Source organism: Sphingomonas sp. URJC2, assembly GCF_059803575.1.
Map to the genome: position 1 here is coordinate 1 of NZ_JAPFGX010000024.1, position 45,282 is coordinate 45,282.

Here is a 45,282-nt window from a genome sequence, read left to right on the forward strand (position 1 = left end):
CCCCTGCACCTTCGCCCGCGCCCGCTCCGGACCCGACACCGAGTCCGACGCCCGCCCCGGCTCCTGCGCCGGATCCGACGCCGGCCCCGACCCCCGCGCCGACGCCCAGCCCGACGCCGGCCCCTGCACCTTCGCCCGCGCCCGCTCCGGACCCGACACCGAGTCCGACGCCCGCTCCGGCTCCTGCGCCGGATCCGACGCCGGCCCCGACCCCCGCGCCGACGCCCAGCCCGGCACCGGCCCCTGCGCCTGCTCCGGACCCGACGCCGAGTCCGACGCCGGCCCCCGCTCCCGCGCCGGCTCCCGCCCCGGCGCCGTCGCCCAGCACCTCGGAAGCGCTGGCCGTGGGTCGCAAGCTCGGCAACTCGATCCAGCGGCATCTGGGGCGCATCCGAGGTCTGTCGTTCGTGAAGGAGGCCGATCTGCTCGATCTCGCGCCGACGCCGACCCCCACGCCCAGCCCGGCCCCGGCCACCTCATCTGCGCTCGATACCGGCACCAGCGTGACCACCGGCAAGGCGGCGGCGGTCGTGGTCACCCCGGGCGCGGTGCTTCCGGCGCTTGATGACATATTGACCGGATCGCCGGTTGCGCGGCTTGCCGATGCGGGGGGTGACGCCACCCATGCCGGCGGGGCCGGGCATGGCCTGGCCGAGGCGATGATGCGGATGCATCTGCCGATGCTCGATCACTTTACGGCCCTGCCCTGAGCGGTCGATCCTGAGCGGTCGATCCCCTAAGCGTCTGGCCGCCTGATCGCCGTTACGCGATCAGGCGGCCAAGTGTCTCGACCCGGTCGGCCTCGGCGGCGGGCTTGTCGTGACGGATGCGGGCGATGCGCGGAAACCGCATCGCCAGACCGGATTTGTGCCGGGTGGAGGGGTGGATCGAATCGAATGCGATTTCGAGGACCAGCGCTTTCTCCACCTCGCGCACCGGGCCGAACCGCCCGGTCGTGTGGCCGCGCACCCAGCGGTCGAGCCAGCGCAGTTCCTCGTCGGTGATGCCCGAATAGGCCTTGCCCACCGGCACCAGCTCGCCACCTTCGGTCCAGCAGCCGAACGTATAGTCCGAATAAAAGGATGACCGCCGCCCGCTGCCGCGCTGCGCATACATCAGCACGCAGTCGGCGGTCAGCGGATCGCGTTTCCATTTATACCACAGCCCGACCCGGCGGCCGCCGACATAGGCGCTGTCGCGGCGCTTGAGCATCACGCCCTCGATCGCGGCATCGCGCGCGCCGGCGCGGATCGCCTCCAGCGTCGTGAAATCCTCTGCCTCGATCAGCGCCGACAGATCAAAGCGCGTCGCCGGCAGCCGCGCCGTCAGCGCCGCCAGCCGTGCCCGCCGCGCCGTCCAGGGCAGCGGGCGCAGATCCTCATCGCCGTCGAACAGGATGTCGTAAAGCCGCACAAAGGCCGGATAGTCGCTCAGCATCCTGGCGCTCACCGTCTTGCGGTTGAGCCGCTGCTGCAGGGCATTGAAGCTGGCTGCCGCGCCGCCCTGCGCGTCGCTCCCCTGCACAGTGCCGTCCCCGCCACGGATCATCAGTTCGCCGTCAAGCGCGCCGGGCAGGGCGAAGGCGGCGGCGATGTCGGGAAAGGCGCGGGTGATGTCGTCGCCCGCCCGGCTGTAGAGCCTCGTCTCGCCCCCGGCATGGACGATCTGCACGCGGATGCCGTCCCATTTCCATTCGGCGGCATAATCGGCCATGTCGACGCGCCCGTCCTCCAGCGGATGGGCGAGCATGAACGGGCGGAACAGCGGCATGTCGCGGATGGCGGGCGCGGGGGCGGCCCCTTCGCCCCAGGCGAACAGCGCCGCATAGGGCGGCGACAGGCCGTGCCACAGCTCTTCCACCCGGTCGAGGTCGAGGCCGAACGCCTCGGCGAATGCGGTCTTGGCGAGCCGGGCGGTCACGCCGATCCTGAGTGCGCCGGTCGCCATTTTCAGCAGCGCGAACCGCTCGCCCGGCTCCAGCCGGTCGAGCAGCCCGGCGAGCAGCGCCGGGGCCTCGGCCCGACTGGCGTTGCCCAGCCGGTCGACAACGGCGCCCAGCGACAGATCGACCGGATCGGGCACGGCCGGCGGGCGTGGCCAGAGCAGGGCGACGGTTTCCGCCGTGTCGCCGACATAATCGCGGCTGAGCGCGAACAGCACCGGATCGACCCGTTCGGTGATCAGCGCGCGGATCATCGCCGGCTTGATCGCCGGCAGATCGAGATCGCCGGTCAGCGCCGCCATCGCCCAGCCCCGGTCCGGATCGGGCGTGGAGCGCAGATAGTCGCCAAGGATGCGCAGCTTGGCGGTGCGCGACCGCGTATAGACCAGCCGTTCGAGCAGATCGGCAAAGGCGCGCATCCCCGGCCCTCCGGTCAGCCCGGCCGCACCGGTTCGAGCAGCGGCACCAGCTGGTCGAGCAATGCCGGGTCGCCGACCGCCAGCACATCGCCGCGGCTGGCCCCGTCGAGCGGTTGCCCGGCCCAGTCGGTCACCCGGCCGCCCGCGCCTTCGATCACCGGCACCAGCGCGGCGAAATCATGCAGCTTCAGCCCGTCTTCGACCACCAGATCGACATGGCCGGAGGCGACCAGCCCGTAATTGTAACAGTCCCCGCCCAGCACCGTGTCGCCGCTCGCCGCGCGCACCCGGTCGAACGCGCTGCACAGCCAGGGCGCGGTGGTGGCGAACAGCGCGCGGTCGAGCGTCGGGCAGGCGCGGCTGCGCGCCGGCTGGCCGTTGAACAGCGTGGCATGGCCGCGCGCGCCGATCCAGCGTTCGCCGGTCACCGGCTGGTCGATCACGCCCAGCACCGGCCGGCCCTGTTCGATGAGCGCGATCAGCGTGCCGAAGATCGGGCGGCCGGAAATGAACGCCCGTGTGCCGTCAATCGGGTCGATCACCCAGACCCGCTCGGCCTCGGGCCGGTCGGCACCATATTCCTCGCCGATCACGCCGTCTGTGGGGCGGTGTTCGGCCAGCAGCGCGCGGATCGCCTGTTCGGCGGCGCGGTCGGCCTGGGTGACGGGCGAGGCATCGGCCTTGCTTTCGGCGGTGAAGACGGTGCGGAACAGCGGCCGGATCGCCGTGCCCGCCGCATCGGCAAGCAGATGGGCAAGGCGCAGATCGGCATCGCCGACGGCACCGGAGACGGGAAGGGCGGGGGCGGCAGGAATCGCGGTCATCGCCCAGCTGTGGCCCGCCGCCCCGCCCGCGACAAGGGGGCGCGGGCACGCGCGGGCGGGCCGCCAAGCGCAACCAATCCGGTTCCATTTCCCCGACAAGCCATTGCCCTGCCACGAATCATCCCCCAGAACCGCGCCGTGGGCACAAGGTATGCGGACGGAATCAGGTTCACGGCGCTCGACAGCCTGAGGGGGCTGAGCGCGCTGCTGGTCGTGCTGTTTCATTTTCACGGCCCCGGCCTGCTCGGCACGCTCGCCATCGTCCGCAATGGCTGGCTGTTCGTCGATCTGTTCTTCGTGCTCAGCGGTTTCGTGCTTGCCCATGGCCATGCCGCGCGGCTGGCGGGGGGCGACAGCATCGGCCGCTTTCTCGGGCTGCGGCTGGCGCGCATCTATCCGCTCCATGCCGCCGTGCTGTTCGCCTATCTTGCCGCCATGCTGGCCGCGGGCCAGCCCTTCGCATCGCCGCGCAGCGCGGGCCAGTTTGTCGAGGCGCTGGCGCTGCTGCACAGCGCGGGTGCGGCCCCCAATCACTGGAGCCTGCCATCCTGGAGCATCGCGGCGGAATGGTGGTGCTATCTGCTGTTCGCGCTGATCTGCGCGCGCGGCGGCCGGGCGACGCCCTGGCTGTTCGCGGCGATGGCGGCGGCGGGGCTGGCGGTCGTCGCGCTCTATGCGCCGCACTGGCTGAACAGCAGCAATGATTTCGGGCTGTTCCGGGGGATGGCCGGGTTCGGGCTGGGCGCGCTTTCGCGGCTGGGGTTCGACCGCTGGCGGCTGGCCGGCACCGGGGCGGAGATCGTGGCGGTGCTGCTCGCGCTTGCCTTTGTCGGCCATGCCGGGGCGGGGCGGCTGACGCTGGCCGCGCCGCTGGTGTTCGTGCCGCTGATCCTGATTTTCGCACGCGGGCAGGGGCGGGTGAGTGCGGCGCTGACGCATCCGGTGTTCGTCCGGCTCGGCCTCTGGTCCTACGGCATCTATATGGTCCATCCGCTGGTGCAGGGGCGGGTCTATGATCTGCTCGACCTGTTGGGGGACGGGCGCTGGACCGCCAGCGACGCGGGCGGTGCACACATGCTGGTCATGCCCGGCTGGGCGGCGGACATGGTGACGCTGGCAATGCTTGCCGCCGTGATCGCCGCTGCCGCAATCGCCTATCATCTGGTCGAACAGCCGGCGCGGCGCTGGGCCGGGCGCTGGCTGGCCGGTCAGCCGGGGTTCAGCGCGGCTGCCGCACCCGGCCGGGGATGAACCGCCGCCAGCTGCTTCACGCCGGATTTGCCGCTTTGGCGGCGCTCGCCGCGGCACCTGCCGGCGGGGCTGCGCCCGCGCGGCGGCTGACGGTCCGCATCACCGGCACCGGACCCGATCTGATCCTCATCCCCGGCCTGACCAATGGCCCGTCGGTCTGGTCGGGGCTGGTGCGCGCCCTGACGGGGCACCGCATCCATCTGGTCCATGTCGCGGGCTTTGCCGGGCTGGCTGCGGGGGGCAATGCGCGCGGGCCGATGCTCGACGGGCTGGTCGCCGAACTCGCCGGCTATGTGGCCGCGGCAGGGCTGCGCGCCCCGGCGGTGATCGGCCATTCGATGGGCGGGCTGATCGCGCTGATGCTGGCCGCGCGGCATCCGGCGCGGGTCGGGCGGGTGATGGCGGTCGATATCCTGCCCGCGCCGGCACGCACGCTCGGCCTCGATCCGGGGCTGGGGCCGGTTGCGCGCGGGCTGGTGCAGCTGATGCAGGCCAGCCCCGACGGGCGGCAGGCGCTGGCCGGGCTGGTCACCGATCTCGGCGGCGGGCGGGCTGGGCTGAACGGCAGCGATCCCGATGTCGTCGCGCGCGCGGCAGGCGAGCTGGCGGCGCTTGATCTCACACCGCTGCTGCCGCGCATCGCCGCGCCGCTGACCGTGGTTCATGCTGTGCCCGCCGATCCGGTGGCGGCCGCGTCGGTTCGCGCCAGCTACCGCGCCGGCTATCGGGCGGCCCCGCGCGCGCGCCTCATTCCCCTCGGGCCAAGCGGGCATATGGTGATGCACGACCAGCCGGCGCGGTTTGCTGCCGAGGTGCGGGCGTTTCTGGCCCGCTGAAGCCGCGCCTCAGGGGGCCAGGATCGTGTCGGCGGCCACCGGCAGCGTTTCGGGATAGTCGAGCGTGTAATGCAGCCCCCGGCTTTCCTTGCGGGCCAGCGCCGACCGCACGATCAGGTCGCTGACCTCGACCAGGTTGCGCAGCTCGACCAGATCCGGCGTCACGCGGAAATTGCCGTAATAATCGGCGACCTCGCGGCGCAGCAGCGCGATCCGGTGCTGGGCGCGTTCCAGCCGCTTGGTCGTGCGCACGATGCCGACAAAATCCCACATGAAGCGGCGGATCTCGCGCCAGTTGTGCTGGACGACGACCTCTTCGTCCGAATCCGACACCCGGCTTTCGTCCCAAAGGCGGATCGGCGGCGGCGGGGGCAGATCGGACCAGTTGGCAGCGATATGGCCGGCGGCCGCCGCGCCGAACACGAAACATTCAAGCAGCGAGTTCGACGCCAGCCGGTTGGCCCCGTGCAGGCCCGACTGGGTGACTTCACCGGCCGCATAAAGGCCGGGCAGATCGGTGCGCCCGTCCCGGTCCACCATCACCCCGCCACAGGTATAATGCTGTGCCGGCACCACCGGGATCGGCGCGCGGGTGATGTCGATGCCCAGCCCCAGCAGCTTGGCATGGATGGTCGGGAAATGGCTGGTCACGAACTCCGGCGGCTGGTGGCTGATGTCCAGATGCACATAATCAAGCCCCAGCCGCTTGATCTCATGGTCGATCGCGCGGGCGACGATGTCGCGCGGTGCCAGTTCGGCGCGCGGATCGAAATCGGGCATGAACCGGTGGCCGTCGGTCGGCAGCTTCAGAATGCCGCCCTCGCCGCGCACCGCCTCGGTGATCAGGAAGTTCTTGACCTCCAGATTGTAAAGGCAGGTCGGGTGGAACTGCATGAACTCCATGTTGGAGATGCGGCAGCCCGCGCGCCACGCCATCGCGATGCCGTCGCCGGTCGCGCCGCGCGGCGCGGTCGAATAGAGATAGGTGCGCCCCGCCCCGCCGGTCGCAAGGATCGTCGCCCGGCCGGTGAACAGCTCCACCCGCCCGGTCTGGCGGTTGATCGCATAGACGCCCCAGACATGGCCGTCGCCCGAATAACGCTGGCCATGGCGGCTGGTGACGAGATCGATGCACACCCGGTCGGGCACCAGCGTGATGTTGGGATGGGCATGGGCGGCGCGCTCCAGCGCCTGCTGCACCGCCCAGCCGGTCGCATCGTCGACATGGACGATGCGGCGATGGCTGTGCCCGCCCTCGCGGGTCAGGTGCCAGCCCATGCCGTCTTCGTTGAACGGCACGCCGAGCGCGGCCAGCTGCGCGATCGCGGCGGGAGCGTTTTCGACCACGAACTCCACGGTCGCGCGGTCGTTAAGGCCCGCGCCCGCGATCATCGTGTCTTCGATATGTTTTTCGAACGTGTCGCCTTCGTCGAGCACGGCGGCGATCCCGCCCTGCGCCCAGGCGGTCGAGCCTTCCGACAGCCCGGCCTTGGCCAGCACCACCACCCGGAACCGGTCGGCAAGGTTGAGCGCGGCGGTCAACCCGGCAGCGCCCGAACCCAGGATCACGACGTCGAAATCATGCGTTTCGCCCAAGGCCTCCGCCCTCCCTTGCCCACGCGCATAGAGAGGTTTCGGGGCGAGGGGAATCTCCCGGAAAGACCGGAGCGCGCCTCACGGGGCGTCTTTGTCTGGTCGCGGCACCGGCCCGCACCCCCACCCGGCCTCCCACAGTGTATCCTGCCGTTGGGAGGCCGGGTGGGGGTGCGGGCCGGTGCCGCCCCCGCGCCGTGAGGCGCGCAACAGGCAAACCCCGGTGCCGTTCTTCCCGAACAAAAAACCGCGTCCGCGACTCCGTCAGCCTTCGCCGGACTGGCGCTCCAGCGCGTGGATCACATGTTCGGCGAACAGCCGCGAGGTCGGGGACGGCACCGCCGCCTCGATCAGCGCGATTTCGGTTTCATCGAGCGGCGGCAGGCCCGAATCGCGGCCGAGCGCATGGAGCGGGGTCGGCACCATTTCGCGCGGCAGCACGGTGACGCCCAGCCCGGCCTTGACCGCCGCCTGCGCGCCGGTGAGGCTGGTCGAGGTATAGGCGATGCGCCAGCGGCGCCCGGCTTCCTCCAGCGCCTCGATCGCGCGCTTGCGATAGACGCAGGGCTGGGGCGACACGATCAGCGGCACCGCCTGATCATCGGCCAGGGAGGTGCGTTCGCGGCCCACCCAAACCAGCGGCTCGCGCCACACGCGCACCCCACGCAGCGGTGTCGCCGGCTCGCGCTTGACCAGCACCAGATCGAAATCGCCGGCCCGGAAGCGCTCAAGCAGGTTGAGCGTGAGGTCGCAGGTCACTTCCAGCTCGACCAGCGGATGCGCCTCGGTGAACGCGGCCAGCACCACCGGCAGGTGCACGGTCGCGAAATCCTCCGGCACGCCCAGCCGCACCAGCCCCGCCACATCGGGTTCGAGCAGATCGGCCAGTGCCTCGTCGTTGAGGCGCAGCAACTGGCGCGCATGGCTGAGCAGCTTTTCGCCGTCGACGGTCATCCTGAGCGTGCGCGACGAGCGCTCGAGAACCGCCCGGCCGAGCATTTCCTCCAGCCGTTTTACCTGCAGGCTGATCGCCGACTGGGTGCGGCCGAGCTGGTCGCCGGCGCGGGTGAAGCCGCCAGTGTCGGCGATGGTGACGAAGGTCCGGAGCAGGTCCAGATCGAGATTGCGAATGCTCATGGAACCCGTTTATCCGATAAACATTCTCCATGTCAATGCATCGGATGATATCTATTCGTTTCCAAAATGACGTCCATCAGCGCTAAGGCCGGCGCGAGATTGGAGATAGAAATGAATTGGCTGCTTCCCATTTCGCTTCTGCCGCTACTGGCCGGGCTGGGCGCATTGCTGCGCCCTGCGGCCGGGCGTGCATCGCTTGCGGTGATGGGCTGGTCGCTCTGGGCCGGTCTGGCGGCGGCGAGCGGACTCGCGCTGGCGGCGTGCATCGGCATGGTCGCGCTCGACTGGCTGTCGCTGGCGATCACCGTGCTCACCCTGTTCGTCGGTGCGATCGTGATCGGCTTTTCGCGCCGGCACATGAAGGCCGATCCGCGCCTCCATCTTTACGTGTTCCGCATCGGGCTGCTGATCGCTTCGGTGCTGGTGTTCGTGTCGGCCCGCGATCTTGTCAGCCTTGGGCTGGCGTGGCTGGCGAGCGGCTGGCTGCTCGCCGCGCTGATCGGCCATGTCCCCGGCTGGGTTGAGGCTGGGGCGGCGCGCCGCCGGGCGCTGATCGCCTTTGCCTGGGGCGATACCGCGCTGGTCGTTGCGCTCGTGATTCTCGGCATCTTCGCGGGCAGCCTGTCGCTCGACACTGCGCTGGCAGCGGTTCCTGCGCTGCCGGCGGGCGTGCAGACGGCGCTCGCCGCGCTGCTGCTGGTCGCGGCGATGGCGCGGTCCTCGGTGCCGCCGTTCCACAAATGGCTGATGGGTTCGATGACCGCGCCGACGCCGGTGTCGGCGCTGATGCATGCCGGGCTGGTCAATGCCGGCGGGTTTCTGCTGATCCGGTTCGCCCCGCTCCTCGATGCCGCGCCGGTCGTGCAGGCGGCGGCGGTGGCGATCGGGGCGCTGGGCGCGCTGTTCGGCACCGGGGTGATGATCGTGCGCCCCGACGTCAAGCGGGCGCTGGGCGGCTCGACGGTCGCGCAGATGAGCTTCATGATCATGACCTGCGGGCTGGGCGCCTATGCCGCCGCGCTCTGGCACCTGATCGCGCACGGCCTGTTCAAGGCCTGGCTGTTCCTGGGCGCGGGGTCGACCATCGGCCGTGCCCGCCCGACGCAGCTGGCACCGCTGGGCGTCGCCGACACCGCGGTCGTCACCCTTGCCGCCGCCGCGCTGGCAGCGGTGGTCATCGGCCGCGGGCTGGTTCCGGCGCTGCCGCTGCCGCTGCTGTTCGCGCTGCTGACCGCGCTCGCGAGCTTTGCCGGGCTGCTGCGTGCCCCCGGCCGGGCCGGTGCGCAGGCGATGCTCGCTTTGGTGTCGGCCGGGCTGGTCGCCGCCTATCTGGGCGGCGTCCATCTGGTCGAGGCGCTGCCGGGGCTGCCGGCCGGGCGCGCGCTGCCGTCGCTGTGGGTGCAGCTGGCCGTCATGCTGCCCTTCATTGCCGCCTGGGCGTGGCAGGCCGCGCGCCTGCCGCTGCCCGCCACCTTGTACATCCGCATGCTCAACACCGGCGGACCGGCGTTGATCCGCTGAGGGACGACAGACAATGGCCACGAACATCATTCTCGATCGCGTCGACACCGCCCATGCCGGCATTGCCCGGCTGGTCGCAGAGGCCGCCGCCGCCGTGCCGCCGGTCTGGCCGCTCGAAAGCGCGATCGCCGTCAATCCGCTTGCCGGTTTTGAAGATCTGCCCTTTGCCCGCGCGGTCGAACAGGGGGCGGCGCTGTTCGGCGCGCGGCCGACGCTGGCCGCCGATCAGTGGCGGGCGCTGCTCGCGCGCGGCATGGTCGATGATGGCGCGCTGCGCGACGCGGCGATTGCCGCGCTCGGCGGTCTCGACCGGGCGTTTGAGCTGGTCGGCGTCGATGTCAGCCGGTTCGATCTGCTGATGGCGCGGCTGCGCGGGGTCGGGGCGCGGGTGCCGGATGCCGCGCTCAGCGCCGCCGTCGCCGCCCGTTTCGACGCCTTTGCCCGCCCGGCGGAGCGGACGCACATCATCGCCCCGACCGAACGGATCGGGATCGAGATGCTGGGCTATGCCCGGGCCTTCATCGCCAAATGGTGCGGCGCGTTCTTCGACCAGTCGGTCGCCGCGCTGCCGATGCCGCACCGGGAAATGGGCCTGTATCCGGCGGTGCTGCGGCTGGTGGCCAAGGATCCGGATTTCATCCGCTTCGGCGGGTCGGAATCGCAGGCGATCATCGATTCGGCGCTTGCCGATCCGCTCGCCGCGATCGACCAGAGCCTGATCGCACTCGGCCTTGAAGGCGATAACCGGCTGGCGCTGCTGCGCACGCTGATTGCGCGGCTGCCGGGCTGGGCCGGGCATATCCGCTGGCGCACCGAACAGGCCGATCCCGATGTGGCGCGCGGCGCGCCCGCCGGCATGGCCGATTACCTGGCGCTGTGGCTGCTGGTCGAGCGCGCCTGCGCGCTGCGCGAATGGCCGGAGGAAAGCCGCGCCCCGGCCGCCGATCCGATCCCGGGCATCATCGCCGCCCTCGCCGCGCATTTCGGCCTCACGCCCGAACAGGTGACCGGCCTGCCGCTGCCCGGCGCGCGCCAGATTTACGACATCGCCGCGATGGACGAGGCGGCGCTCGGGCTGATCTGGCTGGAAGCGGCCGAGCAGGGCTATCGCGCCCGGCTGGTCCCGGCGATCGAGCGTGCCGCGGCCGCGCTGCCGAGCGTCGCCACGCGCCCGGCCGCGCAGCTGGTGTTCTGCATCGATGTGCGCTCGGAACCGTTCCGCCGCGCGGTGGAGGCCGAGGGCGATTATGAAACCTATGGCTATGCCGGGTTTTTCGGCCTGCCGATTGCCGCCCGCCCGCCCTGCGGCCATCGCCGCAAGCTGCTGCCGGTGCTCCTCCAGCCCGCTTATGACCTGAACCTTGCGCCCTCCGGAACCGCCGGCACGGCGGCGCTGGGGGCCGAGCGGCGTGCAGGTGCGACCCGTGAGCTGATCGCCAGCCTGAAATCGGGGGCGGCGACCAGCTTTTCGACCGCCGAGGCGATGGGGCCGTTTGCCGCGCTGATCGCGGTTGCCCGCACGCTGGCCCCGGGTCTCGCCCGGCGGCTTGGCCGCCAGGATGGCGGCGCGCTCGCCCCGGTGCTCGCCACCGATCCCAAGGGCACCGGCCTGCCGCTCGACGCGCGGATCGGCGCGGCACGGGGCTTTTTCGCCTATACCGGCATGCCTAGGCGGACCGCGCGGCTGGTGCTGCTCGCCGGCCATGGCGGTGAGGCGGTCAACAACCCCTATAAGGCCGCGCTCGACTGCGGTGCCTGTGGCGGCCATGCCGGCGGCATCAACGCGCGGGCGATGGCGGCGGTGCTCAACGATCCCGATGTGCGCGCCGCGCTGGCCGCCGATGGCGAGGCGATCCCCGAGGACACGCTGTTTCTGGCCGGCGAACATAATACGACGACCGACGAGGTCGCGCTGTTCGACCTCGACGCGCTGCCCGCAAGCCACCGCGACGAGGCGATGGCCTTTGCCGCCGCGCTCAAGCGGGCGGGGACGGCCAACCGCGCCGTCCGCGCCCCCGCGCTCGGCACGCATGGCGACGGCCTGTTCGCCGCCGCCGCCCATTGGGGCGAGGTGCGCCCCGAATGGGGGCTGGCGCGCAACGCCGCCTTCATCATCGGCCCGCGCGCGCTGACGCGCGAGATCGATCTGGGCGGCCGCGCCTTTCTGCACAGCTATGACTGGCGCAGCGATGACGATGATTCCGCGCTGACGCTGATCATGACCGCGCCGATGGTCGTCGCCCAGTGGATCAACTGCCAGTATCTGTTCTCCACGCTCGACAATGAACGCTGGGGGGCGGGCGACAAGACCGTCCACAATGTCATGGGCGGCATCGGGGTCGTGCAGGGCAATGGCGGCGATCTGCGCGTCGGCCTGCCGCGCCAGTCGCTGTTCGGCGATGACGGCGTGCCCTATCATGTGCCGCAGCGGCTGCTGACCGTCGTCCATGCCCCGGTCGACCGGGTGGAGCGGATCATCGCCGCCCATCCGATCCTGCAAAAGCTGTTCGGCAAGGGCTGGGTCAATCTGGTCGTCGTCGATCCGCACACCGGCAAGGCGGTGCGCCGCCGGCCCGATGGCGAACTGGCCGAGGCCGGCGCTGCCATCCCCGCCTGACCGCCGGGCAGGCTGATCGGGGGCGGTCTGGTCGGGGGGGCAGCCGTCGGGGCTTGCCTGCCGCCCCCCGGCCCCGCTAGCCCGGCCCCCAGCCCGGACCGCCGCCAATGGCGGCCGGCAGGGAGGTGCGGGATGCAGCGGGCGATCTTCATCACGGGCGGCGGCTCGGGCATTGGCCGGGCGACGGCGGCGCTGTTCGCCGCGCGCGGCTGGCGCGTCGGGCTGGGCGACATCAATGCCGCGGGCATGGCCGAAACGATCGCGCTGACCGGCGGCGCGGCGATGAGCGCCCATGTCCTCGATGTGCGCGACCGCGACCAGTGGCGCGCGGCGCTGGCCGCGTTCGTCGTGCTGAGCGGCGGGCGGCTCGACCTGCTGTTCAACAATGCCGGGGTCGGCCATGGCGGGCCGTTCGAACAGATGAGCGCGGCCGACCGCGATCTGGTCGTCGACGTCAATCTGCGCGGCGTCATCTATGGCGCGGAGGCCGGGTTACCGCATCTGGCGGCGACGCCGGGCGCGTGCCTTATCAACACCTGTTCGGCGGCCGGGCTGTTCGCGGCACCGCGCATGTCGATCTATGCGGCGACCAAATTCGCCGTGCGCGGCTTTACCGATGCGCTCGATGCCGAATGGGGCGCGGCGCACGGCATCCGGGTGCGCACGGTGATGCCAAGCTTCATCGACACGCCGCTGCTCGACGCTGTTGCCCCCGGATCGAACCGCAGCGGCCGCGAAACCGTGCAGGCGATGGGGCTGGAGTTCACCCCGGTCGAGCGGGTGGCCGAGGCGGTGTGGGCGGCGGCGACGGGCAAGCGCCGGCATGTCGTTGTTGGCCGGACGGCAAAGCGCCTTGCCTTCCTCACCCGTTTCGCGCCGTTCCTGCTGCCGCGCTGACGTCGGGCCGCGCATCGGTCATCACCGCGTCATCACCCGCGGGCAGGGGGATGCCGGGGTTCGACGACGGGGGATGGCGATGTTCGGGCGTGGACAAGGGGCCGTGCGGCATCAGCGCGGCGAAGCGGGCGGCGCGATCGGCGACAGCGACTGCTACCGCCTGTCGGTCGGCCGCTGGCTGATCTGGGGCAGCCGCGCGCTCGACCGGCCGGGCAAGGGCAGCTTCAGGCCGGGTTGATCCACTCCCGCACCCCGGCGGCTCAGGCGAACAGCGCCTTCAGCTCCCGCTTCAGGATCTTGCCATTGGCGTTGCGCGGCAGCGTCTCGGCGGAGAACATGATCCTGACCGGCACCTTGAACGGGGCCAGCCGGGCGCGCACCCAGTCCTGCAGCTCGGCCTCGTCGGCGCTGGTGCCGGGGGCGAGGTGCACGACCGCGGCCGGTTCCTCGCCCAGCGTGCGGTGCGGGATGCCGATCAGCGCCGCGTCGGTCACTGCGGGATGTTCGTAAAGCGCGTTTTCGACCTCGATCGAATAGATGTTCTCGCCGCCCCGGATGATGATGTCCTTGGCGCGGTCGACGATGAACAGAAACCCTTCCTCGTCCAGCCGTGCCAGGTCGCCGGTGCGCACCCAGCCGTCGACGAACGTTTCCGCCGACGCCTCGGGCTTGCGCCAATAGGCTTTGACGATCTGCGGCCCCTTTGCCCACAATTCGCCGATTTCGCCCGGCGGCAGCACGGTCACGCCGTCCGCGCCCCGGATCTGCAACTCGGCGACCGGCACCGGTGGCCCGGCGCTGTCGGGGCGGTGCAGATAATCCTCGGCGACATGGCTGGTCACGGTCGCCATCGTCTCGGTCATCCCCCAGCCATTGCCGGGCAGCGCGCCGAATTCCTCGAAGATGCGCCGCACCAGCTCGGGCGCGGAAGGCGCGCCGCCATAGGAGATTGCCTCCAGGCTCGACAGGTCGAACCGCCCGCGTTCCGGATGCTCGATCAGCTGCCAGGCGATGGTCGGCACGCCGCCGGTGATGTTCACCCGCTCGCGCTCGATGATCCGCATCGCCTCGAGCGCATCCCAGCGGCGCATGAAGATGGTGGTGTTGCCCGCCGCCATCGCCCCCATCATCGACGCCGAACAGGCGGTGACGTGGAACAGCGGGATGACCAGCAGCCCGACCTTGGGGGCGGGTTCGGGCGGTGCCTCGCCCCGGCGCAGGAAACTGCGCGCGCCGGCATAGGCGCTGGAGAAAATGTTGGTGACGAGATTGCGGTGGGTGCCAAGCGCGCCCTTGGGCTGGCCGGTGGTGCCGCTGGTGTAGAAGATCGTCGCATCATCATCGGCGGCAACCGGCGTGTCGGGTAGCGGCGTTTCGGGCAGCGCGCCCCAGTCACCGGGCGCGCCGATCACATCCTCCAGCCGCTCGGCCCCGGCCGGCGCGGCATCGGCGCGCGCGACGAGCACTGCTGCCAGCTCGGGCAGCTCGGCGCGGTGCGGGGCGATGCGCTGCCAGCGTTCGCTATCGGCGATCAGCATTCGGGACCCGGAATCGGCAAGACCATAGCTCAGCTCCGCGCCCGTCCACCAGGCGTTGAGCGGCACCGCGATCGCACCCAGGCTGACGACCGCGAAAAACGCCACCACCCATTCGGGCAGGTTGCGCATGCAGATCGCCACCCGGTCGCCCTTGCCCACGCCGCGCGCGGCGAGCGCCGCCGCCAGCGCCGCGATCGCCCGGTGCTGCGCCTCGAAGCTGATGCGTTCATCCTCATGGATCGTCGCCAGCCGCGCGCCATGGCCGCGCGCGAACTGGACGAGCAGGCGCAGATTCTCGGGCGCATGCTTCCACACCCGCGTGGGGACGCCGCGAATCACCTGTTCCTCGATCTCGAACCGCTGGCCGGGGGCGCACAGCAGCGCCTGCACCTGATCCAGCGACATCACCGGCCATGCCGTAGCGTTCGCCTCGTTCACCCACTCTCTCCTTTGTCGTCGGGGCTTCGAAACCCTCGCTTTTCCGCGGGATATTGTTGATTTGGACCCGGCTCAAGGCGATAAGCCCGGCAAAAAAATCGGAGGGTATGCAATGCAGGTCGCGGATGCGCGCGCCCACGGATTCGATCCCGACCGGCTGAAGCGGATCGATGCGTTCCTTGCCGAACGCTATCTGGCGACCGGCCGGTTCAAGGGGACGCAGCTGCTGATCAGCCGCGACGGCGTGCCCGTCCATTTCGCCTCCGCCGGCACGATGCGCGACGATGGCCGGCCGATGCAGCCCGACACGCTCTTCCGCATCGCCTCGATGACCAAGCCGGTGACCTCGGTCGCGTTCATGACGCTGGTCGAGGAAGGCCGGGTGATGCTCGACGATCCGGTGCACAAGGTGATCCCCGAATGGCGCGATCTCGGCGTCTATCAGGGCGGCGGCGCAGGCGTGCCGTTCGTCACCCGGCCGCCCGCGACGCCGATGCGGATGATCGACCTGCTGCGCCACACCGCCGGGCTGACCTACAGCTTCCAGAACCGCAGCAATATCGACGCCGCCTATCGCCAGACCCGGATCGAGGGCTGGTGGGGGCCGCATGACCTGGACGGGGTGGTGGCGACGCTCGCGGGCATCCCGCTCGAATTCTCGCCCGGCGAGGCATGGTGCTATTCGGTTGCGACCGACATTCTGGGGCTGGTGATCGAACGGCTGTCGGGCCAGCGGCTCGATGCGTTTTTCGCCGAGCGGATTTTCGGCCCGCTCGGCATGGACGACACGTTTTTCCAGGTGCCGGCCGACCGCATCGACCGGCTGGCCGATTCCTACACTTTGCACCCCGAAACCGGCGTCACCCTGCACGACCGGGCCGAGGCCAGCGCCTGGGCGCGCGCGCCGCGCCAGTTTTCGGGCGGCGGCGGGCTGGTGTCGACCGCGGCCGATTATCACCGTTTCTGCCGGATGCTGCTGGATGGCGGCGCGCTTGACGGGGTGCGCATCCTGTCGCCCAAGACCGTCGCCCTGATGACGATGAACCATCTGCCGGGCGGCGGCGATCTGGCCGGCATGTCGCGGGCGCTGTTTTCGGAAGCGACCAATGCCGGTGTCGGCTTCGGCCTTGGCTTTGCCGTCACGATCAACACCGCGCCGACGCTGGTGCCCGGTTCGGTGGGCGAGTTCTACTGGGGCGGCATGTTCTCGACCGCATTCCATGTCGATCCCGTCGAACGGCTGATCTACATCTTCATGACCCAGCTCAGCCCGTCGAGCAGCTGGCCGGTGCGCCGCGAGCTCAAATCCCTCATCTATTCCGCCCTCACCCGATCCGGAGCATCCGCATGACCGATCTCGACACGTTCCGCGCCGAAACGCGCGCCTGGCTGGAGGACAACTGCCCGCCGGCGATGCGCCAGCCGATCGCATCCGAAGACGATGTCGTCTGGGGCGGGCGCAAGGCGAAGCTGACGCCCGACCAGCGGCTGTGGCTCGACCGCATGGCGGCGCGCGGCTGGACGGTGCCGGACTGGCCGGTCGCTTATGGGGGTGGCGGGCTCAGCCCCGAACAGACCAAGATCCTGCGCGAGGAAATGGCGCGGCTCAAATGCCGCAGCCCGCTGCAAAGCTTCGGCATTTCGATGCTCGGCCCGGCGCTGCTCAAATATGGCAATGAGGCGCAGAAGCTGCGCTTCCTGCCCGAAATCGCGCGCGGCGAGATCCGCTGGTGTCAGGGCTATTCCGAACCCAATGCCGGCTCCGACCTGGCCGGGCTCCAGACCTGGGCCGAGGATATGGGCGATCATTTCGTCGTCAACGGCCAGAAGGTGTGGACCTCCTATGCCGACAAGGCGGACTGGATCTTCTGCCTGGTGCGCACCAGCCGCGAGGCCAAGCAGGGCGGCATCAGCTTCCTGCTGTTCGACATGGACAGCGCGGGCGTGTCGACCAAGCCGATCCTGCTGATCTCCGGCTATTCGCCGTTCTGCGAGACGTTTTTCGACAATGTGAAGGTGCCCAAGGACCAGCTCGTCCATCAGGTGAACAAGGGCTGGGACGTCGCCAAATATCTGCTCGGCCATGAGCGCGAGATGATCTCGGGCATGGGGCTGGGCGGCGGCGGGCTTGGCTCGGGCGGGCCGGCGGCGCTGGCCGAAGAGGCGAAGCGCGCCGCGGGCGTCGAGGCGGACGGGCGGCTCGCCGATCCGCTGCTGCGCGCGCAGATCGCGCTGTTCGAGGTGCGCGAGCGGGCGTTCCGCGCGATGTCGGAACGCTTCATCGACGAGCTGAAGCATGGCCGCGCCCATCCGGCCCAGCCCTCGATGATGAAATATTACGGGACCGAGCTGAACAAGGCCCGGTATGAACTGGTGATGGCGGCGGGCGGGGCCGACGCGCTCGAATGGGAGAGCGAGGCCAGCCATGGCGGGGCCAAGGCGCGTGCCTGGCTGCGCACCAAGGCCAACTCGATCGAAGGCGGGACGAGCGAGATCCAGCTTAACATCGTCGCCAAACACATTCTCAATCTGCCCGGAGCCTGACCGCGATGCCGCTTTTCCTGACCGAAGAACAGACGATGCTGCGCGACAGCGCGCGGCAGTTCGTGGGCGATACCGCGCCGGTCGCGCATCTGCGGGCGCTGCGCGATGCCGCCGATCCGGTCGGCTTTTCGCCCGATCTGTGGAAACAGTTTGCCGAAATGGGCTTTGCCGCGATCCTCATTCCCGAGGCCGATGGCGGGCTGGGCCTCGGCCATGTCGAAGCGGGCGTGGTGCTGGAGGAGATTGGCCGCAACCTCACGCCATCGCCCTTCCTGTCGACGGCGGTCGGCGCGGTGACGGCGCTGCGCCATGGCGGTCAGGGGCTGCGGTCGCACTGGTTCGGGCGCATCGCGCGCGGCGAGGCGGTGGCGGCACTCGCCATCGATGAAGGGGCCAAGCACCGGCCCGAACAGATCGCGCTTGCTGCCGAACGGTCGGGCAACGGCTTTGCGCTGTCGGGGACCAAGCGGTTCGTGACCCATGGCCATGTCGCCGACCTGATCATCGTCGCCGCGCGCACCGAAGACCAGCCGGGCACGCAGGACGGCATCACGCTGTTCGCACTCGATAAGGGCGCAGTGGGCCTGTCGGCGCGGCCCGAGCGGCTGGCCGATGCCGGCCTTGCGGCGACGCTGGCGTTCGACCGGGTCGAGGTGACCGCCGATCAGGTGATCGGCGAGGTCGGCCAGGGCTGGGCCGTGCTGTCGGCGCTGCTGTCGGCCACGCGCGCGGCGGCCTCGGCGGAACTGCTCGGCGTCGGCGGCGGGGCGATGGACATGACCACCGCCTATCTGAAGGACCGCAAGCAATTCGGCGCGCCGATCGGCAGCTTTCAGGCGCTCCAGCACCGCGCCGCGCATCTTTACTGCGAGATGGAGGTGGCGCGCGCCGCCGTGCTCAAGGCGCAGCAGCTGCTCGATGCCGGCGATGCCGGGGCCGAGCGGGCGGCGCTGGTCGCCAAGGCGATGACCGGACTTGCGACCACACTTGCCGTGCAGGAAGGCGTGCAGATGCATGGCGGCATCGGCATGACCGATGAATATGACATCGGCTTTTTCATGAAGCGTGCCCGGGTGCTGGCCGAAGCCTTTGGCGATGCCAATTGGGCGGCGGACCGGCTGGCGCGGATGGGCGGCTATTGATGAGCGAGAAACGCGCGACCGATCCCAGCGGCCTAATCGCCCAGCTGGAGGAATTGCTGACCGTCGAGGAGCTGGACCGCGACCTGTATCGCGGCCGGCGCCAGCCCGAGGGGCGGGGCCGGGTGTTTGGCGGTCAGGTGATCGCCCAGGCGCTGATGGCCGGGGTGCAGGCGGTCGATCCCGACCGGGTGCCGCATTCGCTGCATGCCTATTTCATGCGCCCCGGCGACGAGGAGCTGCCGATCATCCTGCGCGTCAACCGCGACTATGACGGTGGCAGCTTTTCCACGCGGCGGATCATCGCCTTTCAGAAGGGCGAGCCGATCCTGAACATGGCGGCATCGTTCCAGAAGCGCGAGGAAGGCCTGTCGCATCAGGACGAAATGCCCGATGTGCCGCCGCCCGAGACGCTGACCCCGGAGGCGGAGCTGCGGTTGCAGGTCGCCGATCAGGTGCCGGAGCGGCTGCGCGATTTCTTCACCCGGCCGCGCCCGTTCGATATCCGCCATGCCAGCCCCTGGACCCCGCTGGAGGCCGATGCGCATCCGCCGGTGCAGAATGTCTGGTTCCGCGCCCAGGCCCCGGTCACGGGCGGGCCGGACATGCACCGGGCGATGCTCGCCTGGGCGTCGGACATGATGCTGCTCGGCACCGGCATGCGCCCGCACGGGCTCAGCTGGGTGCAGCCGGGCGTGCAGACGGCCAGCCTCGATCATGCGCTGTGGTTTCATGACGATGTCCGCGTCGATGACTGGCTGCTCTATGCGATGGACAGCCCCTGGGGCGGGCGCGGGCGCGGCTTCAACCGGGGCAAGATCTTCGCGCGCGACGGCCGGCTGGTCGCCAGCGTCACGCAGGAAGGGCTGATGCGGCGGCGGGGGTGATCCCCGCCGCATCACTCCGCCCGCAGCGAGACCGCTTCAGGCCTTTGATTTGCCGCATTTTCTCAGTCGCCGGGTGAGTCCACCCGGCTTGAAAATGCTTCAGCGCCAGCGCCAGTCGGCGTCGTCCGCGCCCAGCATCGGCGGGGCGCGTTCGGCCATCATCGGCACGCCGTCGATCACCATCGGCCCGCGCACCTGCGGCAGCGTGCCGCCCGCGACATGCGGCGCGGCGAGCGGACGCACCAGCCCGCGCGCCACCGCCTGCGGATCGCTGAGCGCCTGGGCGATGTCGTTGATCGGGCCGCCCGGCACGCCGGCCTCGGCCATCGCCGCCAGCAGCGTCGCGCGCGGCATCCGCGCCGTCGCTGCGGCGATCAGCGGCACCAGCCGCGCGCGCGCGGCGATGCGCCCGGCATTGGTCGCAAATGCGGGATCCTCGGCCAGTTCGGGCAGGCCGATGATGCGGGCAAATCGGGCGAATTGCCCGTCATTGCCCACTGCGACGATCACGTGCCCGTCCTGCGTCGGAAAGGGCTGATAGGGGGCGACATTGGGATGGGCATTGCCCATCAGCCCCGGCACATCGCCGCCGACCAGATGGTTCATCGCCTGATTGGCGAGCATCGCCGCCTGCACGTCGAACAGCGCCATGTCGATCACCGCGCCGCGCCCGGTGTCGTGGCGGCGGTGGAGCGCGGCCAGAATGGCGCTGGTCGCATAGGTGCCGGTGAACAGATCGACCACCGCGACGCCGACGCGCTGCGGCTCGCGCCCCGGCTCGCCGGTGATGCTCATCAGCCCGCCCATCGCCTGGATCAGATAGTCATAGCCGGGGCGCGCCGCATAAGGCCCGGTCTGGCCAAAGCCGGTGATCGAGCAATAGATCAGCCGGGGATGGGCCGCCGTCAGCGTTTCGGCATCAAGGCCGTAGCGCACCAGCCCGCCGGTTTTGAAATTCTCGATGACGATATCGGCCCCGGCCGCCAGTTCGGCCAGCCGCGCCCGGTCGGCGGGATCGTCGAAATCCGCGGTGATCGAGCGTTTGCCGCGATTGCAGGCGTGGAAATAGGCGGCCGAGATCGGCGCGCCATCGGCCCCGGTGACGAAGGGCGGACCCCAGCCGCGCGTGTCGTCGCCCGCGCCGCGCCGTTCGACCTTGATGACGTCCGCGCCCAGATCGGCGAGCATCTGCCCGGCCCAGGGGCCGGCCAGAATGCGCGCCAGTTCGAGCACCTTCACCCCGGCCAGCGGCCGGGGGGCGGCAGGGGCGGCCGGTCCTTCAGCCTCAGAAAAAGGCATTCAGCCCCGTCTGCGCCCGCCCGAGGATCAGCGCATGGACGTCATGCGTGCCCTCATAGGTGTTGACCGTCTCCAGGTTCATCAGGTGACGCATCACATGATATTCCTCGGCAATGCCGTTGCCGCCGTGCATGTCGCGCGCCATCCGCGCGACATCGAGCGCCTTGCCGCAATTGTTGCGCTTGACGAGGCTGATCATCTCGGGCGCGACCCGGCCTTCGTCGAACAGCCGCCCGACCCGCAGGCTCGCCTGCAGGCCGAGCGCGATTTCGGTCTGCATGTCGGCAAGCTTTTTCTGGATGAGCTGGGTGGCGGCGAGCGGCCGGCCGAATTGCTTGCGTTCAAGCGTATAGGCGCGGGCGCGGTGCCAGCAATCCTCGGCCGCGCCCATCGCGCCCCAGGAAATGCCGTAGCGCGCGCGGTTGAGGCAGCTGAACGGACCCTTCAGCCCTTCGACGCCGGGCAGCAGCGCATCCTCGCCGACCTCGACCCCGTCCATCATCACCATGCCGGTGGTCGAGGCGCGCAGGCTGAGCTTGCCCTCGATCTTGGGCGCGGTCAGTCCGGCCATGCCCTTTTCCAGCACAAAGCCGCGAATGGCCCCGCCATGGGCGTCCGATTTGGCCCAGATCACGAACACATCGGCAAAGGGGGCGTTGGAAATCCAGGTCTTGGACCCGGTCAGCCGGTAGCCGCCATCGATCTTCTCGGCGCGGGTGCGCATGCCGCCGGGGTCCGAGCCCGCATCCGGCTCGGTCAGGCCGAAACAGCCGACATGTTCGCCGCGCGCCAGCCGGGGCAGGTAGCGGCGGCGCTGCTCCTCGCTGCCGAACGCATGGATCGGATACATGACCAGCGAGCTTTGCACGCTCATCATCGAGCGATAGCCCGAATCGATCCGTTCGACCTCGCGCGCGACCAGCCCGTAAGCGACATAGGATGCGCCCGCGCAGCCATAATCTTCGGGCAGGGTGACGCCGAGCAGCCCCAGCTCGCCCATTTCGGCAAAGATCGCCCGGTCGGTCACTTCGTCGCGGAACGCCGCGACGACGCGCGGCAGCAGCCGGTCCTGCGCATAGCCATGGGCCATGTCGCGGATCGCGCGTTCTTCCTCGGTCAGCTGATCGTCGATCAGCAGCGGATCATCCCAGCGCAGCCGGGCGATGGATGTGGCGTTCATCGGTTCTGCTCCTTGGGCGCCGGTCTAGGCCGGGATGCAGAAAAAAACTACCGCCGCTGCGCGAAGAAGTCGCGGAGCATCGTCGCGGCTTCGGTCTCGCCGATCCCGGCATAGATTTCGGGCCGGTGATGGCAGGTGGGGTGCGAAAACACCCGCGCGCCATGATCGACGCCGCCCCCCTTGGGATCAGCCGCCGCATAATAAAGCCGGGCGATTCGCGCATGGGCGATCGCCCCGGCGCACATCGCGCACGGCTCCAGCGTCACCCAAAGGTCGCAATCGCCCAGCCGTTCCGCGCCCAGCAGTGCCGCCGCCGCGCGAATCGCCACGATTTCGGCATGGGCGGTGGGATCGGCGCGGCGCCGCGTCTCGTTGCCGGCCTCGGCCAGCACCTTGCCCGCGCGGGTGATGACCGCCCCCACCGGCACTTCGCCCGCCTCGGCCGCTGCCCGCGCACAGGCAAGCGCACGGCGCATCGGCTCGGGCATGGGAAAAGACATGGCCGCGGCCATGCCGGGCCGGGCGGGCGGCTGTCAAATCCCGGCCGGACGGTCCGGCCTTGTCAGCGCGAATCGCGGTCCCTGGCGCTGTTGCCGCCGTCCTCGGCGCGGTCGTCGCGCGCCGAATCGATGTCGATCACCGGCACTTCCACGGTCGTGTTTCTGGTGCGGACGTCGATATCGCCGACATCGGCTTCATAAGCGGGCAGCTGGCCGCCCTTCACCTCGGGCAGCCTTGCCTTTTGCGTTTGGTCGATGTCGATGAAGCCGGTGGCGATGGCCCCGATCAGCACCAGGGCGATGATGGCGATGGCGGCGAGTGCAGCGCGCATGGACTGTTCCTTTCAGCTGGTGGCGGACCAACGAACCAGCGCCCTGCCGGTTGCGGCCGGACCCGGCATCCGGCCGGGGTGCGGTTGACGCCGGGCGGGTATGGGTTTATGCGCGCCGCTTTCCGGGCAACCCGTTCCAGGATGAAGATCACATGTCGCGCATTTGCGAGCTGACCGGCAAGGGCCGGCAGGTGGGCCACAATGTCTCCCACGCCAACAACAAGACCAAGCGGACGTTCCTGCCGAATCTGCAGAATGTCACGCTGATCTCCGATGCCCTTGGCCGCAGCGTGAAGCTGCGCGTCTCGACGCACGGTCTGCGCTCCGTCGAACATGTCGGCGGCCTCGACAACTGGCTGCTGAAGACCAGCGAGGACAAGCTCGGGCCGACGGCGCGCAAGCTGAAGCGCGAGCTGAAGAAGGTTCAGGTCGCGGCCTGAGCCGCGCCACCTGCGCCCCAGCACTGAACCCAGCACTGAACAGTGTCACGCCGCCGGCCGGGCATCTGCCCGGCCGGCGTTTCGTGTTGGGATCAGCCTTGCGTCTCGTCCCAGCGGAAACGGAGCAGCAGGCTGCGCTGGACGGGCATATGATTGTCGTCGCTCGCCACCCACAGGATCGTCGCATCGCCTTCGCGGGTGATGGCCAGCGCCTCGTAATTGTCGCTGATGACGGGCGGAGCGAGCCGCGCGATCACCGTTGATGCCAGTGTCGCGCCTGCCTTGATGGTGGCGGGATCGGCAATCGCGATCAGCGCTGTCATCGGCCAGCCGACCCGCCGTTCGAGAATCAGGATGCGCCCGTCGGGCAGCTGCGCGACATCGGTCACCCGGTGGCCGGGCGCGGGGCGATAGGAAAACGCCAGCGGCTGCACCCCCGTCACCGGATCGCCCGGATAAAGCAGCGCATCGCGGCCGCCCGATTGCGTCAGCCCGCCTTCGGCAAACAGCAGGAAGCGGCCATCGACCAGCCGGGTCATCGCTTCCACCCCGCCATTTTCCGGCCAGGGCCGGCGCGGCCGGATCGGCACCATGCCGGTCGCCCGCGCCGGCCCGCCACCGGGGCCGGGGGCATAGCGCCAGATGCCGTGCTGCTGCTCGAACGCCACCCAGAGCGTGCCGGTGGCGGGATCGACGGCCATCGCCTCCGAATCGCGCTCCGCCTTCAGATAGCCGCTGCCCGGCCCTGCCGGCAGGTCGCCGACCCGCGCATCGGCGAGCTGCCCGCCCGCCGCCGCCATCCCGAACACGCCGCCGCCATCGCTGACCAGCAGCAGCCGCCCGCCCCGGGCGATCATCGCCGACCAGCCGCCAAAGGCCCGGTCCGGGCTGTCGAGCCGCCAGCCGCCGAGAAAGACCAGCGGGCCAATGCGGGTGCGGCGCGGATCGGCCGGGTCGAGCATGACCGGCGTGGCGGTGATTCGCGCCCCCGGCCGCAACAGCGGGCGCGGTGCCTCGCCGCTATGGCCGCCGGTGCCAAAGGCCATCAGCAGGATCGACACGATGAAGCGGCGCATGGCCCCGCCCTAATGCGCTTTCAGGCGCAGGGGAATCGGGCGGGGCGCGGGCCGGTGCAAAAGCGTCCCCCCGCGCCCCCGCCCGCGCAAACGCCCCCTCAGCCGCCCCGGTAGAGCAGCGTCACCGACACCCGCCGGTTGCGCGGATCGCCGGGCTGGCCGGTGACATAGGGTTCGCGGTCGGCCACCCCCTCGATGCGCGAAAAGCGCATTTCGGCGACACCGCCCAGCGCCAGCCGGCGGCGCGTCGCCTCGGCCCGGCCCGATGACAGCATCCAGTTGTTCATCAGTCGCGGATCGCCATAGGCGAGGCTGTCGGTATGGCCGCGAATGGCGATGCGGTTGCCAAGCGGCGCGACCGCACGGGCGACGGTGTCGACCAGCTCGGCCGCCTCGCGGTTGAGCGCCGTCGTGCCGAGCGCGAACATCGAATAATCGGCATTGTCGATCAGGTCGACGCGCAGCCCGTCGCGCGTCGGCACGAAGCGGATGTTGCGCCTGACCCGCGCGAACCGCGGATCGGCCGCCAGCCGGCGCGCCAGCTGTTCGCGCAGCCGGGTGAAGTTCTTCTGATCCTCCGCGCGCACCGCCGACGGCGCATCGGCGCGCAGCGATCCCTTGTCGCCCGTGCCCTCGCGCTCGCCGCCGGCCGCCGACAGCGGCACGGTCATCGCGCGGGTGCCGGTCTGCGCGGCGCGGTGGGGATAATTGTCCTTGTCCACCAGCGAAGATCCGCCCAGCAGCCCGTTCGATCCGGCACTGTTCTGGCGCGTTTCGACCAGCGTCGGCGCGAAATAATCGGCAAGCGCCTTGCGCTGCTTCTCGGTCGTCGCGCCGAGCAGCCAGAGCAGCAGGAAAAACGCCATCATCGCGGTCACGAAATCGGCATAGGCGACCTTCCACGCGCCGCCATGATGGCCGTCATGCGCCTCGGCCATCACCTTGCGGACGATGATGCGCGGCGGCTCGTTCGAGCCGGCGGGCGGGGGGACGAGGCGGCGGGCGGCCATCGCCTCAGCGGCCCCTCAGCCCGTCGAACACCTCGGCAAAGCTTGGCTGCAGCTCATGCTTGATGCCCGAGCGCGCGGCTTCGATCACCAGCGGCTGCGGATGGCCGTGCAGCGAGGCGATGATGATCTGCTTGACCGTCTGATAGATGGCGGTGTCCGCCTCGACCAGCTGGCGCAGCCGGTTGGCGAGCGGGCCGACAATGCCATAGGCGAGCAGCACGCCCAGAAAGGTGCCGACCAGCGCCGATCCGATCATGCCGCCCAGGATCGCCGGCGGCTGATCGATCGAGCCCATCGTCTTGACCACGCCCAGCACCGCCGCGACGATGCCGAGCGCGGGCAGCGCGTCCGACAGCGATTGCAGCGCGCTGACCGGCTGCATCACCTGATGGTGATGGGTGCGGATCGCATTGTCGACCACATCCTCGACCGCATGGACATCGAGAGTGCCGGACGAGACGACGACCAGCCGCAGCGTGTCGGCGATCAGATGGACGAGCGCCTCGTCCTTGAGCAGCCGGGGATATTCGGCGAAGATCGCGCTCGATTTCGGATCCTCGACATGCGGTTCGAGCGCCACCGGCCCTTCGGTGCGCAACAGCCGCATCAGCCGCGAGACGAGGAAGATGACGTCGAGAAAATCGCGCTTGGCATAGGTCGGCCCGCGAAACACCTGCGCGATGGCGACGCCCAGCGCCTTCAGATCCTTGACCGAATTGCCGATGATGAGCGCGCCCACCGCCGCGCCGCCGATGATCAGCATTTCGTGCGGCAGCGCGTGCAGCACCGGGCCGAGCGCCCCGCCGGTGATCGCAAAACCGCCGAACACCATGACGAGCAGCACCACCAGGCCGATTGCCGGGATCATCGGGTCTTCGCCTCCATCCGCCGGGAACCGCCCCTCGCGGGCCCCGGCAGATCAAACGGCAGGATGGCCGGAGGCTTGAGGAAAAATGGTGGTTAATCAGGGCCTAAAGCAATGGCGGGGAGCGTGAGCCGGGAGCCGTTTGTTGGGAAGAACGGCACCGGCCTGCACCTCCACCCGGCCTCCCATAGCGTAACCTGCCGTGGGGAGGCCGGGTGGGGGTGCGGGCCGGTGCCGCCCTTGCGGCGTGAGCCGCACAAAGAACAACGCCCCCGCGCCCTAACGCGCGGCACAAAAACCTCCCGCGCGGCACAGACAAACCCCTCAGCGCAGCAGATCGAACAGGCTGAGCTGGGAGAGCCGGGTGAAGCTGGCCTGCGCGGCTTGCAGCGTCACCATCGTTTTCTGCAGGTCGACGATCGCCGCCTGCACATCGACGCCTTCGATCGTCCCGCGCAGCACGTCGGTGTCGATCCGCGCGCGGGTCAGCCGTTCGCGTTCCAGCTCGGCGCGCGCGCCGCGTGCGCCGACCGATGCGCGCGCGCCGGCCACCTGCCGGTCGGCCGCGCCCAGCCCTTCCAGCCCGGCGTCGAGGCGCGCGCGCAGATCGGCGGGCGTGCCGCCGCCCGCAGGCGCAAGCGCGGCGGCGAGATCGTCGATGACCGCGAACAGATCGGTCGTCTGCCCGCTGGCCGGAAGGTTGCCGAACACCCGGTCGCCGGTTTCGCCGGTGGCGATGGTCTGGCCGGGGGCGATGGGAATGGCGGGCGGCGCGCCGGCCCCGGCATAGCTGATCCGGCCATCGGCCCCTTGCACAAAGGCGGGGCCGTCCGCCGATCCGGCGAACAGCGGCGTGCCGCGCGCATCGTTGCTGTTGGCCAGCCGGAACAGATCGTCGCGGATCGCGCGCAGCTCGGCGGCGATCGCCGCCCGGTCCTGATCGGCGAGCGTGCCATTGGCCGCGCTGGTCGCCAGTTCGCGGGCGCGCTGCACCTGGGTCTGGATCGACGCCAGCGCGGCATCGGCCTGATCGAGCAGGCTGGCGGCAAGGCCGACATTGTCGAGATAGCGGGCGTCATTCGCATCGGTGCGCGCCAGCCGGGCGAGCCGCGCGGCGGCGACCGGATCGTCGGACGGGGTCTGGATGCGCTTGCCGGTCGCGATCTGCTCCTGCAGCCGCGCCGCGCCCGTGGACAGGGTGGCAAGCTGGCGGCTGCCACGGTCGAACAGCTGGGCGGTGCCGATCTGCATATGTGCCTCCCTCAGACGGCGTCGAGCAGCGACTGGAAAATGTCGCGCGACACCTGGATGATGCGGCTCGACGCCTGATAGGCCTGCTGGAACCGGATCAGCTCGACCGCCTCGGCATCGAGATTGACGCCCGACACCGCGTCGCGCGCGGCGACCGCGCCGTCGAGGATCGCGCGCTGTGCCGCCGCCATGTCGCGCCGCGCGGCAAGCGTGGCGGCATTGGCGCTGACCATTTCGTCGGCGGTGCGTTCATGCCCGGCGGTGCGGCGCAGCGCGGCAAAGCCGGCAAGATTGCCATTGTCGCGGCTGCCCGGGCCGGTTGCGGTGACGGTGAAGCTGTCGCCGTCGCGCGGCTGGCCGGTCAGGGTGAGCGACAGGCCGGCAAGCGTCACCGGCTGGCCGGCGACATAGGGTGCGCTGGCGATGGTCGCGCCGGTCGCGGGATCGATGGCGGTGATCGTCCCGGCGGCAATGCGGAGGCGGGTCGTGGTCGCGGCCCCCGCGCCGGTCGCGGTCAGCCCGGCGGTGCCGCCATTCCCGCTGTCCGCGCCCACCGTCCAGGGCCGTGCCGCCGCGATCTGGCGCGGGGCGATGGCGGTGACCGTCAGCAGCCCGTCGCTGATCGCAAACAGCTCCGCCCCCGGCTGGCCGTCCAGCCCCAGCCCCTCGGCCTGCACACGGTTGACATCGGTCTTCAGCCGTTCGGCCATCGCGGCGATCGCGCCGCGCTGATCGGCGATGCGCAGCCCGGCATCGCCCAGCCCGCCCAGCATCCCGGCGCGGAACTGCACGGCTTCGGGCCCGCCGCTCCCCTGCAGCGTGATCCCCAGATCGCCCGAGGCATTGACCGCGCCGGTCAGCCGCGCCGCCGCCGTGCCGGCGACGAGCACCGGCCCGGTCGCGTGGTTGATCCGCACGGTCGCCGCCCCCCGGTCGTCCACCGTCGCGTGCAGTGATCCGAGCGTGGCCATGCGGTCGAGCAGCCGGTCGCGCTCGTCCATCAGCCGCGCCTGTTCGGCACTTCCGGCGCGCACCCGCGCCAGCCCGGCATTGGTGCCGGCAAGGCTCGCGGCCAGCCCGTCCAGCTCGGCAATCGCCGCGCCTGCGGTGTCGGCAAGGTCGGCGGCGGCAGCGGCAAGGCCGGTGTCGGCCAGCGCCATCGCCGAGGCGACGCCGCGTGCCGCCTCGATCATCGCGGTGCGCGGCGCAGTCGCGGTCGGATCGGCGGCAATGCCCTCGGCGGTGGTGAAAAACTGCGTCAGCGCGCCGCCAATGTCGGCCGCGCTCAGCGTCCGTTCGATCCGTTCCAGCCAGGCGATGCCGGCATCGGTGCGCCCGGCCTCGCTGCTGCTCGTCCGCACCGCTTCTGCCCGATAGGCATCGGCCGAGCGGGTGATGCTGCCGACGATCACGCCGCTGCCGGTCTGGGTGGGGGCCGACAGCAGCTGCCGGCCCGGCCCGGCGCCGATCTCGTTCAGCTGCACGCCCCGGCGCGCATAGCCGGGGGTCGCCGCATTGGCGATGTTCTGGCCCGTCACGTCGAGTGCGGCCTGATAGGCGCGCACCCCGCTGGCCCCGATCGACAGCAGGTCGCTCATCCGCCCGTCTCCCTCGCCGCCATGTCCTCACCGCCCGTCGCCCCGGCCAGATCGGGCCGGCCCCGCGCCAGAAAATCGGCAAGCGCGCGGCCGATGCCGATCGGCATGCGGTGGGCCATGGTCTCGGCCATATGAACGTCCTGCATGTCGCGAAATTGAGTCATCGCCTCGCTGTCGAGCAGCCCGTCGCCAAGGCTGGCCGCGCGCGCGGACTTGAGCATCATGCCGATGAACAGCGACTCGAACCGCGCCGCTGCCTGGTCGAGATTGGCGCGCGTCGCCAGCCGCGAGTCATCGACGTGGGTTGCACCGGCGGGCGCGGTGAACGGGGCGGGGGACGGGATGGCGGTCACAGGACGATCAGCTCCGCCTTGAGCGCGCCGGCTTCCTTCAGCGCTTCGAGGATGGCGACCAGATCGGCGGGCGAGGCGCCGATGCCGTTCACCGCCTTGACGATGTCGGCAAGGCGCGGCCCGGGATCGAGCAGGAACATCGGGTTGCGTTCCTCGGCCACCTGCACGTTGCTCGACGGCTCCAGCGCAGTTTCGCCCTGCGAAAAGGGTTCGGGCTGCACGATGCGCGGCGCTTCGTCGATCCTGACCGTCAGCCGGCCATGCGTGACCGCCGCCGGGCCGACACGCACCGCCGCGTTGATGACGACCGTGCCGGTGCGGGCATTGACGATCACGCGCGCGCGCGGCTCGGCGGCGACCACGGTCAGATTCTCGATCTCGCTCATCAGCGCGGTGCGCACATCCTCGCCCTGCGGCGCGCGGATCGCGACCGATACCCCGTCCATCGTGCGCGCGGTGCCCGCGCCCAGCCGGTCGTTGATCGCCTGCGCCACCCGTTCGGAGGTGGTGAAATCGGCCTTGGTGAGGTTGAACACCAGCTCGGGCGCGCTGGCAAAGCCGGTGTCGACCGCGCGCTCGACCGTCGCCCCGTCGGGAATCCGACCGGAGGACGGGACGTTCACCGTCACCCGCGATCCGTCATTGCCCTGCACGCCCAGCCCGCCGACCGCGAGCGACCCCTGCGCCATCGCATAGATCTGCCCGTCAGCGCCCAGCAGCGGGGCCATCAGCAGCGACCCGCCGAGCAGGGATTTCGCCCGCCCGATGGCCGATACCGTCACGTCGATGCGCTGGCCCGGCTTGGCAAAGGCGGGCAGTTCGGCGGTGATCATCACCGCCGCCGCATTTTTGAGCGCAGGGTTGAGCTGCGGCGGCAGGTTGAGGCCGAACCGGGCGGCGACGCCCTTCATCGACTGGACGGTGAACTCCAGATTGTCGTCGCCCGTGCCGGCAAGGCCGACGACGATGCCATAGCCGACCAGCTGGTTGGGCCGCACGCCCTGAAAGCCGCCCAGATCCTTGATCCGTTCGGCATGGGCCGGCACGCCGCCGAACCCGGCCAGCGCCGCGATGATGAGGCAGATGAGGGGGCGCAGGTGCATCAGAACGGGCTCACCAGAGAGAAGAAGCGTTGCAGCCAGCCGGGCCGGCTCTGGCGTTGCAGGTCGCCGCGCCCGGCATAGGTGATGCGCGCATCGGCGACCCGGCTGGACAGCACGCGGTTGTCGAGATCGATGTCGGCCACGCGGACAATGCCTTCGATCTGCACCCATTCCTCGCCGCGGTTGAGCGTCATCAGCTTCTGCCCGCGCACGCGCATGGTGCCGTTGCGATAGACTTCGGCAACGGTCACGCTGACATCGCCGAACAGGCTGTTGGACTGGCCGGCGCTGCCCTGGCCCTCGAACGCCTGGGTGCCGCTGGCGCGCGCCTCGCCGGGTGCGAACAGCGCGAGCGGGCCGGAGGCGGGCGGGGTCAGCCCGAGCGAGCCGTCGCGGCCGCTGCGCGATTCGACCGCTTTCTGCGCGACCGTGCGTTCGACGAGCAGGATCGTCAGCATGTCGCCGACGGCGCGGGCGCGCGGGCCTTCGTGCAGCCCGGCATAGCCATTTGCCGCCTGAAAGATCGCGCCATTGGCGGGCGGTGCGGCCGGCTGCGGCGGCGTCGCGGCATAATCGACCGGCGGCCCCTTGCGGCCGAGGCCGAAGGGCAGGCCGCCCGCCGCTGCCGGCACGGCGGTCGCGCCGATGGCCAGCAGCGCGGCGACGCGCAGCCATGCGAGGCAGACGGGACGGGCGGGGGGCATGTCAGAGGTTCTGGTTGACATATTGCAGCATCTGGTCGGCGGCCGAGATCATCTTGGAGTTGACCTCATAGGCGCGCTGGGTCTCGATCATGTCGACCAGCTCCTCGACGACATTGACGTTCGATCCCTCAAGCGTCCCCTGCCGGATGGTGCCGCGGCCAAGCTGGCCGGCGACGCCGATATTGGCCGCGCCGCTGCCCGCGGTTTCGAGCAGATAATTGTCGCCCATCGGCTGGAGACCGGCGGGGTTGGGAAAGATCGCGACCTGGATCTGGCCGAGCTGCTGCACCTGCGTCTGGCCCGGCAGCTGGGCCGACACCGTGCCGTCGACGCCGATGGTGATCGATCCCGCCCCTTCGGGAATGGTGATCGCGGGCTGCACCGCATAGCCTTCGGCGGTGACCAATATGCCCTCGGCCGACCGGGCGAGATTGCCGGCGCGGGTATAGGCGACCTGCCCGCCCGGCATCGCCACCTGAAAATAGCCGTCGCCATCGAGCGCAAGGTCGAGCGCATTGCCCGTGGTCGCCAGCGCGCCCTGCGTCTCGATCCGCGCCGTGCCCTGAATGCGCACGCCGGTGCCGAGGTTGAGGCCGACCGCATAGCGCGTCTCGCTGGTCGAGGGCGCGCCCGTCTGGGTGACGACCTGATAGGCGAGCGACGCGAACTGGGCGCGGTCGCGCTTGAACCCGGTGGTGTTCACATTGGCGAGATTGTTCGAAATCACGCGCATCCGTTCGTTCTGCGCGTCAAGGCCCGTGCGGGCGATGTGCATGGCGGGGCTGGTCATGCCGGGGGTTCCTTATTGCGGCAGGCGCATCAGCGATGCGCCGCTTTCGTCCATGTCGCGCGCGCTCGACAGCAGCTTGGCCTGCACTTCGTAGCCGCGCTGATTCTCGATCATCTGCACAAGCGTGTCGGTCAGGTTGACGTTCGACTGTTCGAGCGATCCGGCGATCAGCGTCGCATCCAGATCCTGGGGCAGGGCGCCGCCGCCTTTGACGTGCAGCAGATTGTCCAGCCCTTTCACCGTTTCGCTGCCGCGCGGATCGACCAGTTTCAGCCGGTCGACCGGCTGGGGCGGCTGGCCCTCGCCGCCCGGCGGTACGATCAGCACCGTGCCATCGGCGGCGATCGACACGCGCGCGGCGGGCGGCAGGGTGATCGGGCCGTTACTCCCTATCACCACCATGCCCTCGCCATTCTGCAGCGCGCCCGACGGCGCGATGGTCAGGTCGCCGCGCCGGCTATAGGCTTCGCTGCCATCGGCGGCCTGCACCGCCAGCCAGGCCTCGCCCGACACGGCGATGTCGAGCGGCCGGCCGGTCTGGACGACGGCACCCGGCCGCCGGTCGGCATCGATCACCTCTTCGGATGTCGGCGCGCGCGCGGCATGGCCTGCGCCCGCCAGCGTCAGCTGTTCGAACTGCACCTTGTCGGCGCGAAAGCCGGTCGTCGTCGCGTTCGCCATGTTGTTGGCGATCGCCGCCTGGGCGGCCATCCGGCCGCGCAGGCCCGAATAGGCGGTGTAGACAAGCCGGTCCATCGGCCGCGTCCTTTCTCAGCCCCGTCAGTTGCGGATGTTGATGATCGTCTGGGCAAGGTTCGATGCGGTATCGATCGCCTTGGCATTCGCCTGGAAGTTGCGCTGCGCGGCGATCAGCCCGACCAGTTCCTCGGTGATGTCGACGTTGGACCGCTCGATCGCGCCGGCAAGCAGGCTGCCGAAGCCGCCCTGACCGGCCTCGCCGACATCGGGTTCGCCCGACAGGCCCGAGGCCGACCAATAGCTGTTGCCAAGCTGGCGCAGCCCCTGCGGATTGGCGAAGCGCGCCATCACCATCTTGCCGAGCGGTTCGACCGCGCCGTTCGAGAAGCTGGCGCGGACCAGCCCGTTCGCATCGACTGTCACCCCTTCGAGCTGGCCGATCGGCTCGCCATTCTGGGTCTGGGCGACGATGGTCGAGGCCGAGGGACGCTGCGTGGTCGCGACCGAGAAATCGATCACCATGTCCTGCGGTGCCGCGCCGACCGGCTGGAAGGTGGCGAAATTGGTCGGCCCGGCGGGGGTCAGCAGATTGCCATTGGCATCGAAGCTGAGCGTCAGCGGCTGGGCCGGGCTGGGCTGGGCCGGGTTGGCCGACAGCTGCTGGTCGCCGACAAAGCTGTAGACCCGCCACTCGCTGGTCGGCGCGGCCCCGCCCGGCGAGGTCTCGCGGACATAGTAATTCGTCAGCGTCATCGGATTGCCGACCGAATCATAGATCACGGTCGAGGCGGAGAAGTTATAGGTGTCGGGATCGAAGCGGCTGAACGCATAGGGGCTGGCCGCCGTCCAGCGCGGATCGGCGGACGGCACCGGCGAGTTGGCCGACAGATTGACCGACACCCGCGCCTCGGTGGTCTGGCGCGGCGTGCCATTGGTCTGCGGCAGGCGCAGCGACACGGTCGAATTCAGCCCGGTCGACACCACGGTGCCGCTGCCATCGACCGGATAGACCTGCACCGACGCGCCCTGCGCATCGACGACGAACCGGTCGGCCGACACCGAAAACGCGCCGTTGCGGGTGAAGGCGACTTCGCTGGTGTTGGGATTGGGCTTCACGACGAAAAACCCCTCGCCCGACACCGCAAGGTCGAGCGCGGAGCCCGACTGCTGCAGGCCGCCTTGCGCGAATTGCTGGCGCACGCCCTTCACATAGGAACCCGAGCCGATCATCTGGGTCGGGCTTTTGGTCGCGGTCGAGGCGATCACATCGCCAAACTCGACGCGGCTGCGCTTGAAGCCGTTGGTGCCGACATTGGCGAGATTGTGCGAGATCGCCGACAGCTCGGTCTGGGCGCCCTGCAGGCCGGACAGCGAGGTGTAGAAGGACATGGGTGGCTCCTGTGCGAAAAAGTGGGGACGGCCGGGGGCGTCAGGCGACCTGGCGGACGGCGGCGAGCGGCCGCTGGCCAAGCCCGGCAAGGTTGAGCATCGGCTGGCTGCCGGTCATGCTGATCGACGTGACGGGCGCCCAGACATTGACCGGGGCGGCGACCCGCGCGCCGCCGCGCATCACGCTGGCGCTGATCCGGAACGGGCCGGGCCCGGCGGGCGCGCCGCTGTCGGTGCGCCCGTCCCAGCTGATCGCGGTTTCGCCCGGCCGCTGCGCGCCCAGGCTGATCGTCTTCAACAGCGTGCCATTCTGGTCGCTGATCGTGACCGTCGCATCCTCGGTGCTTTCGGCCAGCGGCAGCACCGCATCGAGCGTGCCGTCGGTGCGCGCAAAGGCGGTGTCGCCCTCCACCAGCACGGTCTTGCCGACATAGGCGATCGCCTGTGCCGAACCGGCGGCATCCAGCCGCGCGGCCATGGCGCTCAGCGTCGCATTCATGTCGGAAATGCCCGCGACGCTTGAGAACTGCGCCATCTGGGCGACCATATTCTCGTTCTTGACCGGTTCGAACGGGTCCTGGTTGCGCAGCTGTTCGGTCAGCAGCTTCAGGAACGCATCCTGGCCCAGGCTGTTCGCCTCAAGCTCGGTCTTGACCTCGGGCGCGCCGGCGATGCCGCTGCGCCGGATGCCGAGCTGGCCGAGCGTCTGGTCGAAGGTTGCAACGCTGGTCATCGCCGTCACCGGCCAAGCTTCAGCGTGTCGAGGATCAGCGACTTTGCCGTCTGCAGCACCTCGACATTGTTCTGATAATTGCGGGCGGTTTCCATCATGTCGACCAGCTCTCTCGTTTCATCGACGGCGGCTTCGAACACATCGCCATCGGCATTGGCGAGCGGGTGGCTCGGATCGTGGCGGCGGGTGGGGGCGGGGCCGGCGGTGACGACCTGCTGGACATCGACGGTCGCCAGCCCGCTCGCCTGATCGTAGCTGGTACGGAACACCGGCTTGATCGACCGATAGGCCCCGGCCTCGCTGCCGGCGACGCCGCCGGCATTGGCAAGGTTCGATGCGGTGGTGTTCATCCGCACCAGCTGCGCCGACATGGCGCGCCCGGCGACGTCGAAGATGCTGCGCGGCCCGGCCATCGTCATTCGCCCCTGAGCGCGCGGGTGAGCGTCTGGATGCGGCCGTTCAGGAACGACAGGGTCGTCTGATAGGCGACGGCATTTTCCGCAAACAGCGTCTGTTCGGTGTTGAGCTCGACCGTGTTGCCGTCGAGCGAGGGCTGGAGCGGCACGCGGTAGCGGGTCGCCGCCTCGCCCGCCTGGGCAGGGGCAAGGCCGCCCTTGCCGGCGGCGGCGAGCGCGCTGCCGAAATCCAGATCCTTCGCCTTGTACCCCGGGGTCGAGGCGTTGGCGATGTTGGAGGCAAGCAGGCCCAGCCGCTGCGAACGCAGCGCAAGCGCGGTGCCGTGCACGCCGAACAGATCATTGCCCATGGCCATATGGCTCCTCCGAAACCGGCTGGCGCAGGCCGCCACGCGGTTTTTCAGCCGGGGATCAGCAAAAGCCGTGCCAAACCGTCTATAATGGGGGTTGATGCGACGCGGCGGGCCTTGCCCGTGGCGCGCGCTGTTGCCGGCTGCCTCTTCCCCCGCCCCCTCGCTTTGCCGCCCCGACCGGCAATGGGCGGCAGATCCTTGCCGCCTGCCCGGCAAATATCGGCGCGCGCGCCCCCGCTGTGCCGCGGTTGGCCGGCGCGTGCGGCAACTGGCCCGGCCCTTGCTTTTCAACCGGCGATGACCGGCCTGTCCTTCCTGTTCGATCCGATCGCATTTGGCGTCGTGCTTGGCGGCACGCTGATCGCCACGCTGCTGCGCGGGCCGCGTGCCGATACCGCGCGCGCCTTGGCCGCGCTTGGCCGGCTGGTGCGGCCGGGCTTTGACGCCGCCGCCGTGCGCGCCCAACTCGCGCAGGCGGAGCGCGTCGCGCGCGACCGCGGCGTGCTGGCCATCGACCGGCTCGCGCTTGCCGATCCCGACATTGCCGCCGCCATCGCCGCCATCGCCGCCGGGGCGACGCCCGATCAGGTCGCGGCGCTGGCCGAGGCGCGGCAGGCGGCGCGCGCCGACCGGCACCGGATCGCCATCGGCTGGTGGCTGGCAGCGGCCGAGGCCGCGCCGGCCATGGGCATGATCGGCACCCTGTTCGGGCTGGTCGCGCTGTTCCGCCGGATGGACGATCCCGCCGCCATCGGCCCGGCGATGGCGGTCGCGCTGCTGGCGACGCTTTATGGCGCGCTGGTCGCCAATCTGGTCGCAGCGCCGCTGGCCGCGCGGCTGGCGCGGCTGTCCGAGGCGGAGGCCGCCGGGCGTGCCGCGCTGATCGCGCCGCTGCGCGCCTTTGCCGCGCGTGAGTTGCCGTCCACCCGCCGGGGGGCGGCGGCATGACCGGGGCGACCCTGATGCCGCCGCGCGCCCGCCCGCTCTGGCTGGTGACGCTGGCCGATCTGTCGCTGCTGCTGCTCGGCTTTTTCGTGCTCATTCAGGCGAGCGCGCGCGATTCCGCGCCGCGCCGCGCCGCCATCGCCGCCGGCATCCGCGATGCCTTTGGCGGCAGCAATGCCCCGCGCATCGCGGTGGCGGCCAACCGGCTGAGCGGCTTTGCGCCGGGCGCGGCCGCGCTGCCGCCCGCCGCGTCCGCCGCGCTTGCCGACTGGGCAAAGCAGGCCGCCGCCGATCCGCGCAGCCTGATCCTGATCACCGGCCATGCCAGCCCCGACGAAGGGCTGACGCTCGCCGCCGCCCGCGCCGAGGCCGTCGCCCTTGTGGTGCCCGTCGACCGCACGCGGCTGCGCCTTGCCGCCATCGTCGAGCCGGGGGCGCGCCATGTCGCCCTGGCTGTGTCCTATGATCCGTGAGCGGCGCGATGCGCCCCGATTCCGGCTGTTCCCGTCAAGGAGGAGGTTTCCGATGCTGTTGCTGGCGCTGATCGCCCCCGCCGTCCTGTCCGCCGCGCCCGCCGCCACCGATCTGGCGGTGCTCGATCATGCGGCCGAAATCTTCGCCGGTGCCCGGCTGGGCGAGGCCGGGGGGCCGGTCGCGCCCATCGACCGGCGGCTGCGGCTGCGGCCCTGCTCGTCCAGCCCGGAATTCGCCTGGCGCACCGCCGCGCGTGACGCGATCATCATCCGCTGCCCCGAAGCCGGGGGCTGGCGGATCTTCGTCGCCGTCCGGCCGCAGGCAGGTGCGGTGGCGGCCGCCGGTCCCGCCGCCCAGCCTGCCGCCCAGCCTGCCGCCCCGCCCGCGCCCCGCGCCGCCGAGCTGGTGATCCGGCGCGGCGATCCGGTGACGCTCGCCAGCGAACAGCCGGGATTTTCGGTGTCGGCCGAGGCCGTCGCGATGGCCGATGCCGCCGCCGGTGCGCGCATTGCCGTCAAGGTCGATGGCGCGCGCGCGCCCGTTCAGGCGATCGCCGTCGCGCCGGGGCGGGCGCTGCTGCCGGCGCGCTGAAAAAACTTTGCCGCGCGGTTAAAGCCCCCGCCGATCCGGCCGTATTGAGCCTCAGGACCGGCAACCATGGCAAAGGAGGCAGGGGGTGGTGGATCCGATCAGCATCAAATCCGCCCTGACGCGGGTGGGCCCGATCAACGGACCGGGGGCGCCATCCGCCCGTCAGCCCGAACAGGCGTCCGCCGCCCGCGCCGATGCGCTTGCCGACACGCGCCGCGCCGCGCGGGAGATGGCGGCCCGCCCGCCCGTCGATGCCGACCGGGTTGCCGAGATTCGCCGCGCGCTCGAAGAGGGCCGCTTTCCGATCACGCCTGCCAAAATCGCCGACCGGCTGATCGCGGCACAGATGCTATGGGCACGACGCGATGAGCAGGATTGATGCGCTGGCGCAGGTGATCGCTTCGCTGAACGCCGAACTGGCGGCGCTCCGGGCGTTCGACATCGCCGCGCTGGCCGAGGCGACCGACATCAAGGAACGCGGCATTGCGCTCCTCGCTTCGGGGCAGGACAATCCGCTGACCCCCGATGAACGCGCGCTCGCCGAACAGGCGATGCGGCTCAACGAACAGGCGCGGGTCTATGTCAATCTGATGAGCGCCAATGTCCGCCAGCGGCTTGAGGCGCTGACCGGCACCATGCCGGTCGCCTATGCGCCGCGGGCGGCGGCATAATCCATCCATGCCGCGCGCTGCGGCGTGAACGAGACTTCCTCCCCCGGTCGCCCGCGGGGAGGAGGACGGGTCGCCGGTCCGGGCGCGCTGCCGCTGTGCGCGACCGGGGCGGTGCCACGGGGGCGGTGCGGCGACCTGGGGGCTTGAGGGGCCGCCGCGCCGTCCCCGACCAGCATGCCGGTTTCGGGCACGATTTTCTGGCACGATCTTTGCTGAACCGATCCCGAATCAACGGGATGCGTGCATGACGATCGCCAGCTTCAGCGTTCAGGACCGGCCCGGCGGGGTGCATTCCGCCATCGCGGTGGCGGCGGCGCGGACCGGCATGGATTTCAGCTATCTGCTCGGTCAGGCGCAGGTCGAATCGGCGATGCGCCCCGATGCGCGCGCCGCGACCAGCAGCGCCGAGGGGCTGTACCAGTTCATCGACCAGAGCTGGCTGGGCATCGTCCAGCGCCACGGCGCGGCCCATGGCCTTGGCTGGGCGGCAGAGGCGATCAGCACGGGGCCGGGCGGCCGCTTCCATGTCGCCGATCCGGGCCTGCGCCGCGCGATCCTCGACCTGCGCCGCGATCCGCGCACGGCGGCGCTGATGGCGGCCGAACATGCCGCCGACAACAAGGCCGAGCTGGAAGCGCGCTTCGGCCGCGATATGGGCCCGGCCGATCTCTACATGGCCCATTTCCTCGGGCTGGGCGGCGCGCGCCGCTTCATCGCCGCGCTCGACAGCGATCCCGACCAGCCGGCGGCGCGGATGTTCCCGGCCGCCGCCGCCGCCAATCGCGGCGTGTTCTTCGCCCCCGATGGCCGGGCGCGTTCGGTGGCCGAAATCCATGGCCGCTTTGCCGAGCGGCTGCAACGCGGCGCCCGGCTTGCCGGGGGCGGCAATCCCTTGCCGGACATGATGCCGGATCTTGCCGCCGCCCCGCCGGCCCGGTTCGCGCGGGCGGTGATGCCCCCCGCCGCCGCCGCCGATGCCGATGCGCGCACCACGCTGGATGACCTGCTGGCGCGCGGGCGGACGCGCGACAGCCTGCTGCGCCCCCGGCCGGATACGGCGCGGCTCGCCTATCTGATGCTTGCCGGCATGGGGGGCTGAGATCATGGCCAGCCTGACACTCACCCCGGCGCTTGCCGGCCGCGCCGGCCGGGTCGCCGCGCTGCCGGCGGGGATCCTGCTGCTCGTCCTGCTGATGGTCGTGCCGATCCCGGCGGCGTTGCTCGACCTGTTCTTCATCCTCAACATCATGATTTCGGTCGCGGTGCTGATGGTCGCGCTCAACGCCGAAAAGCCGCTCGATTTTTCAAGTTTCCCGACCGTGCTGCTGCTCGCCACCCTGTTCCGGCTGGCGCTCAACGTCGCTTCCACGCGCGTCGTCCTCGTCCACGGGCATGAAGGCAATGCCGCCGCCGGCCATGTGATCGAGGCGTTCGGCAGCTTCCTGATCGGCGGCGACTATGTCGTCGGCCTGCTCGTCTTTGCCATTCTGGTCATCATCAACATGGTGGTGATCACCAAGGGCGCGGGGCGCGTGTCGGAAGTGTCGGCGCGCTTCACCCTCGATGCGCTGCCGGGCAAGCAGATGGCCATCGATGCCGATCTCAATGCCGGGCTGATCACCCCCGACGAGGCCAAGGCCCGCCGCGTCGAAGTGGCGACCGAGGCCGATTTCTACGGCTCGATGGACGGTTCGTCCAAGTTCGTGAAGGGCGATGCCATCGCCGCCCTGCTGATCCTTGGCGTCAATGTGCTGGGCGGGCTGGTGATCGGGGTTGCGAGCCACGGGCTGGGTATCGGTGATGCGGCGCGCGCCTATCTGCTGCTCGCGGTCGGCGATGCGCTGGTCGCGCAGATTCCGGCGCTGCTGCTGTCGATCGCGGCGGCGGCGATCGTCACCCGCGTCGCCTCCGCGCATGATCTTGCCGGCCAGATCGGCAGCCAGTTCGCCAGCCCGCGCACCTGGGCGCCGGTGGCGGCCATCCTTGCCCTGCTCGGCCTGCTGCCGGGGATGCCGGGGCTGTTGCTGCTGCCGGCGGCGGCGCTGGCCGGGCTTGCCGCCTGGGCGCTCGCCCGTGCCAGGGCGCGCGCCGATGCCGCGCCCGCCCCGGTGGCCGAGGAACCCGCCGACATCAGCCGCATCGACTGGTCGGAAGTCGCCGATGCGATGCAGGTCAATCTGGAAATCGGCTATGGGCTGGTGCCGATGGTCGATGACCGCGCGGGCGCGCCGCTGATGGCGCGGATCACCGGCGTCAGGCGTCAGCTGTCGAAGGAGCTGGGCTTTGTCGTGCCGCAGGTCCGGGTGCGCGACAATATCGGCCTCGCCCCCTATCGCTACCGGGTGCTCGTCAACGGCGTGGTCGTGGGCGAGGACGAGGTCGCGCCCGACGAGATGCTGGCGCTCGACACCGGTCAGGCGGTCGGCAGCCTGCGCGGCCGGGCGGCGCGTGATCCGACCTTCGGCCTTGATGCGACCTGGATTGCCGCCGCCGATGCCGATGCGGCGACCGCGCAGGGCTATATGGTCGTCGACAGCGGCACGGTGATCGCCACCCATCTCAATCATCTGCTCGGCACCCATGCTGCCGATCTGCTCGGCCCCGACGAGGTGCAGAGCCTGCTCGACCGGCTGAAGGAGCAGGCGGCGCAGCTGGTCGCCTCGCTGTCGCCCAATCCGGTGCCGCTCACCGTGCTGACCCAGGTGCTGCGCGCGCTGCTGGCGGAAAACATCCCGATCCGCGAGTTCCGCCGCATCGGTGCCGCGATCGCGGTCGCCGCGCAGCGCACGCTCGATGCCGAGGAGCTGGCAGAGGCGATCCGCCCCGATCTCGGCCCGCTGATCATCCAGAAGCTGTGCGCCCCGCGCGAGCCGCTGCGCGTGATGACGCTCGAGGCCGGGCTGGAGGCCGTGCTGGGGCAGGCGGTGCGGTCCGATCCCGCCCGCCGCCACATGATCGATCCCGAGCTTGGCCGCCGCATCCTTGATTCGCTGCATCAGGCGGCGCAGCCGCTGATCGCCGAGGCGCGGCCCTTTGCGCTGATCGTGCAGCCGGGCATCCGTATCGCGCTGCGCAAGCTGGTCAGGACCGCGCTGCCCGACACGCCGGTGATGAGCTTTCTCGAAGTGCCGGACGACAAGCCGGTCGACGTCGTCGCCGTGATCGGCGCGCCCCAGCAACTCGCGGCCTGAGGAACCGATATGGCCACTGCCCCCATCATGCCGCTCGTCTATGACCGTCCCGGCCGGCCCGCCGGCAACGAGGCGATGATCCGAGCGCACATGCCGCTCGTCCGCCGCATCGCCTGGCACGTCTATGGTTCGGTGTCGAACGCGGTCGAGGTCGAGGATCTGATCCAGACCGGGCTGGTCGCGCTGGTCGAGGCCGCCGCCAGTTTCGAGGATCGCGGTCAGGTGACCTTCGCCCAATATCTGGCGACCCGCATCCGCGGCGCGATGATCGATGCGCTGCGCCGGCAGGCGACACTGACCCGGGGCGCGATGCGCCGCCGGCGCGCACTGGCCGAGGCGGAGGCGGCGCTCGCCGCCGCTTATGGCCGCCCGGCGACCGAGGCCGAACTGGCCGAACGGCTGGGCGTGACGCGCGACCGGCTGCGCACCGACTATCTCGATGCGCGGCCGGTGCGGATGGAGCCGATCGACGGCGTCTATGCCGATGACAGCCCCTGGTTCATGAGCGACGCGCCGGACCCGTTTGCGACGCTGGAGCAGGAGGATCTGCACCGCGCGCTGACCGCCGCCATCGCCACCCTGTCGGCGCGCGAGGCGCAGGTGATCCAGCTTTATTATGTCGAGGAGCTGAATCTGGAGGAGATCGGCCAGGTGCTGGGCGTCGGCGCGGCGCGGATCTGCCAGATCAAAAAGGCCGCGCACCAGAAGCTTCGGGACGCGCTCGCCCGCCAGACCGGCTGAGCCGCGCGCCCCCACCTCCGGCCGCCCCCCCCCCGCAACATCGTCACCAGCGCGACCATCGGTGCGCCGCTGCGCGTCCCGATCCGATGCCCGGTCCCAGACATGCAAAGGCCCCCGGCGCGTTGGGGGCGCCGGGGGCCGGGTGGTATCCGCTACGCAACGGTTACTGAAACAAACGCGACGTCACATCGCTGCCGCGCCTCAGCGCAGCAGGTTGAGCACGCCCGAGGCGCTCTGATTGGCCTGGGCGAGCATCGCGGTCGCCGCCTGGCTCAGGATCTGGGCCTTGGCGAGGTTGGTGGTTTCGACCGAGAAATCCGTGTCCTCGATGCGGCTGCGCGCGTCGGACAGGTTGTTGATGTTGTTGGTCAGGTTGTTGACCACCGATTGCAGGCGGCTCTGCCCGGCGCCCAGCGACGCGCGGGTGGTGTTGACCGCGGCCAGCGCGTCATCGACATCGCCGAGCGCGGTCGCCGCATCGGCGGCATCGGAAATGTCCGCGCCGGTCGCATCCGACAGATCAAGCCCGGTGATGGTGAGCGTGACGGTGTCGCCGTCATCGGCACCGGTCTGGATGTCCACGGTCACATCGGCCGTGCCGAACAGCGTGACGTCGTTGAAGGTGGTGTTGGCGATGATGTCGTCGATCTGCGCGCCCAGTTCGGCGACTTCGGTTTGCAGGTTCGCGCGGTCATCGTCGCTATAGGTGCCCGAGGCCGACTGGACGGCGAGTTCGCGGATGCGCTGGAGCATGTTGGTCACTTCGGTCAGCGCGCCTTCGGCGGTCTGCGCCAGCGAAATGCCGTCATTGGCGTTGCGGATCGCCTGGCTCATGCCGCGGATCTGCGAGGTCATCGAGCTGGCGATGGCAAGGCCGGCGGCGTCGTCGCGCGCGCTGTTGATGCGCTTGCCGGTCGACAGCCGCTCCATCGCGGTCTGCAGCGAAAGCTGGGCGGTGCGCGAGCCGTTCTGCGCCCTGAGCGCCGCCGAGTTGGTCGAAATCACAGTCATGTCCGGTCTCCGTCTGTGGTCCGGCCGCGCTTCATCGTCGCAGGAACGACAGCGAAGCCAGAGCAGCCACCCCAGAAAACGGCGCATGTCGCCCGGGCTTTAGCGGATTTTTCGCGCCGCCCCGCACGGCCCTGCCAAAATGCCTCTACGCGCGCGCGTAGAACAAAAATCAGCGTTAACGACTGTTTTACCTCATTTTTGGATACCGGTCCTCGAACAAGGGGGCCGAGACGATGGGAACCATCTTCCACACCGACAAGGCGATGCGGCAGCACCCGCAGCTCCTGTCCTGGCTGAAGGGGCTGGGCCGGGACGTGCGGCCTTATGCGGGCGACCGGCCGCGTGCCGGCGACCGTTTCGTGATCGCCGAGGGTGAGGCCCCGCCCGCCCCGCGCACGACGCTGATGCTGATGGCGGGGGCCGGGCGCGTTCTCGTCCCGGCGCGTGACGGTGCGCCGGCGCGGCTCGGCTATGGCCCCGAGGATCGGGATTTCTCCCATCATCTCGCCGCCGCGCTGCTCGGCGGCGATGCGCCCGCCGCCGCCGATCCGGGGAGCCTCGCGCTGTGCGCGCTCGCCGAACGGGTGGCGGCAAGCGACATCACCGTGCTGGTCAACGGCCCGACCGGGACCGGCAAGGAAGTGATCGCCCGCCATATCCATGCCAGCTCGCCGCGCGCCGCCGGGCCGTTCATCGCCGTCAACTGCGCGGCGCTGCCCGAAGCCATGCTCGAAGCGCTGCTGTTCGGCCATGTGAAAGGCGCGTTCACCGGCGCGAGCGCCCCGGCTCAGGGGTTTTTCCGCGCCGCCGATGGCGGCACGCTGCTGCTCGACGAGATTGCCGAAATGCCGCTCGGCCTTCAGGCCAAGCTGCTGCGCGTGCTGCAGGAGCGCGAGGTCGTGCCGCTGGGCGCGACCGCGGCCGAGCCGGTCGATGTGCGCGTAATCGCCTGTGCGAACCGCGACCTGCCCGCCGAAGTCGCCGCCGGGCGGTTCCGCGCCGATCTTTATTACCGGCTGAGCGTGTTTCCGCTGGCGACGCTCGCCTTGTCGACGCGGCCGCAGGACGTGGCGGCGCTCACCGCGACGATGATCCTGCGCCATGCCGGCCAGCGGCAGAGCCTGCCTTGGCCCGATGACGCGGCGCTGGCGGCGCTGGCCCGGCATGACTGGCCCGGCAATGTCCGCGAGCTGGAAAATGTCATCCAGCGCGCGCTGCTGCTGTCGGCGGGCGACCGCATCGGCGTGGCCGATATCGTGTTCGATCCGTCGGCGCGCCCGGCAGAGGTGGCGGCGACCGTGGCCGACAGCGCCCCGGCCCCTGCCGATCCGACGCTGGGCAACATCGTCCGGCTGCACGAGGTGCAGGCGATCCGCGACGCGCTGGCGCAGTGCAATGGCAACCGCGCCGAAACCGCGCGCCGGCTGGGGATTTCGGAGCGCACATTGCGCTACCGGCTGGCGCGGATGCGCGAGGCGGGTGAGACCGTCGCCACGCGGCGGAGCGCCTGGGCATGAGCGTGGCCGGCCTGACGGGTGCCGACCGGGTGATGGCGATCCGCGCCCAGATCCTCGAACGCAATGCCGCGCTCCAGCGTGCGACCACCGGGGCTGCCGCCCCGGCGGCGGGCGGCATCGCGTCGCCGGCGGCCCCGCCTGCAACCGGCTTTGCCGGCACGCTCGAGACCGCGCTCCAGTCGGTCAACCGCGCCCAGTCGGCAGCGTCGGCGGCGAGCGAAGCCTATGAGCGCGGCGAGACGGTGGATGTCGCGCAGGTGATGCTCAGCCGCCAGAAAGCCTCGCTCGCCTTCGAGGCGACGCTGCAGGCCCGCAACAAGATCCTGTCCGCATACAAGGACATTATGAGCATGCCGGTCTAAGCCATGGTCACGACCGCTCTTGCCGCCGCATCGCCGCCCGCGGCCGATCCGTCGCCCACGTCGCCGCCCGCGCCGCTGTCCGGCCGCCGCCTGCCGCCGCTGGCC

The 45,282-nt window shown here is 70.3% G+C and carries 46 protein-coding genes; 22 read left to right on the forward strand and 24 right to left on the reverse strand.

Annotation, left to right across the window (positions count from 1 at the left end; all coding sequences use genetic code 11):
- Positions 1 to 344 precede the first annotated feature (344 nt).
- On the forward strand, positions 345 to 710 hold the full coding sequence (locus tag OPU66_RS09920) for a hypothetical protein (protein WP_498553466.1): 366 nt from the start codon (positions 345 to 347) through the stop codon (positions 708 to 710).
- 52 nt (positions 711 to 762) lie between these two features.
- Here the strand turns inward: OPU66_RS09920 and OPU66_RS09925 are convergent, their stop codons facing one another.
- Positions 763 to 2,361: a cisplatin damage response ATP-dependent DNA ligase gene (locus OPU66_RS09925; protein WP_498553467.1), complete on the reverse strand. Its 1,599-nt coding sequence runs from the start codon at positions 2,359 to 2,361 to the stop codon at positions 763 to 765.
- A gap of 14 nt (positions 2,362 to 2,375) precedes the next feature.
- The gene (hisN, locus tag OPU66_RS09930; protein ID WP_498553468.1) at positions 2,376 to 3,185 is read right to left on the reverse strand and encodes a histidinol-phosphatase; all 810 of its coding nucleotides are present in this window, start codon (positions 3,183 to 3,185) and stop codon (positions 2,376 to 2,378) included.
- Positions 3,186 to 3,323: 138 nt separating this feature from the next.
- Between hisN and OPU66_RS09935 the strand changes: the two genes are divergently transcribed.
- Positions 3,324 to 4,436, forward strand: a complete 1,113-nt coding sequence (locus OPU66_RS09935; protein ID WP_498553469.1) for an acyltransferase family protein — start codon at positions 3,324 to 3,326, stop codon at positions 4,434 to 4,436.
- A complete protein-coding gene (locus OPU66_RS09940; protein WP_498553470.1) occupies positions 4,433 to 5,272 on the forward strand; it encodes an alpha/beta fold hydrolase in 840 nt (279 codons plus the stop codon). The genes OPU66_RS09935 and OPU66_RS09940 overlap by 4 nt, the downstream gene beginning before the upstream one ends.
- A gap of 9 nt (positions 5,273 to 5,281) precedes the next feature.
- Here OPU66_RS09940 and nadB read toward each other — a convergent pair whose 3' ends face one another.
- Both nadB and OPU66_RS09950 read right to left on the reverse strand, forming a co-directional pair.
- The gene (gene nadB / locus OPU66_RS09945; RefSeq protein WP_498553471.1) at positions 5,282 to 6,868 is read right to left on the reverse strand and encodes an L-aspartate oxidase; all 1,587 of its coding nucleotides are present in this window, start codon (positions 6,866 to 6,868) and stop codon (positions 5,282 to 5,284) included.
- Between the two features lie 261 nt (positions 6,869 to 7,129).
- On the reverse strand, positions 7,130 to 8,002 hold the full coding sequence (locus tag OPU66_RS09950; protein ID WP_498553472.1) for a LysR substrate-binding domain-containing protein: 873 nt from the start codon (positions 8,000 to 8,002) through the stop codon (positions 7,130 to 7,132).
- A gap of 111 nt (positions 8,003 to 8,113) precedes the next feature.
- Between OPU66_RS09950 and OPU66_RS09955 the strand changes: the two genes are divergently transcribed.
- The 4 genes from OPU66_RS09955 (at position 8,114) to OPU66_RS09970 (ending at position 13,275) form a co-directional block, all read left to right on the forward strand.
- On the forward strand, positions 8,114 to 9,523 hold the full coding sequence (locus tag OPU66_RS09955; protein ID WP_498553473.1) for a proton-conducting transporter transmembrane domain-containing protein: 1,410 nt from the start codon (positions 8,114 to 8,116) through the stop codon (positions 9,521 to 9,523).
- A gap of 13 nt (positions 9,524 to 9,536) precedes the next feature.
- A complete protein-coding gene (locus OPU66_RS09960; RefSeq protein ID WP_498553474.1) occupies positions 9,537 to 12,140 on the forward strand; it encodes a DUF2309 domain-containing protein in 2,604 nt (867 codons plus the stop codon).
- Positions 12,141 to 12,272: 132 nt separating this feature from the next.
- Positions 12,273 to 13,037, forward strand: a complete 765-nt coding sequence (locus OPU66_RS09965) for an SDR family oxidoreductase (RefSeq protein WP_498553475.1) — start codon at positions 12,273 to 12,275, stop codon at positions 13,035 to 13,037.
- A 103-nt stretch (positions 13,038 to 13,140) separates the two neighbouring features.
- Positions 13,141 to 13,275: a hypothetical protein gene (locus tag OPU66_RS09970; RefSeq protein ID WP_498553476.1), complete on the forward strand. Its 135-nt coding sequence runs from the start codon at positions 13,141 to 13,143 to the stop codon at positions 13,273 to 13,275.
- A 22-nt stretch (positions 13,276 to 13,297) separates the two neighbouring features.
- On the opposite strand, the gene OPU66_RS09975 is transcribed toward OPU66_RS09970, so the two are convergent.
- Positions 13,298 to 14,980, reverse strand: coding sequence for a class I adenylate-forming enzyme family protein (locus tag OPU66_RS09975; protein WP_498553510.1), 1,683 nt, complete (start codon positions 14,978 to 14,980; stop codon positions 13,298 to 13,300).
- Between the two features lie 145 nt (positions 14,981 to 15,125).
- On the opposite strand from OPU66_RS09975, the gene OPU66_RS09980 reads away from it, so the two are divergent.
- The 4 genes from OPU66_RS09980 to OPU66_RS09995 are packed head-to-tail and all read left to right on the forward strand — an operon-like array spanning position 15,126 to position 19,583.
- Positions 15,126 to 16,364: a serine hydrolase domain-containing protein gene (locus OPU66_RS09980; RefSeq protein WP_498553477.1), complete on the forward strand. Its 1,239-nt coding sequence runs from the start codon at positions 15,126 to 15,128 to the stop codon at positions 16,362 to 16,364.
- Entirely contained in the window at positions 16,361 to 17,557 is a 1,197-nt protein-coding gene (locus tag OPU66_RS09985) for an acyl-CoA dehydrogenase family protein (RefSeq protein WP_498553478.1), read from the forward strand. The genes OPU66_RS09980 and OPU66_RS09985 overlap by 4 nt, the downstream gene beginning before the upstream one ends.
- 5 nt (positions 17,558 to 17,562) lie before the next feature.
- On the forward strand, positions 17,563 to 18,699 hold the full coding sequence (locus tag OPU66_RS09990; RefSeq protein WP_498553479.1) for an acyl-CoA dehydrogenase family protein: 1,137 nt from the start codon (positions 17,563 to 17,565) through the stop codon (positions 18,697 to 18,699).
- Positions 18,699 to 19,583 (forward strand): acyl-CoA thioesterase, encoded by an 885-nt coding sequence (locus OPU66_RS09995; RefSeq protein ID WP_498553480.1) that lies wholly within the window; start codon positions 18,699 to 18,701, stop codon positions 19,581 to 19,583. Before OPU66_RS09990 ends, OPU66_RS09995 begins: the two co-directional genes overlap by 1 nt.
- Before the next feature lie 99 nt (positions 19,584 to 19,682).
- Here the strand turns inward: OPU66_RS09995 and OPU66_RS10000 are convergent, their stop codons facing one another.
- The 4 genes from OPU66_RS10000 to OPU66_RS10015 all read right to left on the reverse strand — a co-directional run bounded on the left by OPU66_RS10000 (position 19,683) and on the right by OPU66_RS10015 (position 22,894).
- On the reverse strand, positions 19,683 to 20,882 hold the full coding sequence (locus OPU66_RS10000) for a CaiB/BaiF CoA transferase family protein (protein WP_498553481.1): 1,200 nt from the start codon (positions 20,880 to 20,882) through the stop codon (positions 19,683 to 19,685).
- Positions 20,869 to 22,062, reverse strand: a complete 1,194-nt coding sequence (locus OPU66_RS10005; RefSeq protein WP_498553482.1) for an acyl-CoA dehydrogenase — start codon at positions 22,060 to 22,062, stop codon at positions 20,869 to 20,871. Before OPU66_RS10005 ends, OPU66_RS10000 begins: the two co-directional genes overlap by 14 nt.
- 47 nt (positions 22,063 to 22,109) lie before the next feature.
- On the reverse strand, positions 22,110 to 22,562 hold the full coding sequence (locus OPU66_RS10010; protein ID WP_498553483.1) for a nucleoside deaminase: 453 nt from the start codon (positions 22,560 to 22,562) through the stop codon (positions 22,110 to 22,112).
- A 62-nt stretch (positions 22,563 to 22,624) separates the two neighbouring features.
- Complete coding sequence (locus tag OPU66_RS10015) at positions 22,625 to 22,894, reverse strand: hypothetical protein (protein WP_498553484.1); 270 nt, start codon at positions 22,892 to 22,894, stop codon at positions 22,625 to 22,627.
- Positions 22,895 to 23,046: 152 nt separating this feature from the next.
- Between OPU66_RS10015 and rpmB the strand changes: the two genes are divergently transcribed.
- Positions 23,047 to 23,334, forward strand: a complete 288-nt coding sequence (gene rpmB, locus OPU66_RS10020) for a 50S ribosomal protein L28 (RefSeq protein ID WP_498553511.1) — start codon at positions 23,047 to 23,049, stop codon at positions 23,332 to 23,334.
- Between the two features lie 92 nt (positions 23,335 to 23,426).
- Here the strand turns inward: rpmB and OPU66_RS10025 are convergent, their stop codons facing one another.
- From OPU66_RS10025 to flgB, 14 genes are all read right to left on the reverse strand, one after another.
- Entirely contained in the window at positions 23,427 to 24,410 is a 984-nt protein-coding gene (locus tag OPU66_RS10025; protein WP_498553485.1) for an esterase-like activity of phytase family protein, read from the reverse strand.
- Between the two features lie 98 nt (positions 24,411 to 24,508).
- Positions 24,509 to 25,420: a flagellar motor protein MotB gene (locus OPU66_RS10030; protein ID WP_498553486.1), complete on the reverse strand. Its 912-nt coding sequence runs from the start codon at positions 25,418 to 25,420 to the stop codon at positions 24,509 to 24,511.
- Positions 25,421 to 25,424: 4 nt separating this feature from the next.
- Positions 25,425 to 26,288 carry a flagellar motor stator protein MotA gene (gene motA / locus OPU66_RS10035; RefSeq protein ID WP_498553487.1) on the reverse strand — a complete coding sequence of 288 codons (864 nt, stop codon included), beginning with the start codon at positions 26,286 to 26,288 and terminating at the stop codon, positions 25,425 to 25,427.
- 321 nt (positions 26,289 to 26,609) lie between these two features.
- Positions 26,610 to 27,536 carry a flagellar hook-associated protein FlgL gene (flgL, locus tag OPU66_RS10040; protein WP_498553488.1) on the reverse strand — a complete coding sequence of 309 codons (927 nt, stop codon included), beginning with the start codon at positions 27,534 to 27,536 and terminating at the stop codon, positions 26,610 to 26,612.
- An 11-nt stretch (positions 27,537 to 27,547) separates the two neighbouring features.
- Complete coding sequence (locus OPU66_RS10045; RefSeq protein WP_498553489.1) at positions 27,548 to 29,134, reverse strand: flagellar hook-associated protein FlgK; 1,587 nt, start codon at positions 29,132 to 29,134, stop codon at positions 27,548 to 27,550.
- Positions 29,131 to 29,487 carry a rod-binding protein gene (locus tag OPU66_RS10050; protein WP_498553490.1) on the reverse strand — a complete coding sequence of 119 codons (357 nt, stop codon included), beginning with the start codon at positions 29,485 to 29,487 and terminating at the stop codon, positions 29,131 to 29,133. Before OPU66_RS10050 ends, OPU66_RS10045 begins: the two co-directional genes overlap by 4 nt.
- The gene (locus OPU66_RS10055; protein WP_498553491.1) at positions 29,484 to 30,590 is read right to left on the reverse strand and encodes a flagellar basal body P-ring protein FlgI; all 1,107 of its coding nucleotides are present in this window, start codon (positions 30,588 to 30,590) and stop codon (positions 29,484 to 29,486) included. The genes OPU66_RS10050 and OPU66_RS10055 overlap by 4 nt, the downstream gene beginning before the upstream one ends.
- The gene (locus OPU66_RS10060) at positions 30,590 to 31,294 is read right to left on the reverse strand and encodes a flagellar basal body L-ring protein FlgH (RefSeq protein WP_498553492.1); all 705 of its coding nucleotides are present in this window, start codon (positions 31,292 to 31,294) and stop codon (positions 30,590 to 30,592) included. The genes OPU66_RS10055 and OPU66_RS10060 overlap by 1 nt, the downstream gene beginning before the upstream one ends.
- A gap of 1 nt (position 31,295) precedes the next feature.
- The gene (gene flgG, locus OPU66_RS10065) at positions 31,296 to 32,084 is read right to left on the reverse strand and encodes a flagellar basal-body rod protein FlgG (RefSeq protein ID WP_498553493.1); all 789 of its coding nucleotides are present in this window, start codon (positions 32,082 to 32,084) and stop codon (positions 31,296 to 31,298) included.
- A gap of 12 nt (positions 32,085 to 32,096) precedes the next feature.
- Complete coding sequence (locus OPU66_RS10070) at positions 32,097 to 32,840, reverse strand: flagellar basal body rod protein FlgF (RefSeq protein ID WP_498553494.1); 744 nt, start codon at positions 32,838 to 32,840, stop codon at positions 32,097 to 32,099.
- 24 nt (positions 32,841 to 32,864) lie between these two features.
- A complete protein-coding gene (locus OPU66_RS10075; RefSeq protein ID WP_498553495.1) occupies positions 32,865 to 34,172 on the reverse strand; it encodes a flagellar hook protein FlgE in 1,308 nt (435 codons plus the stop codon).
- A 40-nt stretch (positions 34,173 to 34,212) separates the two neighbouring features.
- Entirely contained in the window at positions 34,213 to 34,905 is a 693-nt protein-coding gene (locus tag OPU66_RS10080) for a flagellar hook assembly protein FlgD (RefSeq protein WP_498553496.1), read from the reverse strand.
- A gap of 5 nt (positions 34,906 to 34,910) precedes the next feature.
- Positions 34,911 to 35,324, reverse strand: coding sequence for a flagellar basal body rod protein FlgC (gene flgC / locus OPU66_RS10085; protein WP_498553497.1), 414 nt, complete (start codon positions 35,322 to 35,324; stop codon positions 34,911 to 34,913).
- Positions 35,321 to 35,677: a flagellar basal body rod protein FlgB gene (flgB, locus tag OPU66_RS10090; RefSeq protein WP_498553498.1), complete on the reverse strand. Its 357-nt coding sequence runs from the start codon at positions 35,675 to 35,677 to the stop codon at positions 35,321 to 35,323. The genes flgC and flgB overlap by 4 nt, the downstream gene beginning before the upstream one ends.
- A 294-nt stretch (positions 35,678 to 35,971) precedes the next feature.
- Here flgB and OPU66_RS10095 point away from each other — a divergent pair, with 294 nt between their 5' ends.
- The 8 genes from OPU66_RS10095 to OPU66_RS10130 all read left to right on the forward strand — a co-directional run bounded on the left by OPU66_RS10095 (position 35,972) and on the right by OPU66_RS10130 (position 42,287).
- Positions 35,972 to 36,622 carry a MotA/TolQ/ExbB proton channel family protein gene (locus OPU66_RS10095; RefSeq protein ID WP_498553499.1) on the forward strand — a complete coding sequence of 217 codons (651 nt, stop codon included), beginning with the start codon at positions 35,972 to 35,974 and terminating at the stop codon, positions 36,620 to 36,622.
- Positions 36,619 to 37,092, forward strand: coding sequence for a flagellar motor protein MotB (locus tag OPU66_RS10100; protein ID WP_498553500.1), 474 nt, complete (start codon positions 36,619 to 36,621; stop codon positions 37,090 to 37,092). The genes OPU66_RS10095 and OPU66_RS10100 overlap by 4 nt, the downstream gene beginning before the upstream one ends.
- 52 nt (positions 37,093 to 37,144) lie before the next feature.
- On the forward strand, positions 37,145 to 37,684 hold the full coding sequence (locus tag OPU66_RS10105) for a flagella basal body P-ring formation protein FlgA (protein WP_498553501.1): 540 nt from the start codon (positions 37,145 to 37,147) through the stop codon (positions 37,682 to 37,684).
- Between the two features lie 85 nt (positions 37,685 to 37,769).
- Positions 37,770 to 38,063: a flagellar biosynthesis anti-sigma factor FlgM gene (gene flgM / locus OPU66_RS10110; RefSeq protein ID WP_498553502.1), complete on the forward strand. Its 294-nt coding sequence runs from the start codon at positions 37,770 to 37,772 to the stop codon at positions 38,061 to 38,063.
- Positions 38,050 to 38,355: a flagellar protein FlgN gene (locus tag OPU66_RS10115; protein ID WP_498553503.1), complete on the forward strand. Its 306-nt coding sequence runs from the start codon at positions 38,050 to 38,052 to the stop codon at positions 38,353 to 38,355. The genes flgM and OPU66_RS10115 overlap by 14 nt, the downstream gene beginning before the upstream one ends.
- 244 nt (positions 38,356 to 38,599) lie before the next feature.
- Positions 38,600 to 39,454, forward strand: coding sequence for a lytic transglycosylase domain-containing protein (locus OPU66_RS10120; protein WP_498553504.1), 855 nt, complete (start codon positions 38,600 to 38,602; stop codon positions 39,452 to 39,454).
- Between the two features lie 4 nt (positions 39,455 to 39,458).
- Positions 39,459 to 41,546, forward strand: coding sequence for a flagellar biosynthesis protein FlhA (gene flhA / locus OPU66_RS10125; RefSeq protein WP_498553505.1), 2,088 nt, complete (start codon positions 39,459 to 39,461; stop codon positions 41,544 to 41,546).
- A 9-nt stretch (positions 41,547 to 41,555) separates the two neighbouring features.
- Positions 41,556 to 42,287, forward strand: a complete 732-nt coding sequence (locus OPU66_RS10130) for a sigma-70 family RNA polymerase sigma factor (protein ID WP_498553506.1) — start codon at positions 41,556 to 41,558, stop codon at positions 42,285 to 42,287.
- A 201-nt stretch (positions 42,288 to 42,488) separates the two neighbouring features.
- Here the strand turns inward: OPU66_RS10130 and OPU66_RS10135 are convergent, their stop codons facing one another.
- Positions 42,489 to 43,298 carry a flagellin N-terminal helical domain-containing protein gene (locus OPU66_RS10135; RefSeq protein WP_498553507.1) on the reverse strand — a complete coding sequence of 270 codons (810 nt, stop codon included), beginning with the start codon at positions 43,296 to 43,298 and terminating at the stop codon, positions 42,489 to 42,491.
- Between the two features lie 233 nt (positions 43,299 to 43,531).
- On the opposite strand from OPU66_RS10135, the gene OPU66_RS10140 reads away from it, so the two are divergent.
- Both OPU66_RS10140 and fliE read left to right on the forward strand, forming a co-directional pair.
- A complete protein-coding gene (locus tag OPU66_RS10140; RefSeq protein WP_498553508.1) occupies positions 43,532 to 44,815 on the forward strand; it encodes a sigma-54 interaction domain-containing protein in 1,284 nt (427 codons plus the stop codon).
- Positions 44,812 to 45,177 (forward strand): flagellar hook-basal body complex protein FliE, encoded by a 366-nt coding sequence (fliE, locus tag OPU66_RS10145; protein WP_498553509.1) that lies wholly within the window; start codon positions 44,812 to 44,814, stop codon positions 45,175 to 45,177. The genes OPU66_RS10140 and fliE overlap by 4 nt, the downstream gene beginning before the upstream one ends.
- Positions 45,178 to 45,282: the final 105 nt, after the last annotated feature.

Coding starts and splice junctions, on each gene's coding strand:
- OPU66_RS09925 (WP_498553467.1), bottom strand. CDS start 2,361: ATGCGCGCCTTTGCCGATCTGCTCGAACGGCTGGTCTATACGCGGTCG.
- hisN (WP_498553468.1), bottom strand. CDS start 3,185: ATGACCGCGATTCCTGCCGCCCCCGCCCTTCCCGTCTCCGGTGCCGTC.
- OPU66_RS09940 (WP_498553470.1), top strand. CDS start 4,433: ATGAACCGCCGCCAGCTGCTTCACGCCGGATTTGCCGCTTTGGCGGCG.
- OPU66_RS09950 (WP_498553472.1), bottom strand. CDS start 8,002: ATGAGCATTCGCAATCTCGATCTGGACCTGCTCCGGACCTTCGTCACC.
- OPU66_RS09955 (WP_498553473.1), top strand. CDS start 8,114: ATGAATTGGCTGCTTCCCATTTCGCTTCTGCCGCTACTGGCCGGGCTG.
- OPU66_RS09960 (WP_498553474.1), top strand. CDS start 9,537: ATGGCCACGAACATCATTCTCGATCGCGTCGACACCGCCCATGCCGGC.
- OPU66_RS09965 (WP_498553475.1), top strand. CDS start 12,273: ATGCAGCGGGCGATCTTCATCACGGGCGGCGGCTCGGGCATTGGCCGG.
- OPU66_RS09975 (WP_498553510.1), bottom strand. CDS start 14,980: ATGTCGCTGGATCAGGTGCAGGCGCTGCTGTGCGCCCCCGGCCAGCGG.
- OPU66_RS09980 (WP_498553477.1), top strand. CDS start 15,126: ATGCAGGTCGCGGATGCGCGCGCCCACGGATTCGATCCCGACCGGCTG.
- OPU66_RS09985 (WP_498553478.1), top strand. CDS start 16,361: ATGACCGATCTCGACACGTTCCGCGCCGAAACGCGCGCCTGGCTGGAG.
- OPU66_RS09990 (WP_498553479.1), top strand. CDS start 17,563: ATGCCGCTTTTCCTGACCGAAGAACAGACGATGCTGCGCGACAGCGCG.
- OPU66_RS09995 (WP_498553480.1), top strand. CDS start 18,699: ATGAGCGAGAAACGCGCGACCGATCCCAGCGGCCTAATCGCCCAGCTG.
- OPU66_RS10000 (WP_498553481.1), bottom strand. CDS start 20,882: ATGCCTTTTTCTGAGGCTGAAGGACCGGCCGCCCCTGCCGCCCCCCGG.
- OPU66_RS10005 (WP_498553482.1), bottom strand. CDS start 22,062: ATGAACGCCACATCCATCGCCCGGCTGCGCTGGGATGATCCGCTGCTG.
- OPU66_RS10010 (WP_498553483.1), bottom strand. CDS start 22,562: ATGTCTTTTCCCATGCCCGAGCCGATGCGCCGTGCGCTTGCCTGTGCG.
- OPU66_RS10015 (WP_498553484.1), bottom strand. CDS start 22,894: ATGCGCGCTGCACTCGCCGCCATCGCCATCATCGCCCTGGTGCTGATC.
- rpmB (WP_498553511.1), top strand. CDS start 23,047: ATGTCGCGCATTTGCGAGCTGACCGGCAAGGGCCGGCAGGTGGGCCAC.
- OPU66_RS10025 (WP_498553485.1), bottom strand. CDS start 24,410: ATGCGCCGCTTCATCGTGTCGATCCTGCTGATGGCCTTTGGCACCGGC.
- OPU66_RS10030 (WP_498553486.1), bottom strand. CDS start 25,420: ATGGCCGCCCGCCGCCTCGTCCCCCCGCCCGCCGGCTCGAACGAGCCG.
- motA (WP_498553487.1), bottom strand. CDS start 26,288: ATGATCCCGGCAATCGGCCTGGTGGTGCTGCTCGTCATGGTGTTCGGC.
- flgL (WP_498553488.1), bottom strand. CDS start 27,536: ATGCAGATCGGCACCGCCCAGCTGTTCGACCGTGGCAGCCGCCAGCTT.
- OPU66_RS10045 (WP_498553489.1), bottom strand. CDS start 29,134: ATGAGCGACCTGCTGTCGATCGGGGCCAGCGGGGTGCGCGCCTATCAG.
- OPU66_RS10055 (WP_498553491.1), bottom strand. CDS start 30,590: ATGCACCTGCGCCCCCTCATCTGCCTCATCATCGCGGCGCTGGCCGGG.
- OPU66_RS10060 (WP_498553492.1), bottom strand. CDS start 31,294: ATGCCCCCCGCCCGTCCCGTCTGCCTCGCATGGCTGCGCGTCGCCGCG.
- flgG (WP_498553493.1), bottom strand. CDS start 32,084: ATGACCAGCCCCGCCATGCACATCGCCCGCACGGGCCTTGACGCGCAG.
- OPU66_RS10070 (WP_498553494.1), bottom strand. CDS start 32,840: ATGGACCGGCTTGTCTACACCGCCTATTCGGGCCTGCGCGGCCGGATG.
- OPU66_RS10075 (WP_498553495.1), bottom strand. CDS start 34,172: ATGTCCTTCTACACCTCGCTGTCCGGCCTGCAGGGCGCCCAGACCGAG.
- OPU66_RS10080 (WP_498553496.1), bottom strand. CDS start 34,905: ATGACCAGCGTTGCAACCTTCGACCAGACGCTCGGCCAGCTCGGCATC.
- flgC (WP_498553497.1), bottom strand. CDS start 35,324: ATGACGATGGCCGGGCCGCGCAGCATCTTCGACGTCGCCGGGCGCGCC.
- flgB (WP_498553498.1), bottom strand. CDS start 35,677: ATGGCCATGGGCAATGATCTGTTCGGCGTGCACGGCACCGCGCTTGCG.
- OPU66_RS10095 (WP_498553499.1), top strand. CDS start 35,972: ATGACCGGCCTGTCCTTCCTGTTCGATCCGATCGCATTTGGCGTCGTG.
- OPU66_RS10100 (WP_498553500.1), top strand. CDS start 36,619: ATGACCGGGGCGACCCTGATGCCGCCGCGCGCCCGCCCGCTCTGGCTG.
- OPU66_RS10105 (WP_498553501.1), top strand. CDS start 37,145: ATGCTGTTGCTGGCGCTGATCGCCCCCGCCGTCCTGTCCGCCGCGCCC.
- OPU66_RS10115 (WP_498553503.1), top strand. CDS start 38,050: ATGAGCAGGATTGATGCGCTGGCGCAGGTGATCGCTTCGCTGAACGCC.
- OPU66_RS10120 (WP_498553504.1), top strand. CDS start 38,600: ATGACGATCGCCAGCTTCAGCGTTCAGGACCGGCCCGGCGGGGTGCAT.
- flhA (WP_498553505.1), top strand. CDS start 39,459: ATGGCCAGCCTGACACTCACCCCGGCGCTTGCCGGCCGCGCCGGCCGG.
- OPU66_RS10130 (WP_498553506.1), top strand. CDS start 41,556: ATGGCCACTGCCCCCATCATGCCGCTCGTCTATGACCGTCCCGGCCGG.
- OPU66_RS10135 (WP_498553507.1), bottom strand. CDS start 43,298: ATGACTGTGATTTCGACCAACTCGGCGGCGCTCAGGGCGCAGAACGGC.
- OPU66_RS10140 (WP_498553508.1), top strand. CDS start 43,532: ATGGGAACCATCTTCCACACCGACAAGGCGATGCGGCAGCACCCGCAG.
- fliE (WP_498553509.1), top strand. CDS start 44,812: ATGAGCGTGGCCGGCCTGACGGGTGCCGACCGGGTGATGGCGATCCGC.